The sequence below is a fragment of the Pseudomonas sp. TE6283 genome (assembly GCF_054060555.1).
This window is the reverse complement of the sequence record NZ_JBSSDH010000003.1, coordinates 110,579-168,249: the sequence shown is the minus strand read 5'-3', so window position 1 is coordinate 168,249 and position 57,671 is coordinate 110,579. Positions and strand designations below refer to the sequence as shown.

Here is a 57,671-nt window from a genome sequence, read left to right as displayed (position 1 = left end):
ACGGCCTGCATGTGGTGGCCTTCACTACCGGGATGCCGCTGGCCGGACGCCTTGAACGATTGATGCTGTTCTATGTGATGCCCGTGCTCGGGGTCGTGCTGCTGTACACCACGGTCCGCGCCTGGCGCCGCCAACACTAAGGAAAACAACATGGCTGACACGAAACAGACCGGCGAAAGCATTCGTCGCCAGGTGATGGGTGATACCTTCGTCGATCGCGCCCTGGGCAACGCGACCGCGTTCACCCAACCGCTGCAGGACTTCGTCAACGAACATGCCTGGGGGAGTGTCTGGGCCCGTGACGGGCTGCCGCTGAAGACCCGCAGCCTGATCACCCTGGCCACCCTGACCGCGCTCAAGTGCCCGCAAGAGCTCAAGGGGCACGTACGCGGGGCGCTTAACAACGGTTGCACCGTTGAGGAGATCCGCGAGGCGCTGCTGCATTGCGCGGTGTATGCCGGGGTGCCGGCGGCGATCGATGCGTTTCGGGCGGCGCAGGAAGTGATTGATAGCTATCAGGCGAGTTCTAGCGATTAAGGGTGGGCGCCCTGGCCTCGTGACTGTTACCTATGTGGGTGAACTACTGTGTAACCCATGTGGGTGATCCATACAGCTTGGCGATCAGAAGATTAACCACCCCGTCCACTAGCGACAGCTGCGCCAGCCCAGGCGCCGCCCGTGCCTTCGCGACTTCAGGAGGCCGAACGCAGGCCTTGCGGAGGGAGGTGACGGGCATGGATGCCCGTCAAGCGCTGCGCCCCAGGATGGGGCGTTCAGCGCGGTCCTCCCGGGAGCAAGGCCGGAGTGAGGAGACCCGGAGCGAAGCGGAGGGCCGGATGAATGGAGCGCAGCGTTTTTTGGTTACTTTTGTCCGGCCGGCGCTCCGGGCGTTTGACAAAAAGTGACTCGCCGGGGGGCGAAAGGGTGACTATGCGTCGACATCGTAAATGAATGCGCTTGCACCTGTAGAAACCCGCGCCGACCGATTTTGACTTTGACTTTGACTTTGACTTTGACTTTGACTTTGACTTTCAGAGCGTGTGTTTTGAAAGTTATATGCGCATTCATTTGCGATGGTGACGCAAAGTCACCTTTCCGCCCTTACGGCGGGTCCCTTTTTGAAGGATCAAAAAGGAACCAAAAAATCCTCGCTCCATTCATCCGGCCCCTACGCTTCGCTCCGGGGTTCCCTCGCTCCGTTCTTGCTCCCGGGAGGACCGCGCTGAACGCCCCATCCTGGGGCGCAGCGCTTGACGGGCATCCATGCCCGTCACCTCCCTCCGCAAGAACTCCGCTCGGCCTCCTGAAGTCGCAATTGGCGGCGCCTGAACTATCGCGCACTTAGAAGCAATAGCAAGATCAAGATCAAGATCAAGATCAAGATCAAGATCAAGATCAAGATCAAGATCAAGATCAAGATCAAGGGATGCGAAGTTGGGGGTTAGATAATTGGCAATGTGTTGACTGCCTGCGATGGCAACCGAGAGATTGAAAACAGACTTGAACGACAATAATACGCCATCCAAGCCTGCTCGGTTTCAGGACGCCATGAACATCCCGAAACCGAACTAGATAAAATCAGGCCTGCCGCGCCTTCTTGATCCGGAATGCCACCCACAACACAGCAATCCACGCCGGAATCAACATCACCGAAATACGAATCGGCGGCGTCAGGTACATCACCACCAGGATCAACACGATGAACGCCAGGCACAGGTAGTTGGTCAGCGGATGCCCCAGGCTACGGTAGAACGGCTGGATACCCGCCGCCAGCTTGGCCTTGCGGAACTTCAGGTGGGTAATGCTGATGCTCGCCCAGTTGATAACCAACGCCGACACCGCCAGGGCCATGAGCAGACCGAAGGCCTCGCCCGGCATCAGGTAGTTGATCACCACGCACAGGCCGGTGGCGAAGGCCGACACACCCAGCGCGGTGAGCGGCACGCCACGACGGCTGACCTTGAGCAGTTGGCGCGGCGCATCACCCTGCGTGGCCAGGCCGAACAACATGCGGCTGTTGGCGTACACGCAGCTGTTGTAGACCGACAGCGCGGCGGTCAGCACAACAACGTTGAGGATCGTCGCTACCAGGTCGCTGTCCAGCTCGTGGAAGATCATCACGAACGGACTGCCGCCCTGCACCACCTTCTGCCACGGATACAGCGACAGCAGCACGGCCAGCGCGCCGATGTAGAAGATCAGGATGCGATAGACCACCTGGTTGGTGGCCTTCGGAATGCTCTCACGCGGGTTGGCCGCCTCGGCGGCGGTGATACCCACCAGCTCCAGGCCACCGAACGAGAACATGATCACCGCCAGCGCCATGATCAGCCCGGTGACGCCATTGGGGAAGAAGCCACCGTACTGCCACAGGTTGGCGATGCTGGCATCCGGTCCGCCGTGGCCACTGGTCAGCAGCCAGGCGCCGAAGCCGATCATGCTGACGATCGCCACCACCTTGACCAGGGCAAACCAGAACTCCATTTCGCCGTACACCTTCACCTGGGTCAGGTTGATGGCGTTGATCACCACGAAGAAGATCGCCGCCGTGGCCCAGGTGGGGAAGTCCGGCCACCAGTACTGCACATAGATACCCACCGCGGTGAGCTCGGCCATGCCGACCAGCACGTAGACCACCCAGTAGTTCCAGCCCGAGACGAAACCGGCGAACTCGCTCCAGTACTGGTGGGCGAAGTGGCTGAAGCTGCCGGCGACCGGCTCCTCGACCACCATCTCGCCCAGCTGGCGCATGATCAGGAAGGCCATCAGGCCGGCGATGGCGTAGCCCAGCAACACCGACGGGCCGGCCAGCTGGATGGTCTGGGCGATGCCCAGGAACAGCCCGGTGCCGATGGCCCCGCCCAGCGCGATCAGCTGGATATGGCGATTCTTCAGCCCGCGCTGCAAGCGCTCGGGCGTGCTCTGGTCTTGCATGAAGTGTCCTTTAGGTGAGGCAGTGTTATTGGTTTTGCTTGCAATGGACTAGATCCATCCACCCCATTGCAAGAAGAAAATCCCGATGTTCGTGGTGACGGCGGCCATCAGCGTGGTGATCACGATGATCGACGCCGCCAGCTCATGGTTGCCGTTGGCTTCCCGCGCCATCACATAGCTGGCCGCCGCGGTGGGGCTGCCGATGTAGAGGAACAGGATGCCAAGCTCGGCACCGCGAAAACCGCACAACCAGGCGCCAAGCGTTCCCAGCACCGGCAGCCAGACCATCTTCACCAGGCTGACATCGATGGCCAACCGACCACTGTCGCGCAGCGCCGCCAGTGACAGGGTGCCGCCGATGCAGATCAACGCCAGCGGCAAGGTCATCTGTGCCAGGTAGTCCCCCGAGGTCAGCAGCCAGTTGGGCAGCGGCACCTGGCCATAGGCCATGGGCGTGGCCACCAGCACGCTGATGATCAACGGATTGCTGAGGATGTTCTTGCAGATGCTCCACGGGTCGGACTTCAGGTCCGGGCTGTACACCGCCAGGACCACCGCCGACAGCGAGTTGTACAGCAGGATCACCAGCCCGGCCAGCACCGCGCCGAGGGATATACCGTAGTCGCCATACAGGCTGGCCGCCAGTGCCAGGCCGATCACGCCGTTGTTGCCGCGAAACGCCCCCTGCGTGTAGACGCCCCGGTCCGCCCGCGGGCAGCGCCAGATCGCCAGGCCCCAGGCCAGGCCGAAACACGCCAATGTCGCGACCACGAAGTAGAGGATCACCCCGGGCTTCACCGCAGACGCCAGGTCGGCATGGTAGATGCCGAGGAACAGCAGCGCCGGCATGCACACGTTGAACACCAGCTTCGAGGCGACCCGGTTGAAGTTGTCGTCGATCAAGCGGATGCGCTTGAGCAGCACGCCCATGAACAGCATGGCGAACACAGGGGCCGTGATGTTCAGTGTCTGGATAAGAAGGGCAAGCATGCAACGTGTTCCCGGGAAATACCGTCAGGGGCGCAATCATACGTGAGTGCCGGGGGAGTTGCGCCCGCCACAGCAGCCAGATACCCGCACAAAGAGATCTTGACGTAGGAATTTTCCTGAATATAGTAAGAATTACTGTATATGCATACAGTATAAAAATGGATGATCCAGACATTGCAAGGAGCAAATCATGTCAGGAATGCACACTCTGCCTGTAGCCGCGAAGGCCCAGGCAACGCTGGTGGTCGCCGACCTCGAGCAGTTGTTCGAGGAACAGGGCGTCGCCCTGCCCGGCCCCGACAGCCATCTGATGCTGGTCATGCATGGCCACCACACTGTCAAGTATCACCGCCTTGCGCCGCCACCGGCGCGCGGCACATCCGCACGGCGCGGGCCGGAGCTGTTCTTCGAAGGCGGCGAACACACTGCCATCGGCGACAACACCCTGCTGCGCTTTGAAGCAGGTCAACCGGGTATCCCCGCCCATCAGTCGCCGCTGCCGTTGCCCAACGGCCTGAGCCTGACCTATGGCCAGGTGATTGCCCTGGGCGGCGACTTCTACGGTTTGCCCGAGCGCCCGATCGCCGATGGCGCCAACGACGCCGAACGGGTCGAGCGCTTCACCCAGGCCTTCGACTCCCTGGCGCGCCTGCCAGCGGCCAAGGCGGAAGCCGAACAGATCCTCGCGGTCATGCAGGAAGAAATCGGCGCCGCCAACCGGGCCATCAAGGACGGACGCCAGCCCCACGAGGCCTATGACGCGCTGGGTGACAGCCTGTCGGCGCGCTGGAACCGCATCACCGGGGGCGGCAGCTTCGCCTCCGACCTGTTCCCCCTGGGCCGTTACCTGAAACTGGCCGCCAGCAACTGGGATCACTTCGGCCCCTGGGCGCTGGCGGCCTACCAGGCCGGCCACGCCGCCGCCCTGCAGCAGGCGCTCAAAGCCCGCGCCAGCGGCGAGGAGCGCGACCTGCAACTGGCCTATGCGATGAACGCCTTCGCCGACCACTTCCTCACCGACCTGTTCTCCGCCGGCCACCTGCGGGTGCCGCGCAAGGCCCTGGCCGATACCGTCACGCCGAGTGACGTCGGCTCGCTGATCTCGCGCTTCATGCATGACGAGGACAGCAAGTACGGCCTGGCCGTGCGCAATGCCGAAGGCGAGCAATGGCGCGCCTACGGCGACAAGCGCTACTTCGACAGCATCGATGTGGCCAACCGTCGCCAGGTGGGCCGCGCCGTGCAACGGTCGGCCGACGAGGTGTTCCAGGCCTTCGCCGAAGGCCGCGCGCCGGCGGCGAAGGACTTCGCGGCGCTGCGCCTGGCGCCCGACCTGCGGGCCGCCGAGCAGGACCTGGTGCCCGGCAACTTCGCCCCACTGTACTTCCAGGACGGCAAGACCGTGCTGCGGCGCAAGGATGTCAACGACCTCAACGATCGCAACCGCATCGGCGACTGGTGGGGCTGGAGCACCTACCTGCTGCTCAAGGACTACAAGCCGAACAAGCCCACCGGCTTCATCGATGCCCCGGGCACCTCGCCGGCGATCACCGGCTGGGAGCGCCGCGAGCCCGATGGCCTGAACTGGCAGCGGGGCAATGCGGTGCGCTACGCCTTCAGCGTCACCGACCAGCTCAATGAGTCGTACATCGGCCCGTGGAGTGCCTATGTCGAGTTGACCGACCAGTTCCACCCAAGCGTGCAAGTGCCGGCGGACGGCAAGCAACGCGGGCGCAACCTGTTCCGCCAGTTCCGCGGCGGTTCACCGGAACTGATTGCCAGCCTGGACGGCAAGACCACGCTCTATATCGATCGCAACGCGTGACAAGGAGGTCACCGATGAATATCAAGGTCAAACTGGAACTGGCTTCGGGCCAGTCGATGGAAGGCATGCCGCTGGAGTTGCTGCGTGCCGGCAAGGTTATTGGCCGGGCGAAAGTGCCGGCAGGGGGACAGGTAGCGTTCGAGGCGCCATCGGGGGCTGGGCAGTTGGCGGTGCGGGTTGACCGCTCGGGGATGAAAGCTTCCTAAAGCCAATAGAATGCCATCGCGGCGCAAGCCCGCTCCCACAGCCTGTGTTCGGACTGTGGGAGCGGGCTTGCCCCGCGATGCTTGCTTAGCGCCGCACCGGGCGCTTCTGCAACTTGCGCTGCAGCGTGCGCCGGTGCATCCCCAGCGCCCGCGCCGTGGCGGAGATGTTGCCTTCGTGTTCGCTCAGCACCCGCTGGATATGCTCCCACTGCAGGCGATCCACCGACATCGGGTTTTCCGGCACCAGGGTGTCCAGGTCGGTGTGCTCCGAGAGCAGCGCCGCCAGTACATCGTCGGCGTCCGCCGGCTTGCACAGGTAGTTGCAGGCCCCGCGCTTGACCGCCTCGACCGCCGTGGCGATGCTCGAGTAGCCGGTCAGGATCACCACGCGCATCTCCGGGTCCAGCTCCAGCAGCTTGGGCAGCAGCACCAGGCCAGAGTCGCCTTCCATCTTCAGGTCCAGCGTGGCGTAGTCCGGCAGGTCCTGCTCAGCCAGCTTCAAGCCCTCTTCAGCAGAACCCGCGGTGCTCACGCGGAACCCGCGACGGGCCATGGCTCGCGCCATCACTCGGGTAAAGGTGGCGTCGTCGTCCACCAGCAGCAGGTGCGGCAGCTCTTCGCCTTCAACCTGGTTTTCTTCGCTCATCATGCATCTCCTCGCTTGCCATGGGGCAGGCGCAATTCGGTCAGGGTGCCACCCTGCTCATGACTATAGAGTTTCACCGAACCACCCGCACGCGTCACGCTGGCCTTGCTCAAGAACAGGCCCAGGCCGAAGCCTTTGCCCTTGGTGGTAATGAAGGGTTTGCCGATGGCTTCGGCGATGGCCGGCGGTACGCCCGGGCCATGGTCGCGGATGCTGATGACGATGTCCTGGGCGTTCCAGTCCAGGCGCACTTCCAGGTCATCCGGGCAGGCATCGGCGGCGTTGTTCAACAGGTTCAGCAGCGCCTGGGTCAGGTCCGGCGGCGGTGTCAGCCGCGGCACCACGCCATCGCGCAGGCGCTGGAAGCGGTAGCTGGCCTCCGGGCGCATCAGGTGCCAGCGGTTGAGTGCCTCGTCGAGCCAGGCGGTGACATCCTGCTCGATGATCGCCAGGCGCCGGTTGGCCTCGGCGGCGCGCACCAGTTGCTGCAGGGTCTCCTTGCACAGCTTGACCTGGTCCTGGAGGATCTGCAGGTCCTCCTGCAGCAGCGGATCGGCATGATCCTGGCGCATCTCGTTGAGCAGCACGCTCATGGTCGCCAGCGGCGTGCCCAGCTCATGGGCGGCGCCGGCGGCCTGGGTGGCCACGGCCAGCAGTTGCTCGTCGCGCAGGCTTTCTTCACGGCGTTCGGCGCGCAGGTTCTCCTGCCGACGCAGCTCCTCGGCCATGCGCGCGGCGAAGAAGGTGATCACCCCGGCGGCCAGGGCGATGCTCAGCCACATGCCATAGACCTGCATGGTGTCCCGGGCCAGCGGCAGCGTTTCCAGCGGGTAGTACTGCACCAGCAGCAGGCTGTAGGCCACCAGGGCGATGCCCGAAAGCACCAGCGAGTAGAGCCACGGCAGCGTGACCGCGGCGATCGCCAGCGGCACCAGATAATAGGAGACGAAGGGGTTGGTCGAACCGCCCGAGTAATAAAGCAGCGCACTGTGGATCAGCAGGTCGCAGGCCAGCTGCAGGGCGTATTCGAGCTCGGTGACCGGCAGCGAAAGGCGCAGGCGCAGGGCGGTGAACGCGCACAGCAGCGACGACAGGGCCAGCGTCACCGCCAGCGAGAACCACGGCAACGGCAGCAGCTCGGTCCAGTAGGCCACGCCCACGGAGCCGGCCTGGGCCGCCAGCACGAGAATGCGAATAAAGGTCAGGCGCCAGAGGTTCTGGCGTGTAGCGGACAACGGTTGTGCGACGGCGAGCATGAGCTCTCCCAATGAGTGCTCCAGGAAAATCGGCTGGAGTATACCGAAGCCGGGCGCCTCGCTGCAGCGATGCGGCAAAGCGCCACACTTTGTCACAGACTCATGATGGCATTTTTGAACCCACTACACTGTTGCCGGTCTGATCGGCCATGCGTGGAACGGATGTCCTCATCCACGCCTTACCTTGCCAAGGAGCTCCACATGCACATTTCCCGTTGCGGCGCCGCCGCTGTTGCCCTGTCCTGCGGCATGCTCGCCAGCCTGCCGGCCCTGGCGGCCGATGAGCCGCGCTACAACCAGGTGTCGCTGCGCGCCGAAGTCAGCAAGGAAGTGGCGCGCGACCTGATGGTCGTGACGCTGTACAGCGAAGCCCAGAACAGCGACCCGGGCAAGCTCGCCAAGGAGATCACCGAGACCATGAACAAGGCCGTGCAGCAGGCCCGCCAGGTCAAGGATGTGAAGATCAGCCAGGGCAGCCGCAACAGCTACCCGATCTACGACACCAAGGGCCAGAAGATCACCGGCTGGCGCGAGCGCGCCGAGCTGCGCCTGGAAGGCGCCGATTTCCCGGCCCTGTCCAAGCTCACCGGCGAGCTGCTGCAGGACCTGAAAATGGGCGGCATGGACTTCTCCATCGCCCCGGCCACGCGTAAGAGCAACGAGGACGAGCTGCTCAAGGATGCCGTCGCCGCCTTCAAGGCTCGCGCTCAGCTGGCCACCGAGGCCTTGGGCGGCAAAGGCTACAAGGTGGTCAGCCTGAACCTCAACAGCAGCGGCTACCCGCGTCCGTACCTGCGCAGCGCGCCGATGGCGATGATGGCCAAGGGCGCCGCCGACGAGGCGGCGCCGGCACCGGATATCGAAGCCGGCACCAGCGAAGTCAGCATGAGCGCCGATGGCCTGATCGAAGTGCAGGTCCCTTGACCCACCCAACCGGATGTCCGAGGCGTGCAGAACGTCTCGGACAACGGTTTCAGACCTTTCCTACGCACCAAACGGGTGCATCTGCTTGCCGCATAAAGTGCGAAACATCCTGAATTTTTCGCCTTTTTCACCCCCGCAAACGATCAACATTCGCCAAAGTTATATGGATGCGACATCCATGTACGTCCGTACCACAATTTTGGCGCCAACCATCCCGCTGAGTGTTGCATTGGGAACACCCCCTGCATAAGTATCCGCAGGTCGGCTCACGAGGCCGCCTCAATTCGAAAAATGACAACAATGAGGCCACCATGCTCAAACACGCAGTCATTCCGTTCCTGTTAGGCGCAGGCTTGCTAGCCGGCGCTCCTTCTGCCCTCGCCGCATCCAGCCTGGTGTTCTGCTCCGAAGGCAGCCCAGCCGGTTTCGACCCCGGGCAGTACACCACCGGAACTGACTTTGACGCCTCCGCCGAAACCATCTTCAACCGCCTGACTCAATTCGAGCGAGGCGGCACCGCGGTGATTCCGGGCCTGGCCACCAAGTGGGAGGTTTCCGACGATGGCAAGACCTACACCTTCCACCTGCGCGAAGGCGTGAAGTTCCATACCACCGAGTATTTCAAGCCCACCCGCGAATTCAACGCCGATGACGTGCTGTTCACCTTCGAACGCATGCTCGACAAGAATCACCCGTTCCGCAAGGCCTACCCCACCGAGTTCCCTTACTTCACCGACATGGGCATGGACAAGAACATTGCCAAGGTGGAGAAGATCGACGATCACACGGTGAAGTTCACCCTCGCCCAGGTCGACGCCGCGTTCATCCAGAACATGGCCATGCACTTCGCCTCGATTCAGTCAGCCGAGTATGCCGACCAGTTGCTCAAGCAGGGCAAGGCCGCCGACATCAACCAGAAGCCCATCGGCACCGGCCCGTTCGTGTTCAGCAAGTACCAGAAGGACGCGCAAATCCGCTTCAAGGGCAACAAGGACTACTGGAACCCCGATGAAGTGAAGATCGACAACCTGATCTTCGCCATCAGCACCGACGCCTCGGTGCGCATGCAAAAACTGAAGAAGAACGAGTGCCAGGTGACGCTGTTCCCCCGGCCGGCCGACATCGCCCCGCTGAAGGCGGACAAGAACCTGCAGATGCCCGACCAGGCTGGCTTCAACCTCGGCTACATCGCCTACAACGTGATGGACAAGCTCAAGGGCAGCAACGAACCCAACCCGCTCGCGCAGCTTAAAGTGCGCGAAGCGCTGGACATGGCGGTGAACAAGCAGGAGATCATCGACTCGGTGTACCAGGGCGCAGGCCAGCTGGCAGTCAACGCCATGCCGCCAACGCAGTGGTCCTATGACACCACCATCAAGGATGCCAAGTACGATCCCGAGAAGGCCAGGCAACTCCTCAAGGAAGCCGGCATCAAGGAAGGCACCGAGATCACCCTGTGGGCCATGCCGGTGCAACGCCCCTACAACCCCAACGCCAAGTTGATGGCCGAGATGCTCCAGAACGACTGGAAGAAGATCGGTATCAACGCCAAGATCGTCAGCTACGAGTGGGGCGAGTACATCAAGCGCTCCAAGGCTGGCGAGCAGGGCGCCATGCTGATCGGCTGGAGCGGCGACAATGGTGACCCGGACAACTGGCTGGGCACCCTGTTCGGCTGCGACGCCATGGACGGCAACAACTTCTCCAAATGGTGCTACAAGCCCTACGACGACCTGATCAAGCAAGCCAAGGCGACCTCCGACCAGGCCAAGCGCACCGAGCTGTACAAGCAGGCGCAACACATCCTCAAGGAGCAGGTGCCGATGACCCCCATCGCCCACTCCACCGTGTATCAGCCCATGAGCGCGAAAGTGAAGGACTTCAAGATCAGCCCCTTCGGCCTGAATTCCTTCTACGGGGTCAGCGTGGACAAGTAACGGCCGTGATCGTCCTGCCGGTTTTCCCGGCGGGACGATGACACGACCAGGCGATACGTAGGGCAATTCCCACACGCTCGCCGGAACGCTCCCACTCCCAAATCAGTAGCGAAGCCCTGGCTCCCACATTCTGGCGCACCTATCGTCAGGACCGGGATGTTGCAGCCGCGTTTTGCCTGTCGCGGCCCGAAAAAGACGGACAAAGGATCTGCCATGCGCCTGACCACACTGTGTTCCACCCTGCTTGCCCTCGGCCTGCTGAGCCAGGCCCCGCTGAGCTTCGCCAACAACCTGGTGTTCTGCTCCGAAGGCAGCCCGGCGGGCTTCGACACCGCCCAGTACACCGCGGCCACCGACAACGACGCCGCCGAACCGATCTACAACCGCCTGGTCGAGTTCGAGCGTGGCGGCACCGCCGTGCAGCCGGGCCTGGCCACCGACTGGCAAGTGTCCGACGACGGCCTGAAGTACACCTTTCACCTGCGCCCCGGGGTGAAGTTCCATGCCAACAAGGACTTCAAGCCCTCCCGCGACTTCAACGCCGACGACGTGCTGTTCACCTTCAACCGCATGCTCGACAAGAGCCACCCCTTCCGCCAGGCCTACCCCACCGAGTTCCCGTACTTCATCAGCATGGGCCTGGACAAGAACATCGCCAAGGTCGAGAAGACCGACCCGCTGACCGTGGTCTTCACCCTCAACACGGTCGATGCCGCCTTCCTGCAGAACATCGCCATGGCCTTCGCCTCGATCCTCTCCGCCGAGTACGCCGAGCACCTGCTGGCCGGCGGCAAGGCCAGCGACATCAACCAGAAGCCGATCGGCACCGGCCCGTTCGTGTTCCAGCGCTACCAGAAGGATTCGCAGATTCGCTTCAAGGGCAACAAGGACTACTGGGCGCCGGACCGGGTGAAGATCGACAACCTGGTGTTCTCGATCAACGTCGACCCTTCGGTGCGCATCCAGAAGCTGCGCCGCAACGAGTGCCAGATCACCCTGCACCCACGTCCGGCCGACCTGCCAGCGCTCAAGCAGGACGGCCAGTTGCAGGTGATGACCCAGCCCGGCTTCAACCTCGGCTACATCGCCTACAACACCCAGCACCCGCCGTTCGACCGGCTGGAGGTGCGCCAAGCCATGGACATGGCGGTGAACAAGAAAGCCATCATCGAGGCGGTCTACCAGGACGCCGGCCAGGCCGCGTCGAACGCCATGCCGCCGACCCAGTGGTCCTACGACAATTCGATCAAGGACGCGCCCTTCGATCCGGACAAAGCCAAGCAGTTGCTCAAGCAGGCCGGGGTCAAGGAAGGTACCGAGATCACCCTGTGGGCCATGCCGGTGCAGCGCCCCTACAACCCCAATGCCAAGCTGATGGCCGAAATGCTCCAGGCCGACTGGAGCAAGCTCGGCTTCAAGGTGCGCATCGTCAGCTACGAGTGGGGTGAATACCTCAAGCGCATGAAGAACGGCGAACACGACATCGCCCTGATCGGCTGGACCGGCGACAACGGCGACCCGGACAACTGGCTGGGCACGCTGTTCAGTTGCGACGCCATCGGCAGCAACAACTACTCGCTGTGGTGCGACACGCAGTACGACGCCCTGGTCAAGAAAGCCAAGCAGGTCACCGACCGCGACCAACGCACCAGCCTCTACGAACAAGCCCAGCAACGCCTCAAGCAACAAGTGCCGATCACTCCGGTCGCGCACTCCACGGTCAACCAGCCGCTGAGCATCAGCGTGAAAGACTTCAAGGTCAGCCCCTTCGGACGCAACGTTTTCTCCGGCGTCAGCATCGATTGACCCTGCACGCGGGCGTGGGAGTGCAACCCACTCCGACGCCCGCGTGCAGCCCGGATTTGCCTGGCAACCCCAAGGCAGACACTGCAGTACCGCGTCACCGTGACAAGCCCGGCTCACAAGGTCGGGTGATAACTAGAAAAATATCAGGGAGCTTTCATGTTGATTCGTACCACAACCACCGCACTGGCCTTGTCCGTCGGCGCCTTCTGCGCCCTCGCCCAGGCCGAACCCGTGAGCCAGGACTTCGTGCCGTTCGCGCTCAAGTCCAGCAGTGAGCAGGCCGAAGCCAAAGGCTTCATCGATGGCCAGAGCCTGTCCGGCAGCACCCGCAACTGGTATGCCCGCGAACGCGCCACCCGTGCGCCGCTGTGGAAGTACACCAAGGGTGACGGCACCCGCCACGACACCCACAGCCGTGACAACTGGGTGCAGGGCACCATCCTCAACTACAGCTCGGGCTTCACCGAAGGCACCGTGGGCTTCGCCGTCGAGGCCGCGGCCTACAACGCCATCGCCCTCGAGCAGGGCCGCGCCGCCGTGGCCGGCCCGAACAACCGTACGCTGACCCACAGCGACGGCGACCCGATCGGCCAGTGGAGCAAGATGGGCCTGGGCAACGTCAAGGCCCGCATCTCCAACACCACGCTGACCGTGGGCCGCCAGTCGGTGGACACGCCGATGATCGCCTATATCGGCAACCGCGCATTGCCGTCGAGCTTCCAGGGGGCGTTCCTGCATAGCGCCGAGTTCGAGAACCTGTCGTTCGACGTGGGTACCTTCGACCGCGTCTCGCCGCGTACCGAGCAGAGCCTGAGCAAGTTCCGCAGCGAATACGGCAACGGCAGGGAAACCGACCGCGCCAGCACCGTCGGCCTCAACTACCAGCCGCTCAAGAGCCTGACCACCAGCCTCTACGCCACCAAGGTCGAGGACTTCTGGAACCAGTACTACTTCGGCGCCAACCACGTGCTGGGCGACAGCGCGGTGCTGAGCCTGACCACCGGTCTGAACTACTACAAGACCGTGGACGAAGGCAGCAAGAAGATGGGCGAGATCGACAACGACACCTACAGCCTGTCGTTCGGCCTGACCCACCAGGCCCATACCCTCAGCGCCTCCTGGCAGCAGGTCAACGGCAACGAATACTTCGACTACCTGCACGAAACCAACGGCATCTACCTGGCCAACTCCCTGCTGTCGGACTTCAACGGCCCGAACGAAAAGTCCCTGCAGATCAGCTATGTGCTGAACATGGCGCCGTATGGCGTGCCAGGCCTGAAGTTCAACGTCTACAACGCCCGCGGCTGGGGTATCGACGGTACCCACTACAAGGGCACCGCCTATGACGTCCGTGGCCAGGACGGCGAAAACCACTACGAGTGGGGCATCGGCACCAGCTACGCGGTGCAAAGCGGCATGCTGAAGGACACCACCATCCGCGCCACCTACACCGCCCACCGTGCGAGCAAGGCCCAGGCCGACGGCAGCCTCGACGAGTTCCGCGTCGTGACCACCATTCCGTTCAACATCCTCTGACCGTTGGCGCCACGGCCCGACTCCCCACGGGCCGTGGCGGCTACGCTGGAACTAGCACTGCAGGGAGGTTCCATGAAAATGCTACCGCTACGTGCTGCCTTGGCAGCCGTCATCCTGGGCGCCGCATCGAATCTGGCGGCCAAGCCGCTGGTGGTGTGCACCGAAGCCAGCCCGGAAGGCTTCGACATCGTCCAGTACACCACCGCCGTCACAGCCGACGCCACGGCCGAGGCCATCTTCAACCGCCTGGTAGACTTCAAGCCCGGCACCACCGAGATCCAGCCGGCCCTGGCCACGAGCTGGGAGGTCAGCCCCGACGGGCTGGTCTACACCTTCCACCTGCGCGAAGGCGTCAAGTTCCACACCACCGACTACTTCACCCCCACCCGCGACTTCAACGCCGATGACGTGCTGTGGAGCCTGAACCGCCAGTTGAAGAAAGACCACCCATGGCATGACAAGACCAGCGTCGGCTACCCCTATTTCGAGAGCATGGCCTTCAAGGACCTGCTCAAGTCGGTCGAAAAGACCGACGACCACACCGTGGTGATTACCCTGACCCGCCCGGAAGCGCCCTTCCTGCGCGACCTGGCCATGGCCTTCACCTCGATCTACTCCGCCGAGTACGGCGACCAGTTGCTCAAGGCCGGCAAGACCGGCGATCTCAACAGCAAGCCGGTCGGCACCGGCCCGTTCGTGTTCCAGCGCTACAGCAAGGATGCCCAGGTTCGCTACAAGGCCAACCCGGACTACTTCCGCGGCAAGCCGCCAGCCGACGGGCTGATCTTCGCCATCGCCACCGACAGCAACGTGCGCCTGCAAAAGTTGCGTGCCAACGAATGCCAGATCGCCCTGTACCCCAAGCCTGACGACGTGCCGGGGATCAAGACCGATCCAAAACTCAAGGTTGCCGAGATCGAGGCGCTGGTCACCGGCTACATCTCGATGAACACCCAGCACAAGTACCTGAGCGACGTGCGCGTGCGCAAGGCGATCAACATGGCCTTCGACCGCCAGACCCACGTCGACCAGCTGTTCGGCAAGGGCAACGCGCTACCGGGGGTCAACCCGTACCCGCCGACCATGATCGGCTACAACACCGACAACAAGAACCCGCCCCACGACCTCGACAAGGCCCGTGCCCTGCTCAAGGAGGCTGGTGTGCCGGAAGGCACGGTGATCACCCTGTTCACCCGCAACGGCGGCGGCCCGACCAACCCCAACCCGCGCCTGTCGGCCGAAATGCTCCAGTCCGACCTGGCCAAGATCGGCATCAAGCTCGACATCCGCGTGATGGAATGGGCCGAAATGCTGCGTCGCGCCAAGAAGGGCGAGGCCGACCTGGTGTCGGCGGGCTGGGCCGGCGACAACGGCGACCCGGACAACTTCCTCACGCCGATGCTCAGCTGCGATGCGGCCAAGAGTGGCGAGAACTACGCGCGCTGGTGCAACCAGAAATTCCAGGACCTGATCACCCGCGCCCGCGAAGTGATCGACAACGACGAGCGCGCCAAGCTCTATAACGAGGCTTTGGCGGTGTACGATGAAGACCAGCCGTGGATCAGCATGGCCCACCCGAAAATGTTCACCGCCATGCGCGCGAACGTCGAAGGCTATGTGATCAACCCACTGACCAACAACAACTTCGCCACCACCCGGGTGAAGTAGAACAACAACAGCCGCCGGACCTTGTGCAAGAGGCCCCGGCGGCGCGCCGTTACCGGCTGATGAGGTACCCCTGACAATGTTGAGTTTTATTGCCCGACGCCTGGGTCTGCTGATCCCGACCTTCTTCGGTATCACCCTGCTGACCTTCGCGCTCATACGCCTGATCCCCGGCGACCCGGTCGAAGTGATGATGGGCGAACGCCGGGTCGACCCCGAAATGCACGCCCAGGCCATGGAGCGCCTGGGCCTGAACAAACCGCTGCCGGCACAGTACCTGGACTACGTCGGCAAGCTCGCCCAGGGCGACCTGGGCGAATCCCTGCGCACCCGTGAAAGCGTATGGAACGAGTTCCTCACCTTGTTCCCGGCCACCCTGGAGCTGGCCATGGCCGCCCTGCTGTTCGCCGGGGTCATCGGCCTGCTGGCCGGGGTGATCGCCGCGCTCAAGCGCGGCTCGCTGTTCGACCACGGGGTGATGGGTATCTCGCTGGCCGGCTATTCGATGCCGATCTTCTGGTGGGGCCTGATCCTGATCATGTTCTTCTCGGTGAGCCTGGGCTGGACGCCAGTCTCCGGGCGCATCGACCTGCTCTACGACATCGAGCCGAAAACCGGCTTCATGCTCATCGACACGCTGCTCAGCGACGAGGAAGGCGCGTTCAAGGATGCGGTGATGCACCTGATCCTGCCGGCCATCGTGCTGGGCACCATCCCGCTGGCGGTGATCGCCCGCATGACCCGTTCGTCGATGCTCGAGGTGCTGCGCGAGGACTACATCCGTACCGCCCGCGCCAAGGGCCTGTCGCCGTCGCGCGTGGTGTTCATCCACGGCCTGCGCAACGCGCTGATCCCGGTGCTGACCGTGTTCGGCCTGCAGGTCGGCACGCTGCTCGCGGGCGCCGTGCTCACCGAAACCATCTTCTCCTGGCCGGGCATCGGCAAATGGCTGATCGAGGCCATCGGTGCCCGTGACTACCCCGTGGTCCAGAACGGCATCCTGTTGATCGCCTGCCTGGTGATCCTGGTCAACTTCGTCGTGGACATCCTCTACGGCCTGGCCAACCCACGCATCCGTCATCAGCGCTGAGGACTCCGCCATGACCAGCCCGATTCCAAAATCCGTCACCCCGCCCAGCGCGGTTGACCAAAGCTTGCTCTACCCCTCGCCGTACAAAGAGTTCTGGCAGGCCTTCTCGCGCAACAAGGGCGCGGTGGCCGGCCTGGCCTTCATGTGCCTGGTGGTGTTCTGTGCCCTGTTCGCTCCCTGGGTCGCGCCGCACAACCCCAGCGAGCAGTACCGCGACTTCCTGCTCACCCCACCGGTGTGGCTCGAAGGCGGCACCTGGCAGTTCATCCTCGGCACCGACGAACTGGGCCGCGACCTGCTCTCGCGCCTGATCCAGGGCGCCCGCCTGTCGCTGCTGATCGGCCTGTCGTCGGTGGTGATGTCGTTGATCCCGGGTATCCTGCTGGGCCTGCTGGCCGGCTTCTTCCCGCAGATCCTCGGTCCCTCGATCATGCGCCTGATGGACGTGATGCTGGCCCTGCCGTCGCTGCTGCTGGCCGTGGCCATCGTCGCCATCCTCGGCCCTGGCCTGATCAACACCGTGATCGCCATCGCCATCGTCTCGCTGCCCTCCTACGTGCGCCTGACCCGCGCCGCGGTGATGGGCGAGCTGAACCGCGACTATGTCACCGCCGCGCGCCTGGCCGGCGCCGGCCTGCCACGCCTGATGTTCGTCACCGTGCTGCCCAACTGCATGGCGCCGCTGATCGTCCAGGCAACGCTGAGCTTCTCCTCGGCCATTCTGGATGCCGCCGCCCTGGGCTTCCTCGGCCTCGGCGTCCAGCCGCCGACCCCCGAGTGGGGCACCATGCTGGCCTCGGCCCGCGACTACATCGAGCGCGCCTGGTGGGTGGTGAGCCTGCCCGGCCTGACCATCCTGCTCAGTGTGCTGGCAATCAACCTGATGGGCGACGGCCTGCGCGATGCGCTGGACCCGAAACTCAAGAACGCCGCCTGAGGAGAACGTCATGTCACTGTTGCAGATCAACAACCTGAACGTGCGCTTCGGCGACGCCAATGCCGTGCCCGTGGTGGACGGCCTCGAACTGAGCGTGGACGCCGGCGAGATCCTCGCCATCGTCGGCGAGTCCGGCTCCGGCAAATCCGTCACCATGATGGCCCTGATGGGCCTGATCGACGCCCCCGGACGCATCACCGCCGACACCCTGACGTTCGACGGCATCGACATGCTCAAGCTCAGCGGCCGCCAGCGCCGCAAGGTGGTGGGCAAGGACATCGCCATGGTCTTCCAGGACCCGATGACCGCGCTCAACCCCAGCTACACCGTGGGCTACCAGATCGAGGAAGTGCTGCGCCAGCACCTCGGTCTGAAAGGCAAGGCCGCGCGCCAGCGTGCCCTGGAGTTGTTGAAGAAGGTCGAGATCCCGGCCGCCGAAAGCCGCCTGGACGCCTACCCGCACCAGCTGTCCGGCGGCATGAGCCAGCGCGTGGCCATCGCCATGGCCATTGCCGGTGAACCGAAGCTGCTGATCGCCGACGAACCGACCACGGCCCTGGACGTGACCATCCAGGCGCAGATCATGGAGCTGCTGGTCAACCTGCAGAAGGAGCGCAACATGGCGCTCATCCTCATCACCCACGACCTGGCCGTGGTCGCCGAGACCGCCAAGCGCGTATGCGTGATGTACGCGGGCCAGGCCGTCGAAGTCGGCCAGGTGCCGGAGCTGTTCGACATCCCCGCCCACCCGTACAGCGAAGCGCTGCTGGCGGCCATTCCCGAGCACAGCATCGGCGCCGAGCGCCTGGCCACCCTGCCCGGCATCGTCCCCGGCCGCTATGACCGGCCACAGGGCTGCCTGCTGTCGCCGCGCTGCCCTTACGTGCAGGAAAACTGCCGCCGGCAGCGCCCGGCCCTCGATCCCCAGGCCCATAGCCTGGTGCGTTGCTTCTATCCGCTGAACCAGGAGGTGGCGTGATGGCCGTCGTTCTTTCCGCTCGTGAGCTGACCCGCCACTACGAAGTCTCCCGCGGTCTGTTCAAGGGCCATGCGCTGGTGCGCGCGCTCAATGGCGTATCGTTCGAACTGGAAGCCGGCAAGACCCTGGCCGTGGTCGGTGAGTCCGGCTGTGGCAAGTCGACCCTGGCCCGGGCCCTGACCCTGATCGAGGAGCCCTCCTCCGGCTCGCTGCAGATCGCCGGCCACGAGGTCAAGGGCGCCAGCAAGGACCAGCGCAAGCAACTGCGTCGCGACGTGCAGATGGTGTTCCAGAGCCCCTACGCCTCGCTCAACCCACGGCAGAAGATCGGCGACCAGCTCGCCGAGCCACTGCTGATCAACACCTCGCTGAGCAAGACCGAGCGTCGCGAGAAAGTGCAGAAGATGATGGAGCAGGTGGGCCTGCGCCCCGAGCACTACCAGCGTTATCCGCACATGTTCTCCGGCGGACAGCGCCAGCGCATCGCCCTGGCCCGGGCGATGATGCTGCAGCCCAAGGTGCTGGTGGCCGACGAACCGACCTCGGCCCTCGACGTGTCGATCCAGGCCCAGGTGCTGAACCTGTTCATGGACCTGCAAAAGGAGTTCAACACCGCCTACGTGTTCATCTCCCACAACCTGGCGGTAGTGCGTCATGTGGCCGACCAGGTGCTGGTGATGTACCTCGGGCGGCCGGCGGAGATGGGGTCGAAGGAGGATATCTACGAGAAGCCGCTGCACCCGTACACGCAGGCGCTGCTGTCGGCGACCCCGGCGATCCACCCGGATCCGCTCAAGCCGAAGATCCGCATCGCCGGTGAACTGCCCAACCCGCTGAATCCGCCGGATGGTTGCGCGTTCCACAAGCGTTGCCCTTATGCCACCGACCGTTGCGCCAAGGAAGTACCGGCGTTGCGGCAGGTGAGTACACGGCAGGTGGCTTGCCATTATGCCGAGCAGTTCCTGTAGCGGAATGCCCCAATGAGAACGCCGCCCTTCGGGCGGCGTTTTCATTTTTCAGTGCATGAACAATGCAATCAGGATGATCACGGGAATAGGTACCCCGAGCATCCACAACAATAATGAGCGCATGACAGATCTCCTTGTTCAAAGTTATCGGATCGGTGCAGCGGTGTGGCGCACGTTGTAGTCGGCCGGACTGCCTTCCAGCCACTGCACCCGGTCACGCTGCCGGCCGCCGAACAATGCCGCCAGGCTGGCGAAGAAGGCGCCGCAAAGCAGGGCGACGAAGGTCCACAACGCCGTCCAGGCCGCGGCCTTGGTCGCAACGTCCGCAGCTTGTTTGGCCTCGAGCTTGGCTTGCTGCAGCTGCGCATAGACCTGATCGACCCGGGCTTCAGCCTCGGGTTGTGTCAGGCGTGTGCGCTGGGCGACAACCTGGGCCAGGTAGGTCCGGTCCTCCGGCGAAAGTGCACCACCCTGGACTAGCGAGCGTGTCAGAATGCGGGCGGCCACACCATTTGCCGCGTCGTCACTGACCGCCACCGGGCCTTGGCCGCGAAACAGGCCATCGACGAAGTAGCCCATCGAGTCCCCGCCTTGACGATCGCTGCCAGCCACGCCAGCAGCCGCAGAGGCGCCAGCCACCCCGGACGCTGCAGTAACACCGGCTCCCAGCAGGTTGCCCGCAGTACCCAGCACCAACAGGGCGGCCACGAGCGTGGCAACCGCCCAGGCCAGGAAGCCATGGGCAGTGTCGCGGAAATACACTTCGTCGCCGTGCAGGTTGGCCCATTTCACCCGGAGACGTCCGGCGATGTAACCACCTAGACCCGAGGCCAGTATCTGGGTGATCAATAGCCAGATGATGGTTGAAATGCCAAGGACCTCGGCGCTGGCGCCTTCGTCGGCCCAAGGCGAGGTGGCGGCCAGCCCCAACCCTGATCCCAATATCACCAGGATCAGGGACAATGCGGCCGCTGCTGCTGCGCCAGCGAAGATCGCGGCCCAGGAAACACCGGAGCGATTGGGGTCGTTGGTGGGGTAATCGGCAGGTGTGATCATGATTTCGACGCCTTATCTGAGGGGAGGTCCGTTCTCGGGTAAGGCGGTGCAGGTGCTGTGCCACTTGTGTCAAAACATGACTTCTTTATAAATCAGGTAGTTGGCTTGTAGGAAATCGCTGAACATCATGCAAAATGCCAGATCGTGCCGAAAAGGACAGGGCCTTCTGCAATCCTGAACGCAAGCGTTCTTGTCAGACCGGGACATGACGAGGCACCATCAGCGGCATGTCTATCACCACCGTCCCCGACGGCCCTGGGCAGACCCCGCTCACCGCCGACACCGTCATGCGCTACCACCTGTGCTGGAAGCATCGCGACCTGGACGGGGTGATGGCGCTGTACCACCCAGACATCCAGTACCACGACTTCTTCCAGAACCGCGTGCTCGGCTTCGACGAACTGCGCGACTACGTGCGCGCCTGCCTGCCCCATGAAGCCGGCGAGGACATCGTCCACAGCGACCGCATCCGCGTCGACGGCTGCACAGCGTTCATCCAGTACCAGGTCACGGTCCAGGGTGGCCAGGGATTGGTGGCGTTCCAGTCCAGCGAAGCGATCACGGTCCGGGACGGGCTGATCTGGCGGGTCAACGAATACGCCACCCTGGTGCGCCAGGGCGGCAATGCCAGCCTGCCGCACGGCCCGCGCCCGGCGACCAGCCGCCTGGGCCTGTCACCACGCCAGCTGTCGACCATGGCCCAGGACCTGGAGCATTACTTCCAGGCCCAACGTCCTTACCTCGACCCGGAGCTCGACCTGCAGCAGGTTGCCGACGAAAGCGGCTACAGCCGCAACCAGATCTCCTACCTGCTCAACCAGGTGCTCGGTCAGAGCTTCTACCGCTACGTCAACCAGGCGCGCCTGCAATACCTGATAGCCAGCCTCGATGCTGGCAGCGCGCGTACAGCTATCGACGAACTGGCGTTCAATGCCGGCTTCAACTCGCTGTCAGCCTTCTACAAGTGCTTTCGCGAGCACACGGGACTGTCGCCCAAAGCCTACCTCAAGCAAATTTCCCTGCGTGCACGCACGTAAGACAGCCCGCCTTGCGCTTCACTAGGATCGCCCACAGACCTCGACCGGATGTGGAGCCCGACCCGATGCAACCCCTGCGCACGATCAGCCTGTGGATGGACCAGCTCGACGAGCCCCTGTGCGCGCGCCCGGCCCTGCGCCAGGACCTCGATGTCGATGTGTGCATCATCGGCGCCGGTTACACCGGCCTGTGGACCGCTTACTACCTCAAGCGCCAGGCGCCGCAGCTGAACATCGCCGTGATCGAGGCCAATATCGCCGGCTTCGGCGCCTCCGGGCGCAACGGCGGCTGGCTGATGGGCAACCTGCTGGGCGAGGATCGCCTGCTGGCCACGCTCTCGCCGCAGCAGCGGCGTGAAAGCATCGACCTGCTGCACGGCATTCCCGACGAAGTCCACGACGTGCTGCTGCGCGAAGGCATCGCCTGCGACTACCGCAAAGGCGGGGTGCTGTACTGCGCCGCCCGTTACCCGGAGCAGGAGCGCAGCCTGCGCGCCTGGCTCGATGACCTCTACCGCCAGGGCATGAACGAGGACGACTACCGCTGGCTGCGCCCCGAACAGCTGGATGCCCAGTTGAAGGTGAGCAACCCCTACGGCGCCCTCTACAGCCCGCATGTGGCCACGATCCAACCGGCCAGATTGGTGCGCGGCCTGGCACGGACGGTCGAGGCCATGGGCGTGCCGATCTACGAAAACACCCCGGCCATCGACTGGCAGACCGGCGAAGTGCGCACCCCACTGGCACGCATCCGCAGCCATTGGATGGTGCCGGCCGTCGAAGGCTACGCCGCCAGCTTGCCCCCGCTCGGGCGGCACCAGTTGCCGGTGCAGAGCCTGCTGGTGGCCACCGAGCCGTTGCCCGAGTCGACCTGGGAACAGATCGGCCTGAGCCAGGGCCAGGCCTTCAGCGAAAACAGCCGCCAGGTCACCTACGGCCAGCGCAGCGCCGACAACCGCCTGGTGTTCGGTGCCCGCGGCGGCTACCGCTTCGGCGGTCGCCTGCGCGAGAACTTCACCCTCACCGACAACGAGATCGAGCTACGCCGCTACCTGTTCGGCGAACTGTTCCCGCAGCTCAAGCATGTGCGCATCACCCATTCCTGGGGCGGCAACCTGGGCATGGCCCGGCGCTTCCGCCCGCACATGCTGTGCGATCGCCAGCGCGGCATCGCCCTGTCCGGCGGCTACGGCGGCGAAGGCGTCGGCGCCACCAACCTGGGCGGACGCACCCTGGCGGCCCTGATCCTCGGCCAGCACAACGCGCTCACCGCCCAGCCCTGGGTGCATGACAACCGCCCGCTGTCGAGCCTGGCCAGCTGGCCGCCTGAGCCCTGCCGCTGGCTGGGCTACAACGCGATCATCCAGAGTTTCGTCCACGAGGACCGGACCCTCGCCAACCCGGCCAGTGCCCCCTGGCGGCGGCGCCTGGCCAGCGGGTTGGCCGACTTCATGGAAGGTTTCATGCACTGACTTCCCTTCATCACCACACAGGATCCACCGGTCATGAGCATCACCCAGTTCAAGCACACCGACAGCGTTATCCTGGACAGCTCCACCCCGGTCGCCGTGCCCCTAGGCGAGCCGGTTGCGGTCACCTCGGTCACCTGCATCGAACGCAATGACGGCGTCGAGACCGGGATATGGGAGTGCACCCCGGGGCGCTGGCGGCGGCAGATCGTGCAACAGGAGTTCTGCCACTTCATCAAGGGCCGCTGCACCTTCACCCCAGATGGCGGCGAGCCGCTAGTCATAGAAGCCGGAGATGCCCTGATGCTACCGGCCAACAGCGTCGGCACCTGGGATATCCAGGAGACCGTGCGCAAGACCTACGTACTGATTTTCTGATCCGCTGATCGCCTGCCTTCGATAACAACAGACAAAGCAAGGTAACCCCGACATGCGCACGCTCCTTATCGCTCCCCTGATGCTGGCCGCAAGCGTTGCCGGCGCCGCCGACTCGGTGAAGATCTACAACTGGTCGAGCTACATCGCCCCGGACACCCTGAAGAGCTTTCAGAAAACCACCGGCATCGTGCCCACCTACGATGTGTTCGACAGCAACGAGACCCTCGACGGCAAGCTGATGACCGGCAACTCCGGCTACGACGTGGTGTTCCCCTCCAACCACTTCATGGCCCGGCAGATCCAGGGCAAGGCCCTGAAAAAACTGGACAAGTCGCAGCTGCCGAACTGGAAGAACCTCAATCCGGTGCTGCTCAAGGCGCTGGAGGTGAACGACCCGGGCAACCAGTACGGCTTCCCCTACCTGTGGGGCAGCACAGGGATCGGCTACAACATCGACAAGGTCAAGGCGGTGCTCGGCGACCACGCGCCCATCGACTCGTGGGACCTGTTCTTCAAGCCCGAGTACCTCTCCAAGCTCAAGAGCTGCGGTGTGGCGGTGCTGGACAACGGCCCCGAGCTGCTGCCGATCGCCCTGCACTACCTGGGCCTGCCGCACCACAGCCAGAACCCGGCAGACTACGACAAGGCCAAGGCGTTGCTGATGACAGTGCGCCCGTACATCAGCTACTTCCACTCCTCGAAGTACACCGGCGACCTGGCCAATGGCGACGTGTGCCTGGTGGTGGGCTTCTCGGGTGACGTGCTGCAGGCAAAGAACCGCGCCGAGGAGGCGAAGAACGGGGTGAAGGTGGGCTACTCGATTCCGAAGGAAGGCGCGCCGATGTGGTTCGACATGGTCGCCATGCCGGCCGATGCGCCCAATGAGAAAGCCGGGTACGCCTACATGAACTACCTGTTGCAGCCGGAAGTGATGGCGAACATCAGCAACTTCGTGCAATACGCCAATGGCAACCAGCAGGCCGACGCGCTGGTGGACCCGGCGATGAAAGGCAACACGATGATCTACCCGAGCGCGGATGTGATGGGCAAGCTGTATGCGCTGGAGGCGATGCCGGCGAAGATCGATCGCATCAGGACGCGGATCTGGACCAGTATAAAAGCGGGGAATTGATTGCGGGTATTACGCAGCCCCTGCAGGAGCAGCCTTGCCGAGGCGTCGGCAAGGCTGCTCCTGCAGGATCAGATGAAGGCCTGTACGATCAGTGATGCTCGCGAGTAGCGCGGAACTTGATGTCCGGCCAGCGCTCTTCCATCAGCGACAGGTTGACCCGGGTCGGGGCCAGGTAGGTCAGGTGACCGCCGCCGTCGATGGCCAGGTTCTCCATGGCCTTGTTCTGGAATTCCTCGAGCTTCTTCTTGTCGTCGCAGCTGATCCAGCGCGCCGACCAGACGGTGATCGGCTCGTAGGCGCACTCGACCTTGTACTCTTCCTTCAGACGGCTGGCGACCACGTCGAACTGCAGCACACCGACCGCGCCGAGGATGATGTCGTTGCTGCGTTCAGGGAAGAACACCTGCGTGGCGCCCTCTTCGGCCAGCTGCTGCAGGCCCTGGCGCAGCTGCTTGGATTTCAGCGGGTCCTTCAGGCGCACGCGGCGGAACAGCTCCGGGGCGAAGTGCGGGATACCGGTGAAGCCCAGGGCCTCGCCTTCGGTGAAGGTGTCGCCGATCTGGATGGTGCCGTGATTGTGCAGGCCGATGATGTCGCCGGCATAGGCCTCTTCCAGCTGCTCACGCTCTGAGGAGAAGAAGGTCAGCGCATCGCCGATGCGCAGGTCCTTGTTGATCCGCACATGGCGCATCTTCATGCCCTTCTCGTACTTGCCCGAGCAGATACGCATGAACGCGATGCGGTCGCGGTGTTTCGGGTCCATGTTCGCCTGGATCTTGAACACGAAACCGGTGAACTTCTCTTCCACGGGCTCCACGGTACGCTCGTGGGCCACCCGGCCCAGCGGGCGTGGCGCCCAGTCGACGACCGCGTCGAGCACATGGTCGACACCGAAGTTGCCCAGGGCGGTACCGAAGAACACCGGGGTCAGCTGGCCGTTGATGAACTCGTCCTGGTTGAACTCGTGGCAGGCACCCTGCACCAGTTCCAGTTGCTCGACGAACGAATCGTACTGGTCACCGAGGTGCGCGCGGGCTTCGTCGGAGTCCAGGTTCTGGATGATCTTGGCTTCGGTGCGCTCGTGGCCGTGGCCCGGGGTGTAGACGACGATGTAGTCGCCGGTGAGGTGGTACACGCCCTTGAAGTCGCGGTAGCAACCGATCGGCCAGGTAATTGGCGCGGCCTTGATCTTCAGGACTGCCTCGATCTCGTCGAGCAGTTCGATCGGGTCGCGGATGTCACGGTCGAGTTTGTTGATGAAGCTGACGATCGGCGTGTCGCGCAGGCGGCAGACGTCCATCAGGGCGATGGTACGCGGCTCTACACCCTTACCACCGTCGAGCACCATGAGCGCCGAGTCCACCGCGGTCAGGGTGCGGTAGGTATCTTCCGAGAAGTCCTCGTGGCCGGGGGTGTCGAGCAGGTTGATCATGTGCTCGCGGTAAGGGAACTGCATCACCGAGGTGGTGATGGAGATGCCGCGCTGCTTCTCCATTTCCATCCAGTCGGAGGTGGCGTGGCGGTCGGACTTGCGCGACTTCACGGTACCCGCGACGGAGATCGCCTTGCCCATCAGCAGGAGCTTCTCGGTGATGGTGGTCTTACCGGCGTCGGGGTGGGAAATGATTGCGAAAGTGCGGCGCTTCGCGACTTCGGCGGCCTGGTTGGTCATGGGAAATCGCCTGACTGGGGATTCAAAAAGGGGCGATATCATACCTGAAGTCGGGGCGCGGGCCAAAACCGAAGATACGAAAGGCGCCCCCCGAACGGGCACTCGTGGGACCGGGCTTGCCCGCGAGAGGACCGGAACAAGCACAACCCATCTACCGGACAATCGCTTTATCACGACAAATGGCCACAGGACAGTTACTTCAACGCCTTCAGCACTTAAATACGCCGTTTTTTCTCGTCATGTTTACAAGCAACCAGTTATTAACACTGGCCAAATGCCGCCCAAGATGGGAACCTTTCCCTCCACGGAGACGTCCACTCCCCTGCAACCCGCTTCGGTTCAGGGCTGGTTTCACCTGCTTCACGAGCCCGACGGGGTTCGGCTCATGGCCTGATGCCGCGCATCGGGCTGCTGCTCGCGACCACGCTGCCCGCCGCCAGGAATGGCCGGCCGCACGGGGGTGTGATCGCCGACTATAAAAAAGGAGTCCGCCTGTGGCTGCACGCTACGGAAAAGGGCTGTTGGGATGGGCCGCCGTGCTCGTCATCCTGGCCCTGCTGGTCCACTGGATCGGCATCGACACGATCGCCCGCTACCGCGACGATCTTGGGTTCTACCTGCAAGCGCACCTGGTCCTGGTGCTGGCTTCGATGGCGGCGGCGCTGGCCGTGGGCATCCCCGCCGGCATTGCCTTGAGTCGACCGCACCGGGTCGACAAGGCCGAGCGCTTCATGCAGTTTTTCAACGTTGGCAACACCATTCCTCCCCTGGCCGTCCTGGCCATCGCCCTGAGTATCCTGGGCATCGGCGCAGGTCCCGCGATCTTCGCGCTGTTCCTCGCCTCCCTGCTGCCCATCGTGCGCAATACCTACGAGGGCCTGAAAAACGTCCCCGCCTCGCTCAAGGAGGCCGCCACCGGCATCGGCATGACCCCGCGCCAGCAGCTGTGGCAGGTGGAACTGCCCAATGCCGTGCCGATCATCGTCGGCGGGGTGCGCGTGGCCCTGGCGCTGAATGTCGGTACCGCGCCGCTGGCATTCCTGATCGGCGCCAACAGCCTGGGCAGCCTGATCTTCCCCGGCATCGCCCTGAACAACCAGCCGCAGCTGTTGCTGGGTGCCGCGTGCACCGCGCTGCTGGCCCTGGCGCTCGACGCGCTGGTGAGTTTCTCCAGCAAGCGCTGGCTGGAACGTGGCCTGGCCCGTTAACGAGAGGGAAACCATGAAGAAGACAATCGCCCTGTTGCTGGGCGCGGCCCTGCTATGCGCAGGCTTTGCCCAGGCAGCGGAAAAGCCGCTGATCCGCATTGGCGCGCGGGTGTTCACCGAACAGACCGTGCTCGCCGAAATCACCGCCCAGTACCTGCGTAGCAACGGCTTCGATGTACGGGTGACCGCCGGCCTTGGCAGCAACATCGCCCGCCAGGCCCAGGAAACCGGCCAGCTCGACCTGATGTGGGAATACACCGGCGTCTCGCTGGTGTCCTACAACCATATCGACGAGCGCATGCCCAGCGCCGCAGCCACCTACGCCCGGGTCAAGGCACTCGATGCGAAGAAAGGACTGGTCTGGCTGACTCCGTCGAAATTCAGCAACACCTATGCCCTGGGGCTGCCCCGGCAGGTCGCCGCGGCCTACCCGCAGGTCAACACCATCAGCGATCTCAACCAAGTGCTGCGTGACGAGCAAGGCCGCAACCACCTGGTGGCCCTGGACACCGAGTTCGCCAACCGCCCCGATGGCCTGGTCGGCCTGCGCGAGATGTACGGGCTGCCCCTGGACCGGCGCAACATCCGCCAGATGGATGGCGGCCTGGTCTACACCGCGATGCGCAACAACCAAGTGTTCGCCGGCCTGGTCTATACCACCGACGGGCGCCTGGACGCCTTCGACCTCAAGCTGCTGGAAGACGACAAGCACTACTTCCCCGACTACACCGCGGCGCCCGTGCTGCGCAAGGCGGTACTCGACGCCCACCCGCAGCTGGCCGCCCTGCTCGAGCCGCTGGCCAACCAGCTCGACGACCAGACCATGCGCAAGCTCAACGCCCAGGTCGATGTCGAGCACCAGAGCCCGACCGTGGTCGCCGCGGCGTTCCTGCGTGAGCACTCCCTCGGCGAGGTACAACCATGAACCTGCTCGACACCTTTGCCCATCTCGACTGGGCGCAAGTCCTGCAACTGACCGGGCAGCACATCACCCTGGTCGGTATCGCCGTGGGCCTGGCCATCGTCGTCGGCGTGCCGCTGGGCATCCTGATGACCCGCTTCCCGGTGTTCGCCGGCCCCCTGCAGGCCAGCGCCACGGTGCTGCTGACCATCCCCTCGATCGCCCTGTTCGGCCTGCTGCTGCCGTTCTACTCGAAGTTCGGCCAGGGCCTGGGGCCGATGCCGGCGATCACCGCCGTGTTCCTTTATTCACTGCTGCCGATCCTGCGCAACACCTACCTGGCCCTGACCAACGTCGAGCCGGGCATCCGCGAGGCCGCCCGCGGCATCGGCATGACCTTCGGCCAGCGCCTGCGCATGGTCGAACTGCCCATTGCCGTGCCGGTGATCCTCGCCGGCGTGCGCACCGCCGTGGTGATGAACATCGGCGTGATGACCATCGCCGCGACCATCGGCGCCGGCGGCCTGGGCGTGCTCATCCTCACCGCCATCAGCCGCAGCGACATGTCGATGCTGCTGGTCGGCGCCGTGCTGGTCAGCCTGCTGGCGATCATCGCCGACCTGCTCCTGCAAACCCTGCAACGTGCCCTGACTCCAGAAGGACTGCGCCCATGATCGAACTGAAGAACCTCAGCAAGACCTTCAACGTCAACGGCAAGGACGTCAAAGCCGTCGACGCGGTCAGCCTCACCGTCAACGAAGGCGAAATCTGCGTGTTCCTCGGCCCTTCGGGCTGCGGCAAGAGCACCACGCTGAAGATGATCAACCGCCTGATCACCCCGACCTCGGGCCAGGTGTTCATCAACGGCGAGGACACCAGCGCGCTGGACGAGGTAACCCTGCGTCGTCATATCGGCTATGTGATCCAGCAGATCGGCCTGTTCCCCAACATGACCATCGAGGAGAACATCACCGTGGTCCCGCGCCTGCTCGGCTGGGACAAGCAGAAATGCCACGACCGTGCCCGCGAGCTGATGCACATGATCAAGCTCGAGCCCAAGCAGTACCTGCAGCGCTACCCGCGCGAGCTCTCCGGCGGCCAGCAGCAGCGTATCGGCGTGATCCGCGCGCTGGCCGCCGAGGCGCCGGTGCTGCTGATGGACGAGCCGTTCGGCGCGGTCGACCCGATCAACCGCGAGATGATCCAGAACGAGTTCTTCGAGATGCAGCGGGCGCTGAACAAGACGGTGATCATGGTCAGCCACGACATCGACGAGGCGATCAAGCTGGGCGACAAGATCGCCATCTTCCGCGCCGGCAAGTTGCTGCAGCTGGATCACCCGGACACCTTGCTGGCCCATCCGGTGGACGATTTCGTCAGCAACTTCGTCGGCCAGGACAGCACGCTCAAGCGCCTGCTGCTGGTCCGCGCCGAGGATGCCGCGGACAACGCACCGTCGGTGAGCCCGCAAACGCCGGTGAACGACGCGCTGGAACTGCTGGACGAGCATGACCGGCGCTACGTGGTGGTCACCGATGAGCAAAACAAGGCGCTGGGGTATGTGCGTCGGCGCGACATGCACCGCCAGCAAGGGACGTGCGGGGATTTCCTGCGGCCGTTCAATGCCACCGCGGCGCATGACGAGCACCTGCGCATCCTGCTGTCGCGGATGTACGAGTTCAACCGGGCGTGGTTGCCGGTGCTGGATAGCGAAGGCGTGTTCCTGGGGGAGGTGACGCAGGAGTCGATTGCGGCGTACCTGAGCTCAGGCAGGTCGCGGGGCGGCAAGACCAGTATCGTGTCGCCGGCGGAGGCAGTAGTCTCCTGATGGATAGCCGGGGGCGCTTTGCGCCCCATCGCGACACAAGGCCGCTCCCACAGGTATAGCATCAGCCTCCAGGCCGGCGCAGTACCTGTGGGAGCGGCCTTGTGTCGCGATGGGCCGCACAGCGGCCCCGGCAATCTCGAATCAGAACCCTACACTGGCCTGCACATAGAACGTGCGCAGCTCCCCCACATAGAGCCCGGCGTTGTTGTCGCTGGAGCGGGTGAAGTACTGCTTGTCGAAGAGGTTCTTCACCCCCGCCGCCAGCTTCAGGTTCGACAGCTGCGGCCCGAAGTCATAGCCGCCACGGGCATGCCAGGTCACGTACCCCGGAATATCGCCATACTGCCCGTCGGCACTCGGCTCGGTGATGTAGTTGCCGTTGAAGCTGCCGTTGGCATTCATCCCGGTTCCCGGCGCGCGCTGCTTGGATTGGGCGTAGGCGTCCAGATTCCAGGTCCAGCGGTTGATGGCGTAACGCAGCCCGGCGGTGGCCACCTGGCGCGAGTAGAACGGCAGGTCGCGCCCCTTGAAACCGGGGATATCGCCTTCGTAGGTGGCGCGGGTATAGGTGTAGCCACCATTGACCGACAGCCCCTCCAGGCGCGGGTCGAGCCCGGCCAGGTCATAGCGCACCGAGGCCTCGATGCCCTGGTGCTTGGTCGCCCCCAGGTTGGTCCAGCCGATGTCGTTGCTGATGTATTGCAGCTCGTCGTCGAAGTCGATGTAGAACGCGGTCAGCTCACCGGCGAAACCGCCGTTGTCGTAGCGCGTACCCACTTCGTAGGTCTTGGCCTTCTCCGGCTCCAGGCCGTTGGCCGTGCTGTTGCCGGTACCGCCCTGGCCCAGCTGGAAGTACTGCAGGCTGCCGAACGAGGTCTCGTAGTTAGCGAACAACTTCCAGGCGTCGGACATGTGATACATCACACTCAGCGCCGGCAGCGGTTCGTTGCTGGTAATGCTGCGGTTCTTCTCCGCCACCGGGCGGTAGTTGGCGTCCAGCACCGGGCGATCGCGCCAGTCGGTGTTGATGTGCTCGAAGCGGATGCCCGGGGTGATGGTCCAGTTGCCGACGTCGATCTTGTCGTCGATGTAGTAGGCGCTGGCCTCGGTGCCGCCGCTGCGGTCCTGGAACACATGGCCGTCGGAGGTCGGGGTGACGGTGGGCACGTTGTCGACCAGGGCCAGGCGCGTGGACTGCTCGCGCATGGCTTCCTTCAGGTAGCGATAGCCGACGCTGACTTCCTGGGTGGTCGGGCCGACAAAGAAGATCCGCGACAGGCGTGGCTCGATGGCGAAGGTGTGGTAGTTGCGCGGGTACGACGACAGGGTCTTCATGTCGCGCGCGGCGATGGCGCTGCCACGGAAGCTGTCGGTGTAGTAGGTCAGCACCTCGAACTGGGTGGCGTCGTCGATCTGCCGCAACCACTTGAACGACACGTCCTTGCGCCGGCCGCTGAAGTAGTCGTAGTCACGCACCGACTGGTAGGGGTCGTGGTCGTACTGGGCCTGGGTCAGGCCGCCGGGCATGTCGGCACGGCCGTCGTAGTAGTGGAAGTTGAGCCAGAACTCGTCGACATCGGTCGGCGCCCAGTGGGTCTTGAGCATCACGTCGTCGATATCGTTGTCGTTGTTGCTGCTGCGGTAGCCGTCGCCGTTCACGCCGGTGTACAGCAGCGCCACGCCCATGCCGTTGTCGGCGGTGCCGCCGACGAAGGCCGACTCGGTGTGCTTCCAGCCGCCATGGCGGGAAGTCTCCAGGGTGGTGGTCAACTCGCCGGTGGCCTTCTCGGGAATCGCCCGGGTCACGAAGTTGATCACCCCGCCGACGTTCTGCGGGCCATAGCGCACGGAACCGGCGCCGCGCACCACATCGATGCTGTCGAGGTTGCCCGAGGAGATCGGCGCCATCGACAGCTGCGGCTGGCCGTAAGGGGCGAAGGCCGCCGGGATGCCGTCGATCAGCACGGTCGAGCGCGGCGACAGGCGCGAGGTAAGACCACGCACGCCGACGTTCAGCGACAGGTCGCTGCCGCCGGTGCCGTTGGAGTCCTGCACCTGCACGCCGGGGATGCCGCGCAGGGCATCGCGCACGTTCATCGTGCCCTTCTCCACCATCGCTTCGCGGCGCACCACGGTACGAGCACCGGGATGATTCTGCACCACGCTCTGCTGGGCGTCGCCCAGCCAGTCACCGACCACTTTCACATCGGTGGGCGCCAGCTCCAGGCTGCCGGTGGTCAGGGTGCCGGCGGCCTGGACCGGCTTGACCACCACGGTGTCCGCGGACTGCTCGAAGGTCAGCCCGCTGCCTTGCAGCAGTTGCTGCAAGGCCTGCTCCGGCGCCAGGTTGCCGGACACCGCCGGAGCCTGCTTGCCGTCCACCAGTTCGGGGCTGAAAAACAGCTGCAGGTGGGTCTGCTGACCCAGCTGCTTGAGTGCGCGCGCCAATGGCTGGGCCTGGATCTGGATGCTGTCGGCGTAGCTGTTGCCGGCGGCGGCGCTGACCGCGAGGGCCAGCGCCAGGCGGCGCAGCTGGGGAAGGGGCTTATTGTTGTTCACGTCTTCGAGGAGTCCTGAGAGTCGGGATAAACGCCAACCGCATGCAAATGGAAATGCTTGGCAGTTGCAGCTGGCGGGGAAGACGAACGAACGGAAAAAAACCTGAATTTATTTCAGAACAATTTCGCTGGAGCCATCCGGACGGGTCTTCACCTGCACCGGCAGGATGCTCGGCAGTGCGCGCAACAGTGCGTCCGGGTCGTCGGTGCTGAAGGTGCTCGACAGGCGCAGCGCGGCGGCCTTGCCGGGTGCCACGTGCAGCGGCTGGGCGCGGTAGCGGGAGACTTCCGCCACCACCTCGCTCAACGGCGCGTTGTCGAACACCAGCTTGCCCTGGCGCCAGGCGGTCACGGCGTTGACGTCGACTGCATAGGGCGCGGCGACCTTGCCCTGGGCGTCGATGTGCGACCCCTGACCGGCGCCGAGCAGCGCCAGCGACTCGGCCGCGCCCTGCACCTTCACCGAACCCTGCTCCACCGCCACGCGGGTGCTGGTCGGTTCCTGGCGCACATCGAAGCGGGTGCCGGTGACGGTGACTTCACCCTGGGCGGTGCTCACCACGAATGGCCGGCCACTGTCGTGGGCGACGATGAACATCGCCTCGCCCATGCCCAGGCGCACATGGCGACGCCCCGCTGAGAACATCACCTGCACCTGGGTGGCACTGTTGAGTTCCAGCCTTGATCCGTCCGGCAGGTCGACCTGACGCCGCTCGCCCAGGGCCGTGCTCAACGTGTCCTGATGGTTGAGCTGCTGGTACTGCCAACCTGTCCAGCCCAGACCCAGCGCGGCCACCGCTACACCGGCCGCCAAGGCCTGGCGCAGCAGGCGGCGGCGTGCAAGCTGGCGCACCGGCTCGGGCTGGCACAGCGCTTCGAGGCGTTGTCGGGGGATGAAATCGGCGGCGCGCCACAGCTGTACCAGGCGCTGGTACTCCTCGCGATGACGTGGATGCTCCGCCAGCCAGGCCTGCAAGGCCTGCTGCACGGCGCTGTCATCCGGCGCCTCCTGGGCCCGGGCGAACCAGCTGGCCGCCTGCTCACCCACGGGGTCGGGCGCGTGCAGTCTGATCAATGGGGCCTCCTGACTCATCTGGCCGACAGTGCTCACGCAGATGTCGGAGCGTGCGGATCATATACTTTTCGACCATGTTCTTGGTCAAACCCATGCGCTCGGCGATCTCGGCCTGGGTCAGGCCCTCGAGTTTCTGCCAGATGAACACCCGGCGGCAGTTGAGCGGCAACTCGGCCAGCGCCCGCTCGACGCTGTCAGCCAGTTCCAGGGCTTGCACGTAGGCCTCCGGGTCGCCGCCATTGGCGGCGCCGTCGGCGAACGCCTCAAGTTCCAGTGCCTGGCGACGGTCCTCGCGGCGAAAGCCATCGACGGCAATGTTGCGGGCGGTCTGGTGCAGGTAGGCACGCGGCTGCTCGACCTGCTCGCTCGGGTTTTCCAGAACCCGGACAAAGGCGTCGTGGGTGAGGTCCTCGGCCTGCTGACGACTGCGCAGCTTGCGTGTCCAGGTGCCGATCAGCTCATGGTAGTGGTCGAGGAAGCCTTTGGGTCCGGACACGGTCGGGGGTCGTCAGGGAGGCAGATGAGGTCGCAAATAATAATTCTTCTCAAAAGCAACCGCAAATCAAACAACCGAAGCAGACCGTCATACGTCGGTTGATGGATCAAAACCGACAAGTCCTATCATCATCACTGAGTCCCTAGTGACGACGACGATGCGCGAGCGATCCAGGAACCGAATCATGTGCACAGGGGCTCCCAATTCGATTTGTCTCAGTAACTGCAAATCACCATCCCAGAATCGCAAAGCTCCGTTCTCCGAGCCACCGGCTAGCAAGACACGCTCACTGTCCTCACAAAATGCCAACGCACGAAAATTGTCACCAGAGTGAGTGGGTCCCTTGCACGCGACACGTTCACCTGAAGACCAGCGCCATATTGCGATGGCACCAGACTCCGTGCCAGCAGCGATCAACTGATGCTGTGCGCTCTGTGCGATGGCGTTCACTCGCGCAGTGGCGCTACCCGGGATGTAGTACGTCTTGAACGCATCGAGACCTTTTATCGGCATAGGGGTCAGGGGATACTCTGCGACCATTACCTTGGAGTACTTACTGGCAAAAACAGTACGTACTTCATTTCCCTGTAGCATACAATCCAGACTGCTGATGGGTTTATCTTCCTCACCGAATGAGAGCTGATAAGACCAACGCCCTACCTGCTCGAAGGTATCGACTTCCTTCCTCGTCAATGCATCAAATATACGAACGGCGTTTACGTTACCTTCATTGATAGCTGCGAAAATCAACACGCGCCCGTGGAGCCGAACAACTTCAATTCTCCATATATCTTGACCAACCTCGATCACTCCAACTCCGTTATGAGTCTCGTTAGTGTCGATCTGCCAAATCCGTCTTCCGTCAGCAACCAGCAGCACATAACCATCCGACGTGTCGTATCCGGATATGCCGTTGATACGTACACTTTCATCTAGCACCCACCGTCCAAGCTCAATACCTGAAAGCACATCCAGCGCAATGATCAGTCCCCTTCTGACACCACAGTACAAGATAGACGGAGGGCCAGCCCGCAGGAATGCACAGCGTATGACGTCATCGATTGGATATGCGTGATCAACTCCCCCCTTGTCAGTGGGCTCCTCCGGTAGCGGCCACATTGACACCGCGCCCGCGTTGGCGCTGAGCAAGTAGCCATGCCTGTCAATACGGGCGATCTGACTCCAATGAGTCTGGGTATTGTTTTCCCTCCAGATTCTGGAAGGTCCGCTACTAACCGCCATGCCATCCATATCAACCCGCCAAGTTTGGATATGATACTGAGTTCGAACATGCACAACCGACCTGTCGGGGGTGATTTCTGCCCAAAAGCCATACAGCGGGGAGGTCGACTGGTAGACCTGCTCTAACTTATTACCCAGACACTTCCAGAGAAATCCTGCCCCAGCGCAAGTCTGTATCGCCGCAAAAACACTTCCATTACACGTATGCAGCTCAATGGATTCAACATCGATATCCAGATCTCGCGGTGTACGCCACACCGGCTTGATACTCATATCCCACAACGTAAGCGCCCTCGCAACAAGCTTGCCTTGGCTGTGAGTACATCCGCCTGATAGTAAACGAAGGCCCTTCGCCGTGCGCAGGAAGGCCAATGAGAATATGTGTGCTCTGGAGGCGCTCTGGCGCTCCTGCAGTATTTCAAAGCCCTGCAATGCCCATATACGGATGGGATAAGTGTGATGGCTGCTAGTAAAATGCCTGCCGCTTTCATGAGCAGTCGCACACAACAGACGACCGTCGTGCTCAACCAGTGCAAGCGCCTTTACCGCATCAGCCTTGCCTTCATGTTGAGAAGCAAACCATTCACTACCCGTGCGCAAATTGATCGCCCCAAGAATGCCACCCTCGCCTGCCATTACCAGTATCTGGCCATCATGCGTTGCCATGGTTGACAGGCAATTGACCCGCTTGCCAGCGATCGGATGCCACGTCGCAAGCTGCATCCCGTCATCCAGACGAATGACTTCGATCAGCCCATCGGCACGCCCAATAAGCGCTATGGCTTCCTCGCCCTCCCATTTATCGACCCCCAACGCCGTTACAGGTGAGTCTCGTCGAGCGAGTATCTGCCCCACGTCCGGACGTCGTGAGAAAGACCAAACAGGCATCCATGAAGATTGTCCGGACGCCTCAAGCTGTTTCGCTTCTGCCAAATTACGTTGTAGAAGCGCACAGGCAAACGGGCCTGGGCGCTCATGTTCGGGTAGATCCCTCAGGCTGCCATAAATACTAAGATAGGCCTCAGCTAACGGGTACTCGTTTGCCCGACTCAGTTTCAGATGACGACGCAGTCCGACAGGATCGCTCGAAAGCATCAATGCGGGATCGCCGAGAACATCACCCAACCTATCGGCCTTGCTGGCGTAGGAAGCCAGGTGACGCTTGAAGTGAGGGTGAGCCAGATGCCATAGCCGGCGCCCCTCGTCGTTGGCAGGTACAGACTTGACCAACGCATCCCAAAGAAGGGCGTGGCTCCTCTGTTGAACTGACGCAGCCCCTCGCAGATATTCAGCCAACTGTTCGTGATAGAGCCTATAGACCGAGCGTTCATCTTCGACGGCCTCGACAATGAAGGGGGCTGCAAGTTGCCGGACGTTGACGATATCGGCATCATCGATCCGAATACCGCTTAAAGCACCTGCCACTTCCGTCCAAAGCTCGGCCCATGGTAGCCCTTCCCCTTGAGCGAACGCCAAGGCACGCAAGGTCGCCTTGACTACTTCTCGGCTTGTTTTGTGTACCGTAGGCTCGATAGTGGATAAGAACTGGTTAAAAGCTTTGTCTAAACCATCGGGTAACTCGTCTTCCCAGTCTGGAGCCGAAGTGTCCACACAGTCACCTTTGAGCAATAAACTCAACACCGCCGTGTGCGCCACAAGAAAAACATGTCCAGCCCGCCTGGCCAAGGCGTCACCCACCTTCCGGGCAATCTGTTCCTGACCACGATAGGGACTGTACTTATCAGGCTCCTCACTCGCCATTAGGCGCCTGTACACATAACGTGCGACTTGATCCTGTTCGATATGTACAGCGCTATTCAAATCTATTTCCAGCGTGTCAAAACCCAACGCTTGATAGCGTCGCTTTCCTCCAACACTGTCGGGTCGCGTACCCAATAGCAAGAAAACCTTCCCCGTTCTGATCATGGGTTTTAGAAGCCGCAGAACTATAGCATCTGCATCGGGAGACTCATCAAGTGCATCAATGACAACGTTAAACTTACGCTCACTGTCACGCCACTTGGACAACAACACTTCCGGATCGTCAGTTGGAGCATCTCCCAAAGCCGAACTTATTTCCTGCACTACATTGATCAGAAATTTAGAGCGCGCATGAACTACAGAGTCGAATATACCAGGCCTCGGCACAGGGTAATCTTGCATCTCATCAGAGCACGTCTTCAGACAGCCTGCGTAACGAACATCAGCCAATGTGACCAGCCTGGCCAAAAGTGCAGACTTACCTGTTCCGGCTCCCCCCGTAACAACCAGAACATTAAATTTTTCAGAGGGTTGTTTGAGCCAATCACAGATTATATCCAGCGCGTGTTGGCGCCCAGTGAAGTAACTGGCTTCAGTGCCAGGTTCCACGCCCCTCGCCTTGGGCAGCCAGTGTTGCTCGAAAGCTCGCTGGCTTGCCAAATCCAGTCCAGCAGCCATTCGGGGATCAAAATGGGGATTGGGGAAAAGCAGACAGCGTTGCTGCTGATTGACGGTAAACAGCAGAGGCTCCTGAGCTGGGAAGTGGGCCCTCAAGTATTGAGTAATACCGTGAATGACCTCGTCCATGGCCAGGTAGCGCTGATTCACTCCGCCAAAACGATAGTCCGGATTTTCCAGCGTGACGGCCAACGCCTTACTGAACGCCCGTTCGTCGGCGACATCTTTGGGCATCGCAGACGCCAGGATGTGCAACTGTGGAAATATATTCTGTTTCTCGGCGAAGCGCAGGCTGACCTTTACCGATTCCAACGCACCCAGTCCTGCCTGGCAAACATCCAGAATCAGCAATATCTGGCTGGCCTTCGCCCCTATCAAGACTCGGGTCAACTCCTCAACCGGGATCGCTTGCTGCCCGAAGCTCGCCGCTTGCGGCCTCGAGTCAGATGCAAGCAGGTAAAAGCGATCCGTCGAATCAGCGTGACCTGTGTAGTAGATCACCAGCAAGTCCTGTTTGGTACTTTGTGCCGTGAGCTCCTGGATCAGCTGTTCAAGCGTTGCCCGATCCGGATCAAGCACGTTGCCGGCATGCTTGTAATTCAGCTTTGAAAAAGCATCCGCGACCGTCTCCAGCTCCTCCTCGACACCATCAAGTGCATTGAGGAACTCGAACGTCGCCCGTCCTGCGGTCAACAGTCGACGATTATAGTTATCGCAATCCATCGGCTATGGCCTCCCCCGCTTCCTCGCTGGAAAGGTACCGGTTGGCATCATGGGCGCCTGGGAACTGGCCGCTGAGCACGCGCTTGTCAATCACCTCGCCGAACAACGGAGCCAGTGCCTTGGTGAAGGCGACAACATCGTTGTCCGCAGAAATGTTGGTCCATTTGCTCACGCTCCCCGGCCATTGCCCGCGACCCTCAAGCGGGACTGGATCAAGTGCGTCGAAAATAAGATTACGGATCCCAAGAGGAGAGCCCAGCGTTACCAGATGCGTGACAGGCCAATGTGGGTTGGCACACAGAGCCTCATACGCGACCACCGATCCGAGTGAGTGGCCGACGATAACCCGTGTGTCCTGATTCACTTGCGCTTCGACGCGCCCCCGCGCCGCCAAACGAACTTGCTTGTCAGTGACATAAGCCCGGACCTGCTTCAGGTCCGCCACCATGAAGCGCTGACCAACAGCATTGAACACCTTCGAGCGGCCCAGCGCGTCCAACCCTCGCTGACACCAATCTGCCACTCCTTTACCTAATAGCTTGGGACTACGTACCGCCTGATCGGTTCGCGCAGCCTCCTCCCACCACAGGCGCAACAGATCAACCTCCCATGCCGTCAGATTCTGCGCGTCTAACGATGCTCCACCCGACTTCCCCTTTCCCCTGAAAAGGTCGCCGTAGAACGCCATTGCAAATGTCGCCTCGGCACATGCTGTGTAACCAGCCCGAGTCAATCCATCCCGGAGGGCCGGCAGCCATTTCTGCTCAAGCAGTTGCTCACCTTCGAACTGCTGCCCGATCCCATGTACACCGATAATTCTTGGCATCAATGCCTCTCTGACTCTGCCCGCCCACACGGCGATCCGTGTAGTGACAACCGGATAAATAATGGCCTCATGATAGCCACCCCGCAGATAAAATGGCGAAAACGAGCTGGGTGATATCCTCCGATGCTGATCTGTCGAAAAAAATCATCGTGAAAACGCGCCACCTCCACGTGAACATAAATGTGAACAGCACCATCGCCGACCGGCGCAACGGCTCATAGGCAATAAGTAGATCACCGGCGACTTGTGGGTGTTTCGCTGCGAATGGCTGCGAACAGTCGCTTATGTTTCGCTTGACGGCAATCGCATCACTTTCGCTGACGTTCCACTATTTTTTACAGATTCCGCAATTCTGGAACCTAATCACTCCAGATCGGTCGTTTACTGAGTATGTAACCCGGTGAAAGGCGACGAACGCGTTGCGATTACCTGTTGATCTCACAGAAATCACGTCCTAAAGTGCGCGCCGAACGTCCATGCTGGAAACGATCCATCCGGCTCAAGTACTGACGACGAGACAGCAAGGTCACCCGCCGCCCTTTCCCGGCACGGTTGACCTTTTTGCTTTCGGCGACATGCCTTGGGAAGTAGGCGAACCAAAGTGGGGATACGGATGACGTTCAGTGTGCTGCCACTTATCTTTTCAGTTTGCCCATGGAGCCCTTGAGCATGTCGATCCAGGTCGAAGACTACTTTGCGCGTGACACCTTCCAGAAGATGAAGGCGTTCGCCGACAAGCAGGAAACCCCGTTCGTACTCATCGATACCCAGATGATCAGCCAGGCCTATGACGACCTGCGCGCCGGTTTCGAATTTGCCAAGGTCTACTACGCGGTCAAGGCCAACCCGGCGGTCGAGATCATCGACCTGCTCAAGGAGAAAGGCTCGAGCTTCGACATCGCCTCGATCTACGAGCTGGACAAGGTGCTGGGCCGTGGCGTCAGCCCCGATCGCATCAGCTACGGCAACACCATCAAGAAGTCCAAGGACATCCGCTACTTCTTCGAGAAAGGCGTGCGCCTGTACGCCACCGACTCCGAAGCCGACCTGCGCAACATCGCCAAGGCCGCGCCGGGCTCGAAGGTCTATGTGCGCATCCTCACCGAAGGCTCCACCACCGCCGACTGGCCGCTGTCGCGCAAGTTCGGCTGCCAGACCGACATGGCCATGGACCTGCTGATCCTCGCCCGCGACCTGGGCCTGGTGCCCTACGGCATCTCCTTCCACGTCGGCTCCCAGCAGCGCGACATCAGCGTGTGGGACGCGGCCATCGCCAAGGTCAAGGTGATCTTCGAGCGCCTGAAGGAAGAAGACGGCATCGAGTTGAAGCTGATCAACATGGGCGGTGGCTTCCCGGCCAACTACATCACCCGTACCAACAGCCTCGAGACCTACGCCGAGGAAATCATCCGCTTCCTCAAGGAAGACTTCGGCGACGACCTGCCGGAAATCATCCTCGAGCCTGGCCGCTCGCTGATCGCCAACGCCGGCATCCTGGTCAGTGAAGTGGTGCTGGTGGCGCGCAAGTCGCGCACCGCGGTCGAGCGCTGGATCTACACCGACGTGGGCAAGTTCTCCGGCCTGATCGAAACCATGGACGAGGCGATCAAGTTCCCGATCTGGACCGAGAAGAAAGGCGAGACCGAGGAAGTGGTGATCGCCGGCCCGACCTGCGACAGCGCCGACATCATGTACGAGAACTACAAGTACGGCCTGCCGCTGAACCTGGCGATCGGCGATCGCCTGTACTGGCTGTCCACCGGTGCCTACACCACCAGCTACAGCGCGGTGGAGTTCAACGGCTTCCCGCCGCTGAAAGCCTACTACCTGTAATGCACAACGGGGCCGCAAGGCCCCGTTTTCAATTCCATCGCGGGGCAAGCCCGCTCCCACGCCTGTGGTGAATACCCGTGGGAGCGGGCTTGCCCCGCGATATGACCGGAACGGACATACTCAAGTACCGCGCAGTTCGATCTCTTCGGCATAGCGCGCCGCATGGGCCATCAGCGCCGGCCCCGCCCCCTGCAACGTCACCAGCGCACTGCGCAGGAAATTCAGGTTGCCCTCGACCCTGGCCCGTTCCAGCCATGGCCCGGCCTCCCCGATCTCCCCCCGCTCGGCCAGCACCAGCGCCAGGCTGAACATCCCGCGAAAATCCCCGGCCTCGGCCGAACGCCGATACCAGCGCACGGCCCGGGCAGGGCTTGGCGCGGTGGCAATGCCCTGCTCCAGGTAGCGCCCATACAGGTTCATCGACTTGGCATGCCCCAGCTGTGCGGCTTTTTCGTAGCACATCAACGCCTGGGCCTGGTCGGCCGGCACCCCGCGCCCGGTGGCCAGCAGGTTGGCCAGGTTGTACATCCCCCAGTCCAGGCCGGCGTCGGCGGCACGGGCATAGTGAATGGCCGACTGCGCCAGATCCACCTCGCCACCCCAACCGTGCTCCAGGCACCGGCCGAGCATGTTGTGCGCCATGGCGCTGCCGCCCTGGGCGGCGATGGCGAACCAACGGCGGGCCACACCGGCATCTTCTTCGATACCGCGTCCATCGAGCAGGATCTGCCCGAGCAGCAACTGCGCCTCGACCACCCCCTGCCCCGCCGCCGCGAGGATCGCCTGGGCGGCCTGACCCGGGCTGTGTTCGAGCATCGCCTGCAACCCGGCCACATCCACCACATCCTCACGACGCAACTGATAGGACACGGCTCAGACCTCGGCCCAGCGACGCAGCAGGTTGTGATAGGTGCCGGTCAGTTGCAGCAGCGACGGATGCTCGGGCACATCGGCAGTGAGCTGGCGGACCGCGTTGTCCATCTCGAACAGCAAGGTGCGCTGGCTGTCTTCGCGCACCAGGCTCTGGGTCCAGAAGAACGCCGCATAGCGCGCACCGCGGGTGACCGGGTTGACCTTGTGCAGGCTGGTGCCGGGGTACAGCACCATGTCGCCGGCGGCCAGCTTGACCTCGCGCACGCCATAGGTGTCCTGGATCACCAGTTCGCCGCCGTCGTAGCTGTCCGGATCGCTGAGGAACAGCGTCGAGGACAGGTCGGTGCGCACCCGCTCCGGGCTGCCCTTGGGCTGGCGCAGGGCGTTGTCGATGTGGAAGTCGAAATTGCCCCCTTCGCGGTAGCAGTTGATCAGCGGCGGGAACACCTTGTGCGGCAGCGCCGCCGACATGAACAACGGGTTGCGCCACAGCCGCTCGATCAGCGCATTGCCGATCTCCTTGGCCAGCGCATGGCCCTCGGGCAACTGCAGGTTGTGCTTGGCCTTGGCCGACTGGTACCCCGCGGTGATCTTGCCGTCGGCCCAGTCGGCCTGCTCCAGGGCCTCGCGGATGCGCGAGATCTCATCGGCGTCGAACAGCCCGGGAATGTGAAGCAGCATGGCGGCGGCACCAGATATGACCATAGGAGCGTCAATGATATTGATTCACTTTTACCTACCACAAGCCCCTTTATTCATGGCACGACGGATGAGACCGCAAAAACCGTAAGGCAAAATTGTAAAGAATGTAAATTTCTGGCGAATGGTAACGCTTCTCAATTGTTCCTTACATTCGCTTACATTAACATCCACGGCCTTCATACCTTGGGGAAGGTCTACAACAATGCGTCACGTGCCATCTGCAGTGAGTTCACCACGTCTGCTCGCCTCCGCCATCGGCGTTGCCGTCACCGCCGCCGCTTCACAAGGGGCGCTGGCTGCCGAGCAGGGCACGGATGCCGTCATCTCGCTGGACGCCACCAGCGTGAATGCGACGCAGGATGCCACCACCTACAAGTCGGACACGGCCAGCTCGAAGAAGTACACGGCTCCCCTGCGTGAAACGCCGAAGAGTGTCACTGTCATTCCGCAGCAGGTCATCCGTGACACCGGGGCTACCACCCTGGTGGACGCATTGCGCACGACCCCAGGCATCACCTTCGGTGCGGGCGAGGGCGGCAACCCCGCGGGTGATCGACCGATCATCCGCGGCTTCAATGCCGAAAGCGATGTGTTCGTCGACGGCATGCGTGATGTCGCCTCGCAAAGCCGCGAAATTTTCAACGTCGAGTCGGTCGAAGTGAGCAAAGGCCCCGGTTCGGCCTTTACCGGCGCCGGCTCCACTGGCGGCAGCCTGAACCTGGTCACCAAGACTGCAAAATTGGGTGATGCTTACAATGGCGGCTTCACCTGGGGCAGCGACCAGACCAAGCGCACGACCCTGGACCTGAACAAGCAGTTGACCGACAGCTCGGCCTTTCGCCTGAACCTGATGAAGCACGAGGCCAATGTCGCCGGTCGTGACGATGTGGATGTCAGTCGCTGGGGCGTTGCCCCCTCCTTTGCCTTCGGCCTGGGCACCGATACCCGGGTCACGGTGGGTTACTACCATCTCAAGACCGACGATATGCCGGACTACGGCATCCCGCTGAACCGCAGTGCCACGCGCAGCAAGTACAACGTGGACGGGCCGGCGCATGTCGATCGCGACAACTTCTATGGCCTGAACGGTCGCGACTATCGCAAGACCAGCAACGACAGTGGCACCTTGCGCATCGAACATGACCTGAACGACAACCTGACACTGTCCAACAGCTTGCGCATGTCGCGTTCGACGCTCGACTACATCGTCACCAACCCTGATGACAGCAAGGGCAACGTTGCCAACGGCACGGTCTATCGCTCCACCAAGAACCGCAACTCCACCTCCAAGGGTTGGGTCAACCAGACCGACCTGAGTGCCAAGTTCAACACAGGCTTCATCGAACACAGCCTGGTCACTGGCCTGGAGTTCACCTACAGCGACACCCACAACCGTGGCTATGTGATCACCTCCGCCGCGGGAACCGGCACGACCTGCAACCCCGCGCTGCTCGCCTCCGGCGATTGCACCAGCCTGTACGATCCGTCCCCGGACGATAGCTGGTCGGGCACCATCACCGACAGTCCGGCCTACACCGACACCGACACCAAGACCAGCGCCGCCTACGTCTTCGACACCCTCACGTTCAATGAACAGTGGTCGCTGAACCTCGGCCTGCGCTACGACGACTACCAGACCAAGTCCAGCGGCTACAGCACCGGCGGACGAGGCTCGGTGGCCGGCGACTTCTCCCGTGAAAACAATGCGCACCTGTGGAACTACCAAGTGGGTGTGGTCTACAAGCCCCTGCCAAACGGCAGCGTCTACGCGGCCTGGTCGACGTCCAGCAACCCGTCGGGTGAATCCAGCGGCAACGGTGGCCTGGAACTGGCCACCAACAACAGCAATCTTGATCCGGAACGCAATCGCAACTACGAAATAGGCACCAAGTGGGACTTCTTCGACGAGAACCTCTCGCTCACTGCCGCCCTGTTCCGTACCGACAAGACCAACGCACGGGTCACCGACCCTGACAATGCGACGTACCAGGTGCTCGATGGTGAGCAGCGAGTCCAGGGGCTGGAGCTGACCTACGCCGGTAACCTGACCAGCAAGTGGAAGGTCTACGGCGGTTACACCTACATGGAGAGCGAGATCGTCAAGACCACCACGGCAGCGAACCAAGGCAACCATATGCCGAGTACACCGCGGAACAACTTCACCTTCTGGTCGACCTACGACATCGTGCCGCAGCTGACCCTCGGTGCTGGCGCGACCTTCGTCGACGCCCGCTTCGGTGACGAGGCGAACTCCGTCGAAGTACCGTCCTACTGGCGCTACGACGCCATGGCGACCTATCGCCTGACCAAGAATGTGGACCTGCAGCTGAACCTGCAGAACCTGACGGACAAACGCTACTTCGACCAGGTGTTCTCGACCCACTACGCCCATGTGGCCGCTGGCCGCACTGCCTTGATGAGCGCCAACTTCCACTTCTGATGCAGCGCACCAGGCCCCGTTCATTCGCTTGAACGGGGCTTTTGCGTATCAAGGCATAATGCACGCCGCGCAGTCCCTGGCGGCAATACAAGGTGATCGATGTGGTGAAGAAGACGCTGTTCCAATTGCACTGGTTCCTTGGCATCACCGCCGGCCTGGTGCTGGCGCTGATGGGCGTGACCGGCGCGATCTGGTCGTTCCAGGAAGAACTGCTGCGGGCATTCAACGCCGAGGTACTCAAGGTCGAGATCCGCCAGGAAGGCGTGCTGCCACCGGCCGAGCTGGTCCGCCGGGTCGAGGCCGCGCAAGGCGACAAGGTCTCCATGCTCTGGGTCGATACCCGCGAGGGCAACGCCGCGCGAATCTTCTTCACTCCTGCCCCCGGCGAGCGCCGTGGCGCGCTGCGCTACGCCGACCCGTACACCGGCGAACTCAAGGGTGACGTGGCCGGCCTGGGCTTCTTCAACCTCATGCTCAACCTGCACCGGTTCCTGGCCATGGGCGACACAGGCCAGCAGATCACCGGCGCCTGCACCTTGATGCTGATTTTCTTCTGCCTCTCGGGGCTGTACCTGCGCTGGCCGCGCAAGGCACTGAACTGGCGGACCTGGCTGACGTTGGACTGGGCGAAGAAAGGCCGCGCCTTCAACTGGGACCTGCACGCGGTATTCGGCACCTGGTGCCTGCTGTTCTACCTGCTGTTCGCCCTGACCGGACTGTTCTGGTCCTACGAGTGGTACCGCGAAGGCCTCAACCGGCTGCTGGCCGACCAGCCCGCAGCCGGCGAGCAGAAGCGTGGCGAAGGCCGCGGCGGTCGCCATGGCCCGACCAGGGTGGACAAGAACGCCCCGCCTCTTGTTGTCGACTACGATGCCATCTGGACCAATCTCAAGGCCGCCGCAGGCCCCGGCCTGTCCACCTACAACCTGCGCCTGCCACCGGCCGGCGGGCAACCGGCGACCCTGTTCTACCTGCTGCAAGGCGCCGACCACGAGCGCGCCCTGAACACCCTCACCCTCGACCCGGCCACCGGCCAGGTCAAGCGTCACGAGCGCTACACCGACAAGTCGTTCAAGGCCCAGTTGCTGCAGAGCGTCTACGCCCTGCACGTGGGCAGCTACTTCGGCCTGCCGGGGCGGATCATCGTCACCCTTGCCAGCCTGACCATGCCGCTGTTCTTCGTCACCGGCTGGCTGCTGTACCTCGACCGTCGACGCAAGAAGCGTCAGGTTCGCGCCGCACGTGGCGCGGTGGCCCCTCAGGCGAATGACGGAGATAGCTGGTTGATCGGCTTCGCCAGCCAGAGCGGCTTCGCCGAACAGCTGGCCTGGCAGAGCGCCGGCCAACTTCAATCCGCCGGCTTGCCGGTGCAGGTACGCCCGCTGGCCGAATTGGGCGAAACCGAATTGCGCCAGGCCAACCGAGCACTGTTCGTGGTCAGCACCTTCGGCGACGGCGAAGCTCCGGACAGCGCCCGTGGCTTCGAGCGCAAGGTCCTCGGCCAAGCCTGGCCGCTGGATCACCTGAACTACGCCCTGCTGGCCCTGGGCGACCGCCAGTACCCGCACTTCTGCGGCTTCGCCCGCCGGCTCCAGGCCTGGCTCGGCGAACGTGGCGCCACCTGCGCCTTCAGCCCGGTTGAGGTGGACAACGCCGATCCCGCCGCCCTGCGGCTGTGGCAACAGGAACTGACGCAACTGACCGGCGCCCGCCCGGTCGCCGCCTGGCAGCCACCAAGCTTCGGCAACTGGCGCCTGTCGCGCCGCGATCAGCTCAACCCCGGCAGCCAGGGGGCGCCGGTGTACCTGTTGGGCCTGCAGGCAGATGCGCCCGCAACCTGGGAAGCCGGTGACCTGATCGAAATCCTGCCACGCAACGGCCAGCCCCGTGTCGATGCCTTCCTTGCCGGCCTGGGCCTTGACCCAGGCAGCCCGGTGCAGCTCGACGGCCTGCAGGAAACCCTGGCACAGGCCCTGGCCAGCCGCCAGTTGCCGGTCAGCCGCGAACACCTGATCGGCCTGCATGCCCAGGCACTGGTCGACGCACTGATCCCGCTCACCGCCCGTGAATACTCGATTGCCTCCATCGTCAGCGATGGCGTGCTGGAGCTGATCGTGCGCCAGGAGCGCCACGCCGATGGCAACCTGGGCCTGGGCTCCGGCTGGCTGACCGAATACCTGCCGCTGGAAGGCAGCGTCAGCGCGCGCCTGCGTCGCAACAGCGGTTTCCACCTGCCCGTCGAATCGGCGCCCTTGGTGCTGATCGGCAATGGTACCGGCCTGGCCGGTCTGCGCAGCCTGCTAAAGGCCCGCATTGCTGGAGGCGAGCAACGCAACTGGCTGCTGTTCGGCGAACGCAACCGGGCGCACGACCTGCTGTGCGGCGAGGAGCTGCAGGGCTGGGTGGAAAGCGGCGACCTGCAACGGCTGGACCTGGCGTTTTCGCGGGACCAGGCGCAGAAGATCTATGTGCAGGACGTGCTGTTGCAGCAGGCCGCCGAGTTCAAGCGCTGGATCGAGGATGGCGCTTGCGTGTATGTCTGCGGCAGCCTGCAAGGCATGGCGGCCGGGGTGGATGCGGCGTTGCAGGGGATGCTCGGCGAGGCTGTCGTACACCAGTTGATCGAGGATGGGCGGTATCGGCGAGATGTGTACTGAAGCCTGAAAGCATCGCGGGGCCAGCCCGCTCCTACGATACCGTGGGAGCGGGCTGGCCCCGCGATTGGCCCTTAATGCAGATCGAAGGTATCGGCATCCAGGTTCGCCGGGAACCGCGCCCGGTACGCCGCCAGCTCCGCCGCCCGCAACACCACGGTGAACACCCCGTCGGCCTCGCCCGCGCTCAGCAGGCTCTCGCCCTGGAAGTCCAGCACCTGGCTGTCGCCGGAGTAGGCGAAGCCCTTGCCATCGGTGCCGACCCGGTTCACCGCCGCGACGAAGCACAGGTTCTCGATGCCCCGCGCCGGCAGCAGGCGGTTCCAGTGCAGGCGCCGCGCCGCCGGCCAGTTGGCGGTGTACAGCAGCAGGTCGGTGTCCTGGGCGTCGCGGCTCCACACCGGGAAGCGCAGGTCGTAGCAGATCAGCGGGCGGATCCGCCACCCCTTGAGCTCGAACTGCACCTGGCGCTCGCCCGGAGTGTAGTGCTTGTGCTCGCCGGCCATGCGGAACAGGTGACGCTTGTCGTAGTGCAGGATCTCGCCGTCGGGCCGTGCCCACAGCAGGCGGTTGCGGTGGCTGCCGTCGGCGGCCTGGATGATCACGCTGCCGGTGATCACCGCGTTGGCTTTCTTCGCCTGGGCCTTGAGCCATTTGTAGGTCGGGCCGTTTTCCGGCTCCGCCAGGCTTTCGGACTCCATCGAAAAACCGGTGGTGAACATTTCCGGCAGGACCACCAGGTCCACCTCGCCGGCCTGGCCGATCAGCTCCTCGAAGTGCGCGTAGTTGGCCTCGCGGTCGTGCCAGGCCAGGGTGGTCTGCACCAGGGCGATTTTCAGGTTCGGCAGTTGACTCAGATCGCGCATAGTTTCTCCGCTGCCTGGCGCAGCGTCTCCTCGCGTTTGGCAAAGCACAGGCGCACCAGGCGCTGCTCGGGGATGGGTTGCTGGTAGAACACCGACACCGGGATGCTGGCCACGCCATGCTCACGGGTCAGCCACAGGGCCATGTCGACATCGTTCAGGTCGGGCCGGATCTGCGAATAGTCCACCAGTTGGAAATAGGTGCCCGGCGTGCGGGTGAAGGTGAAACGCGAGGCCTGCAGCAGGTCGCAGAACAGGTCGCGCTTGGCCTGGTAGAAGGCCGGTAGCTCGTCGATATGCTCGGGGTGCTCGGCCATGAAGTCGGCCAGCGCGCACTGCAAGGGAGTCACGCCACAGAAGTTGACGTACTGGTGCACCTTGCGCAGTTCCGCGCTGAGGGCCGGCGGGGCGACCACGTAGCCGGTCTTCCAGCCGGTGACGTGGTAAGTCTTGCCGAACGAGCTGACGACGAACGCCCGCGAATAGAGCTGCGGGTGGGCCAGCACGCTGGCATGGCGCACACCGTCGTAGATCAGGTGTTCGTAGACCTCGTCGCTGACCAGGTAGATATCGCGGTCGCCGATCAGCCTGGCCAGCTGGTCCAGGTCGTCACGGCTGATCAGCGCGCCGCTGGGGTTGTGCGGCGAGTTGAGGATGACCATGCGCGTGCGCGGGCTGAGCGCGTCGCTGAACTTTTGCCAGTCGATGCTGAAATCGCCGTCGCTGAGCGGCACATGCACGCAGCGCCCGCCGGCCAGTTCCACGGAGGGCTCGTAGCTGTCGTAGCTGGGGTCGAAGACGATCACCTCGTCGCCGGCATGGATGACCGCCTGGATGGCGCAGAAGATCGCCTCGGTGGCACCGGGGGTGATGGTCACTTCCTGGTCGGCATCGACGTTCGCGCCGTACAACCGGGCGATCTTCGCTGCTACCTGCTGGCGCAGTGCCGGCAGGCCGGTCATGGGCGAGTACTGGTTATGCCCGGCGGCCACATGACGACCGACGGCATCGAGCAAGGCCTGGGGACCGTTGAAGTCAGGAAAGCCCTGGGAGAGGTTGAGCGCACCGGTCTGCATGGCCAGTTGCGACATGGTGGTGAAGATGGTCGTGCCGACGTTCGGCAGTTTGCTGCGGATCATGGAGCCCTCTTTCCTGGGGTTTGTCCGGCACGGGGTTGGGTCCGAGCATAGCGGATCAAGCAGTCAGGAAAAAGGTTGAAACAATAGGGGGATTGCGGTGGGTCAATCGTTGCAACCCAACAGCAGAATGAAGCGTGGGAGCGGGCTTGCCCCGCGATGAGGTCAGATCAGGCAGTCAATTGACCTGAACAATCTCATCGCGGCGCAAGCCCGCTCCCACGAGGCCCTTACCAACGAGGGTTCTGCAAGCGCTGTTACTAACGCTTGTCGCGGCGCTTCTTCTCGGCCTTCTTGTGGTGCGACATCAAGCGGCGCTTTTTGTTGACCTGGCGATCGGTGAGGGTGTTCTTCTTGCCCTCGAACGGGTTGTCACCACCCTTGTACTCGATGCGGATCGGTGTGCCGACCAGCTTGAGCACCCGGCGGTAGGTGTTCTCCAGGTAGCGCGAGTACGAGTTGGGGATCTTGTCGGTCTGGTTGCCGTGGATCACGATCAGCGGCGGGTTGGCGCCACCAAGGTGGGCATAGCGCAGCTTGATGCGGCGACCGTTGACCAGCGGCGGCTGGTGTACGCTGATGGCGTCTTCGAGGATCTGCGTCAGGCGGCTGGTCGGCCAGCGGGTGACCGCCGACTTGAACGCGGCCTGCACCGACTTGTACAGGTGGCCCACGCCGGTGCCGTGCAGCGCCGAGATGAAGTGGATGTCGGCGAAGTCGACGAAGAACAGCCGGCGTTCCAGCTCGGTCTTCACGTAGTCGCGCTCGCCCGGCTCCATACCATCCCACTTGTTCAGGGCGATGACCACGGCGCGGCCGGCGTCCAGGGCGAAGCCCAGCAGGTTGAGGTCGTGGTCGACCACGCCTTCGCGGGCGTCCATGACGAAGATCACCACGTTGGCGTCCTTGATCGCCTGCAGGGTCTTCACCACCGAGAACTTCTCGACTTCCTCGTGGATCTTGCCGCGCTTGCGCACGCCAGCGGTGTCGATGAAGGTGTACTTCTCGCCATCACGCTCGAACGGGATGTAGATACTGTCGCGGGTGGTGCCCGGCTGGTCGTACACCACCACGCGCTCCTCGCCGAGCATGCGGTTGACCAGGGTCGACTTGCCGACGTTGGGGCGGCCGATGATGGCGATCTTGATGCCGTCTTTCTCGCTCGGGCCGGGAATGCGCGTGGCTTCCTCGCCTTCGGCGACATCCTCGTCGAGGGCTTCTTCCTCGGGATCACGGGGAATATGGCCGAGCAGCGACTCCATCAGGGCGTTGATACCGCGGCCCTGGGAGCCCGCCACCGGGATGGCGTTGCCCATGCCCAGCGGCGAGAACTCGGCGCGGGCGATATCGGGATCGATGTTGTCGATCTTGTTGGCGACCAGGATCGCTTCCTTGTTCCGCTTGCGCAGGTGATCGGCGATCATCTGGTCGGCGGCGGTCATGCCGGCGCGGGCATCGACCAGGAACAGCACGTAGTCGGCTTCCTCGATGGCCATCAGCGACTGCTCGGCCATCTTCTCGTCCATGCCCACTTCGTCACCGGTGATACCACCGGTGTCGATCAGGATGTAGGAACGACCTTGCCAGCTGGCATCGCCGTACTGGCGGTCACGGGTCAGGCCCGACAGGTCGCCGACGATGGCGTCGCGGGTCTTGGTCAGGCGGTTGAACATGGTGGATTTACCGACGTTCGGCCGGCCCACCAGGGCGATTACGGGAACCATGCGGCTCTCCACTCTTGAATTCTTGAAAATGCAAAGGCCGCTGCAAGGCAGCGGCCGGAGTTCGGGCGGCGCTTCATGCGCCGCGGCCTGAGCCCGCGAGCGAGCTCAAGCATAGCTTCAGCGGATGGTCAGTGCCTCGAGCTTGCCGCTGTTGCCGAAGACGTAGATGGTGTCGCCGACCACCAGGGGTCGGGCGCGCAGGCCATCGCTGTCGATACGCTCACGGCCGACGAAGCGGCCATCGACCTGGCTGAGCAGGTGCAGGTAACCCTCGAAGTCGCCCACCGCCACGTAGCTGGAGAACACTTCCGGCGCCGACAGCTGACGGCGGGCCATCGAATCGTTGCTCCACAGCGAGCTGGAAGAACGCTCGTCGACGCTCTGCACGGTACCCGACGCTTCGCTCACGTAGACGTTGCCGAAGCCTTGGGCGACACCCACATAGCTGGAAGCATCGCGCTGCCACAGCACGCGGCCGCTTTCCAGGTCCAGGCCGGCGACGCGGCCCTGGTAGGTGCTGACGTAGAGGGTGCCACCGGACAGCAGCAGGCCGCCGTCGATGTCCACCACACGGTCCAGCTCGGAACGGCCCTGCGGAATCGCCACGCGGCTCTCCCACACCGGCACGCCGTTGCTGATATCGACCGCCACCACCTTGCCGGTGGACAGGCCGGCCACGGCCAGGCGATTGGTCACCACCGGCGCGCCGGTGCCGCGCAGGGTCAGCACGGCAGGGCTGTTCTCGTAGATCCAGCGACGGTCGCCGGTGGCGGCGTCGAAGCCGACCAGACGGTCGTCCTGGGTCTGCACCACCACCACGTCACCGTTGTTGGCGGGCGGCGCCAGCACTTCGCTGCTGACGCGCGAGCGCCAGCGCTCCTCGCCGGTGCTGGAATCCAGGGCGATGACCTCGCCCTTGAGGGTACCCAGCATGACCAGGCCGTAGCCCACGCCCACCGCGCCGGATACCGGCAGCTCGAGGTCCTTCTTCCACACCACGTCGCCGGTGATGCGGTTCAGCGCGAAGACCTCGCCGTTGACGTCGGAGGCGTAGATGCGGTCGTTCTCGATGGCCGGCACCAGGGTGTTGTAGGTCTCGCCCTGGCCGTCACCGATCGAACGGCTCCACTGCTTCTTCAGCACCACTTCCTCGGTGAACTTGGTCAGCTCGGCCGGGGGCAGTTCCTTCTTGCTGTTGCTGCTGCAACCCGCCGCCAGCACGGCGAGGGTGAGCACTGCTGCTTGTTTCCAACCCTTCACTTCAGGCGTCCCCTTTGGCCAGGTCATCCAGCTTCAGTTGCAGGCCACCGATCGCGGCGTCGTCGGACAGCGCGGCCTTGGCTTTTTCGTAGGCGCTGTGCGCGTCGTCGGCGCGGCCCAGCTGTACCAGCAGGTCGCCCTTGAGTTCTTCGCGGCTGGCCAGGAAGGCCTTGTCGGTATCGCCCTCGAGCAGCTTGAGCGCGTCCTCGGCCTTGTCCTGGGCCGCGAGCACGCGGGCCAGGCGTTGGCGCGAGATCTCACCGAGGGTGGCGTCGGCCGGCTTGTCCAGCACGCTCTTCAGCTCACTGGCCGCATCATCCAGCTTGCCGCTTTCGACCGCGACCTTGGCCACGAACAGACTGCCGTACTGGGCGTAGGCGGTACCGCCGAACTCACTCTTGAGTTTGCCGGAAAGCTCCGCGACCTTGCTCGCGTCGGGCTTGCCGTCAGGCGTCAACGAGGTTTCCAGCAACGCCTGGTACAGCGCCGAGGCGCCCTGGGATTGGTTGGCCTGGTACTTGTGCCAGGTCTGCCAGCCCAACACCACCACGCCGGCCAGCAGGGCGCCGGTCAGCAGCGGCTTGCCGTTGCGGTTCCACCAGTCCTTGGCTGCTGCCAGGCTCTCATCATCGGTACTCGACACCCCAATACTCCTATTCGCCTATTCGTTGTCAGACCGCGTCACGCCTGGGCGATCGCGGTTTCCAGGTACGCGGCAAGCGCATCCCAGGCAATATTCTGTTGTTCGCCCTGGCCACGCAGGGGCTTCAGGCCGATCTGCTGCTTCTCGAGTTCGTCGTCGCCCAGAATCAGCGCGAACAGCGCACCGCTCTTGTCGGCCTTCTTGAACTGGCTCTTGAAGCTGCCACCACCGGCATTGACCGCCAGGCGCAGGCCCGGCAGACGATCGCGCAGGCTTTCGCTCAGGCGCAGGCCGGCCAGTTCTGCCGACTCACCGAAGGCGCACAGGTAGACATCGATGGTGCGGCTGATCGACTCGGGCACCTTGCCCAGGGTCTCCAGCAGCAGGATCAGGCGCTCGATGCCCATGGCGAAACCGACGCCCGGGGTCGGCTTGCCGCCCATCTGCTCGACCAGGCCGTCATAACGACCACCGGCGCAGACGGTACCCTGGGCGCCGAGCTTGTCGGTGACCCACTCGAACACGGTCTTGCTGTAGTAGTCCAGGCCGCGTACCAGCTTGGTATTGATCACGAACGGAATGCCGGCGGCGTCGAGGCGGGCCTTCAGGCCCTCGAAGTGCACGCGGGACGCTTCGTCCAGGTAGTCTTCCAGCTTAGGCGCGCCGACCAGCACCGCCTGGGTGTTCGCATCCTTGCTGTCGAGGATGCGCAGCGGGTTGCTTTTCAGGCGGCGCTGGCTGTCCTCGTCCAGTTGCTCGAGGCGGGCCGAGAGGAACTCGACCAGCGCGTCGCGATAGCGGGCGCGGGCTTCGCTGGTGCCCAGGCTGTTGAGCTGCAGCTCGACCGCGTCCTGGATGCCCAGCAGGCCCCACAGGCGCCAGGTCAGCATGATCAGTTCGGCGTCGACGTCCGGGCCATCGAGGTTGAACACCTCAACACCGATCTGGTGGAACTGGCGGTAGCGGCCCTTCTGCGGACGCTCGTGACGGAACATCTGGCCGATGTACCAGAGTTTCTGCACCTGGCCGTTGCCGGTGATGCCGTGCTCGAGCACGGCACGCACGCAGGCCGCGGTGCCTTCGGGGCGCAGGGTGAGCGAGTCGCCGTTGCGGTCCTCGAAGGTGTACATTTCCTTCTCGACGATATCGGTGACTTCACCGATCGAGCGCTTGAACAGCTCGGTGAACTCGACGATCGGCGTGCGGATCTGGCTGTAGCCGTAGCTGTCCAGCAAGCCGGCCACGGTGCCCTCGAAATAGCGCCACAGCGGCGACTGGTCGGGCAGGATGTCGTTCATGCCACGGATGGCTTGCAGCGATTTGCTCACGAGTAGTCCTTACGAATCTGTGTCTCAGCCGCGGGCGATCAGCGCCGCGTCGGCCTCGGCCTTCTCGGCCGCTTTCTGGCGAATGAGCTTTTCCAGCTCGTCAACCAGGTTGTCGTTGTTCAGCTTCTGCGATGGCTTGCCATCGATGTAGACCAGGTTCGGCGTGCCGCCGGTCAGGCCCACGTGCGACTCCTTGGCCTCGCCCGGACCGTTGACCACGCAACCGATCACCGCCACGTCCAGCGGTACCAGCAGGTCTTCCAGGCGCCCTTCCAGTTCGTTCATGGTCTTGACCACATCGAAGTTCTGCCGCGAGCAGCTCGGGCAGGCGATGAAGTTGATGCCACGGGAACGCAGGTGCAGCGACTTGAGGATGTCGTAGCCGACCTTCACTTCCTCGACCGGATCGGCGGCCAGGGAGATGCGGATGGTGTCACCGATGCCTTCGGCCAGCAGCATACCTAGGCCGACGGCGGATTTCACCGTCCCCGAGCGCAGGCCACCGGCTTCGGTGATCCCCAGGTGCAGCGGCTGGATGATCTGCTTGGCCAGCAGGCGGTAGGCCTCGACGGCCATGAACACGTCGGAGGCCTTGACGCTGACCTTGAAGTCCTGGAAATCCAGGCGGTCGAGGTGCTCTACATGGCGCAGCGCCGACTCGACCAGCGCCGCCGGGGTGGGCTCGCCGTACTTCTTCTGCAGGTCCTTTTCCAGGGAACCGGCGTTGACGCCGATGCGGATCGGGATGCCGCGGTCGCGGGCCGCGTCGACCACGGCGCGCACACGGTCCTCACGGCCGATGTTGCCCGGGTTGATGCGCAGGCAGTCGACGCCCAGCTCAGCCACGCGCAGGGCGATCTTGTAGTCGAAGTGGATGTCGGCGACCAGCGGCACGCTGACCAGTTTCTTGATGCGGCCGAACGCCTCGGCGGCGTCCATGTCTGGCACCGAGACCCGCACGATGTCCACGCCGGCATCGACCAGGCGCTGGATCTGCGCCACGGTGGCGGCGACATCGTTGGTGTCGGTGTTGGTCATGCTCTGCACCGCGATGGGCGCATCACCACCCACCGGCACATTGCCGACCCAGATTTTGCGGGATTCGCGACGTTTGATCGGAGATTCGCCGTGCATGACTTACTGTCCCAACTTCAGGCGAGCGGTTTCGCCACTGGTGAACGGGGCGACATCGACCGCCTGGCCGTTATAGCTCACCTGGGCGCCGCGGGCGAAGCCCAGGCGCACCGCGAACGGTGGCTTGCCGGTCAGTTCCAGGCTGTCGCCCTTGCGCTTGATGGCGCTGAACAGCACCTTGCCGTTGCCGTCGGTGACCTGGGTCCAGCAATCGGCGGTGAATTGGATATGGACCTTGGCACTGCCGGCCGGGGCGGCATCAACGGGCGCAGCTGCTGCGACCGGCGCGACAGGAGCGGCTGGCGCTGCAGCAACAGGCGCGGCAACCGGTGCCACGGGAGCGACGGCGGTCGGCGCGGCGCTGGTGGCTGGCGCGGCGGGTGTCACGGCCGCAACTGGCGACTGGGCCTCGGCGACCGGCGCCTGCTCGGTAGCGTTCGGCTCCAGTGGCAGGGCCTGGCCCTCGGGCTGCTGGCCTTCGCTCACGGCCTGGTCTTCCGGCTCGTCCAGCGGATGAATCTGCGTGGTGCCGTCGGCGCTCTCGACCTCGACATGCTCCAGGGCAATCTTGGCCAGGTCCTTGCCGCGCAGGCTGCTCTGGTCCTGCCACCAGAAGAAGCCACCGCCGACCACCGCGACCAGCAGCAACAGGCTGACCACCCGCAGGATATTGTGCGACAGCCGCACCGGCTCTTCGATGCGACCGAGGGCGTGCACTTCGCTGCCCTGGGCGTGGGTGCCGGTGATCTGGTCGAAGGCCTCGACCAGGGGCGCCTGGTCCATGTCCATCAGCTTGGCATAGGCGCGGATATAGCCACGGGCGAAGGTGTGCCCGGGCAGCTTGTCGAAGGCGCCGTTTTCCAGGTTGTTCAGCGAAGATACCGTGAGGTTGAGCTTGCGAGCGACCTCGGCCTGGCTCCATTCGCGCTTCTCGCGGGCCTGGCGCAAGACATCACCGGGGTTCTGGCGAGTCGCTGCTGCTACTTCAGTGTGCGCGGCTTTCATCGTTGCTCCGACAGGTATTGCTGATATTCCGGCGTACCGGGATAAAGTCGTTGTAATTGCTGGCCCAAACGGGTCGCGGTGCCCTGTTCGTCGAGGGCGATTGCCAGGCGATGGCCCAGCAGCAGGCTACGGGCATCCTGGTCGCTCAGCTGGCTGAATCGATCGTAGTAATCCTGGGCCGGCACATAATGCCTGTTTTCGTAGGACAACTCAGCCATTTCGAGCAATGCCTTCGGTTGCCGCCGATTGAGCCGAAGGGCTTTTTCCAGGTAGACACGCGCCTGTTCACCCTGCCCCAGCTTCAAGGCGGTGAGCCCCAGGTTCTCGTACACGCGGG

General features: G+C 63.3%; 46 protein-coding genes (2 of these 46 running past the window's edge). 24 read left to right on the top strand and 22 right to left on the bottom strand.

Translation table 11 applies throughout. The features are described from left to right. Both ACVWZ5_RS06245 and ACVWZ5_RS06240 read left to right on the top strand, forming a co-directional pair. Positions 1-140 carry the 3' portion of a calcium/sodium antiporter gene (locus tag ACVWZ5_RS06245; protein ID WP_186599363.1) on the top strand. Its footprint begins 904 nt before the window's first position, so only the last 140 of its 1,044 coding nucleotides appear in the window; its start codon lies beyond the left edge, outside the window; the stop codon is at positions 138-140. A 10-nt stretch (positions 141-150) separates the two neighbouring features. Next, a complete protein-coding gene (locus ACVWZ5_RS06240; RefSeq protein WP_096048644.1) occupies positions 151-537 on the top strand; it encodes a carboxymuconolactone decarboxylase family protein in 387 nt (128 codons plus the stop codon). Between the two features lie 1,041 nt (positions 538-1,578). On the opposite strand, the gene ACVWZ5_RS06235 is transcribed toward ACVWZ5_RS06240, so the two are convergent. Together ACVWZ5_RS06235 and ACVWZ5_RS06230 are read right to left on the bottom strand one after the other, a co-directional pair. Then, positions 1,579-2,934 carry an amino acid permease gene (locus ACVWZ5_RS06235; RefSeq protein ID WP_084941943.1) on the bottom strand — a complete coding sequence of 452 codons (1,356 nt, stop codon included), beginning with the start codon at positions 2,932-2,934 and terminating at the stop codon, positions 1,579-1,581. A gap of 48 nt (positions 2,935-2,982) precedes the next feature. Then, positions 2,983-3,924 (bottom strand): AEC family transporter, encoded by a 942-nt coding sequence (locus ACVWZ5_RS06230; RefSeq protein WP_084941944.1) that lies wholly within the window; start codon positions 3,922-3,924, stop codon positions 2,983-2,985. Positions 3,925-4,114: 190 nt separating this feature from the next. Here ACVWZ5_RS06230 and ACVWZ5_RS06225 point away from each other — a divergent pair, with 190 nt between their 5' ends. Both ACVWZ5_RS06225 and ACVWZ5_RS06220 read left to right on the top strand, forming a co-directional pair. Beyond that, on the top strand, positions 4,115-5,749 hold the full coding sequence (locus ACVWZ5_RS06225; RefSeq protein ID WP_457340471.1) for a phospholipase: 1,635 nt from the start codon (positions 4,115-4,117) through the stop codon (positions 5,747-5,749). 14 nt (positions 5,750-5,763) lie between these two features. Continuing rightward, positions 5,764-5,955, top strand: a complete 192-nt coding sequence (locus ACVWZ5_RS06220; protein WP_096048646.1) for a hypothetical protein — start codon at positions 5,764-5,766, stop codon at positions 5,953-5,955. An 85-nt stretch (positions 5,956-6,040) separates the two neighbouring features. Here the strand turns inward: ACVWZ5_RS06220 and ACVWZ5_RS06215 are convergent, their stop codons facing one another. Further along, a complete protein-coding gene (locus ACVWZ5_RS06215) occupies positions 6,041-6,601 on the bottom strand; it encodes a response regulator transcription factor (protein ID WP_028689629.1) in 561 nt (186 codons plus the stop codon). After that, entirely contained in the window at positions 6,601-7,857 is a 1,257-nt protein-coding gene (locus ACVWZ5_RS06210; protein WP_028689628.1) for an ATP-binding protein, read from the bottom strand. Before ACVWZ5_RS06210 ends, ACVWZ5_RS06215 begins: the two co-directional genes overlap by 1 nt. Before the next feature lie 201 nt (positions 7,858-8,058). Between ACVWZ5_RS06210 and ACVWZ5_RS06205 the strand changes: the two genes are divergently transcribed. The 9 genes from ACVWZ5_RS06205 to ACVWZ5_RS06165 all read left to right on the top strand — a co-directional run bounded on the left by ACVWZ5_RS06205 (position 8,059) and on the right by ACVWZ5_RS06165 (position 19,699). Continuing rightward, the gene (locus ACVWZ5_RS06205) at positions 8,059-8,781 is read left to right on the top strand and encodes an SIMPL domain-containing protein (protein ID WP_062572891.1); all 723 of its coding nucleotides are present in this window, start codon (positions 8,059-8,061) and stop codon (positions 8,779-8,781) included. A 311-nt stretch (positions 8,782-9,092) separates the two neighbouring features. Beyond that, positions 9,093-10,718 (top strand): ABC transporter substrate-binding protein, encoded by a 1,626-nt coding sequence (locus ACVWZ5_RS06200; RefSeq protein ID WP_062572890.1) that lies wholly within the window; start codon positions 9,093-9,095, stop codon positions 10,716-10,718. Positions 10,719-10,931: 213 nt separating this feature from the next. Further along, entirely contained in the window at positions 10,932-12,524 is a 1,593-nt protein-coding gene (locus ACVWZ5_RS06195) for an ABC transporter substrate-binding protein (protein ID WP_084941947.1), read from the top strand. A 156-nt stretch (positions 12,525-12,680) separates the two neighbouring features. Next, the gene (locus ACVWZ5_RS06190) at positions 12,681-14,060 is read left to right on the top strand and encodes an OprD family porin (RefSeq protein ID WP_062572889.1); all 1,380 of its coding nucleotides are present in this window, start codon (positions 12,681-12,683) and stop codon (positions 14,058-14,060) included. A gap of 72 nt (positions 14,061-14,132) precedes the next feature. Then, a complete protein-coding gene (locus ACVWZ5_RS06185) occupies positions 14,133-15,728 on the top strand; it encodes an ABC transporter substrate-binding protein (RefSeq protein WP_084941948.1) in 1,596 nt (531 codons plus the stop codon). Between the two features lie 76 nt (positions 15,729-15,804). Next, the gene (locus tag ACVWZ5_RS06180) at positions 15,805-16,815 is read left to right on the top strand and encodes an ABC transporter permease subunit (RefSeq protein WP_028689623.1); all 1,011 of its coding nucleotides are present in this window, start codon (positions 15,805-15,807) and stop codon (positions 16,813-16,815) included. 10 nt (positions 16,816-16,825) lie between these two features. Further along, a complete protein-coding gene (locus ACVWZ5_RS06175; RefSeq protein WP_062572887.1) occupies positions 16,826-17,752 on the top strand; it encodes an ABC transporter permease subunit in 927 nt (308 codons plus the stop codon). Between the two features lie 10 nt (positions 17,753-17,762). Further along, the gene (locus tag ACVWZ5_RS06170) at positions 17,763-18,731 is read left to right on the top strand and encodes an ABC transporter ATP-binding protein (protein WP_062572886.1); all 969 of its coding nucleotides are present in this window, start codon (positions 17,763-17,765) and stop codon (positions 18,729-18,731) included. After that, positions 18,731-19,699 (top strand): peptide ABC transporter ATP-binding protein, encoded by a 969-nt coding sequence (locus ACVWZ5_RS06165; protein WP_062572885.1) that lies wholly within the window; start codon positions 18,731-18,733, stop codon positions 19,697-19,699. The genes ACVWZ5_RS06170 and ACVWZ5_RS06165 overlap by 1 nt, the downstream gene beginning before the upstream one ends. A gap of 144 nt (positions 19,700-19,843) precedes the next feature. Here the strand turns inward: ACVWZ5_RS06165 and ACVWZ5_RS06160 are convergent, their stop codons facing one another. Then, positions 19,844-20,755 carry a hypothetical protein gene (locus ACVWZ5_RS06160; RefSeq protein ID WP_457340470.1) on the bottom strand — a complete coding sequence of 304 codons (912 nt, stop codon included), beginning with the start codon at positions 20,753-20,755 and terminating at the stop codon, positions 19,844-19,846. Between the two features lie 227 nt (positions 20,756-20,982). Between ACVWZ5_RS06160 and ACVWZ5_RS06155 the strand changes: the two genes are divergently transcribed. The 4 genes from ACVWZ5_RS06155 (at position 20,983) to ACVWZ5_RS06140 (ending at position 24,771) form a co-directional block, all read left to right on the top strand. Then, the gene (locus tag ACVWZ5_RS06155) at positions 20,983-21,792 is read left to right on the top strand and encodes a helix-turn-helix domain-containing protein (protein ID WP_457340469.1); all 810 of its coding nucleotides are present in this window, start codon (positions 20,983-20,985) and stop codon (positions 21,790-21,792) included. Between the two features lie 65 nt (positions 21,793-21,857). Further along, positions 21,858-23,264, top strand: coding sequence for an NAD(P)/FAD-dependent oxidoreductase (locus ACVWZ5_RS06150; RefSeq protein ID WP_084941950.1), 1,407 nt, complete (start codon positions 21,858-21,860; stop codon positions 23,262-23,264). 33 nt (positions 23,265-23,297) lie between these two features. Beyond that, positions 23,298-23,639 (top strand): cupin domain-containing protein, encoded by a 342-nt coding sequence (locus ACVWZ5_RS06145; RefSeq protein WP_186599308.1) that lies wholly within the window; start codon positions 23,298-23,300, stop codon positions 23,637-23,639. A 52-nt stretch (positions 23,640-23,691) separates the two neighbouring features. After that, positions 23,692-24,771, top strand: coding sequence for a polyamine ABC transporter substrate-binding protein (locus ACVWZ5_RS06140; RefSeq protein ID WP_062572881.1), 1,080 nt, complete (start codon positions 23,692-23,694; stop codon positions 24,769-24,771). Positions 24,772-24,859: 88 nt separating this feature from the next. Here the strand turns inward: ACVWZ5_RS06140 and ACVWZ5_RS06135 are convergent, their stop codons facing one another. Further along, positions 24,860-26,443 carry a peptide chain release factor 3 gene (locus tag ACVWZ5_RS06135; RefSeq protein WP_028689614.1) on the bottom strand — a complete coding sequence of 528 codons (1,584 nt, stop codon included), beginning with the start codon at positions 26,441-26,443 and terminating at the stop codon, positions 24,860-24,862. Between the two features lie 494 nt (positions 26,444-26,937). Here ACVWZ5_RS06135 and ACVWZ5_RS06130 point away from each other — a divergent pair, with 494 nt between their 5' ends. Genes ACVWZ5_RS06130 through ACVWZ5_RS06115 form a run of 4 tightly spaced genes read left to right on the top strand, consistent with a single transcriptional unit; the run spans position 26,938 to position 30,380 of the window. Further along, positions 26,938-27,651: an ABC transporter permease gene (locus ACVWZ5_RS06130; RefSeq protein ID WP_028689613.1), complete on the top strand. Its 714-nt coding sequence runs from the start codon at positions 26,938-26,940 to the stop codon at positions 27,649-27,651. 13 nt (positions 27,652-27,664) lie between these two features. Further along, positions 27,665-28,576 carry a glycine betaine ABC transporter substrate-binding protein gene (locus ACVWZ5_RS06125; RefSeq protein WP_084941952.1) on the top strand — a complete coding sequence of 304 codons (912 nt, stop codon included), beginning with the start codon at positions 27,665-27,667 and terminating at the stop codon, positions 28,574-28,576. After that, complete coding sequence (locus ACVWZ5_RS06120) at positions 28,573-29,226, top strand: ABC transporter permease (RefSeq protein ID WP_062572878.1); 654 nt, start codon at positions 28,573-28,575, stop codon at positions 29,224-29,226. Before ACVWZ5_RS06125 ends, ACVWZ5_RS06120 begins: the two co-directional genes overlap by 4 nt. Further along, the gene (locus tag ACVWZ5_RS06115) at positions 29,223-30,380 is read left to right on the top strand and encodes an osmoprotectant ABC transporter ATP-binding protein OsmV (protein WP_084941953.1); all 1,158 of its coding nucleotides are present in this window, start codon (positions 29,223-29,225) and stop codon (positions 30,378-30,380) included. The genes ACVWZ5_RS06120 and ACVWZ5_RS06115 overlap by 4 nt, the downstream gene beginning before the upstream one ends. A 141-nt stretch (positions 30,381-30,521) precedes the next feature. Here ACVWZ5_RS06115 and ACVWZ5_RS06110 read toward each other — a convergent pair whose 3' ends face one another. The 5 genes from ACVWZ5_RS06110 to ACVWZ5_RS06090 all read right to left on the bottom strand — a co-directional run bounded on the left by ACVWZ5_RS06110 (position 30,522) and on the right by ACVWZ5_RS06090 (position 39,739). After that, entirely contained in the window at positions 30,522-32,939 is a 2,418-nt protein-coding gene (locus tag ACVWZ5_RS06110; protein WP_457340468.1) for a TonB-dependent siderophore receptor, read from the bottom strand. A gap of 108 nt (positions 32,940-33,047) precedes the next feature. After that, entirely contained in the window at positions 33,048-34,031 is a 984-nt protein-coding gene (locus tag ACVWZ5_RS06105; RefSeq protein WP_411830316.1) for a FecR family protein, read from the bottom strand. Next, positions 33,979-34,509: a sigma-70 family RNA polymerase sigma factor gene (locus tag ACVWZ5_RS06100; protein WP_084941955.1), complete on the bottom strand. Its 531-nt coding sequence runs from the start codon at positions 34,507-34,509 to the stop codon at positions 33,979-33,981. The genes ACVWZ5_RS06105 and ACVWZ5_RS06100 overlap by 53 nt, the downstream gene beginning before the upstream one ends. A gap of 87 nt (positions 34,510-34,596) precedes the next feature. Next, a complete protein-coding gene (locus ACVWZ5_RS06095) occupies positions 34,597-38,913 on the bottom strand; it encodes an NACHT and WD repeat domain-containing protein (protein WP_143514910.1) in 4,317 nt (1,438 codons plus the stop codon). Beyond that, complete coding sequence (locus tag ACVWZ5_RS06090) at positions 38,900-39,739, bottom strand: hypothetical protein (protein ID WP_084941957.1); 840 nt, start codon at positions 39,737-39,739, stop codon at positions 38,900-38,902. Before ACVWZ5_RS06090 ends, ACVWZ5_RS06095 begins: the two co-directional genes overlap by 14 nt. A 669-nt stretch (positions 39,740-40,408) precedes the next feature. Between ACVWZ5_RS06090 and ACVWZ5_RS06085 the strand changes: the two genes are divergently transcribed. Next, the gene (locus ACVWZ5_RS06085; RefSeq protein ID WP_028689608.1) at positions 40,409-41,572 is read left to right on the top strand and encodes a type III PLP-dependent enzyme; all 1,164 of its coding nucleotides are present in this window, start codon (positions 40,409-40,411) and stop codon (positions 41,570-41,572) included. Positions 41,573-41,692: 120 nt separating this feature from the next. On the opposite strand, the gene ACVWZ5_RS06080 is transcribed toward ACVWZ5_RS06085, so the two are convergent. Both ACVWZ5_RS06080 and ACVWZ5_RS06075 read right to left on the bottom strand, forming a co-directional pair. Further along, positions 41,693-42,442 (bottom strand): tetratricopeptide repeat protein, encoded by a 750-nt coding sequence (locus ACVWZ5_RS06080; protein ID WP_028689607.1) that lies wholly within the window; start codon positions 42,440-42,442, stop codon positions 41,693-41,695. Positions 42,443-42,445: 3 nt separating this feature from the next. Then, positions 42,446-43,126, bottom strand: coding sequence for a Fe2+-dependent dioxygenase (locus ACVWZ5_RS06075; protein WP_062572874.1), 681 nt, complete (start codon positions 43,124-43,126; stop codon positions 42,446-42,448). A 223-nt stretch (positions 43,127-43,349) separates the two neighbouring features. Here ACVWZ5_RS06075 and ACVWZ5_RS06070 point away from each other — a divergent pair, with 223 nt between their 5' ends. Continuing rightward, on the top strand, positions 43,350-45,587 hold the full coding sequence (locus ACVWZ5_RS06070; protein ID WP_084941960.1) for a TonB-dependent receptor: 2,238 nt from the start codon (positions 43,350-43,352) through the stop codon (positions 45,585-45,587). A gap of 101 nt (positions 45,588-45,688) precedes the next feature. Further along, positions 45,689-48,244, top strand: a complete 2,556-nt coding sequence (locus ACVWZ5_RS06065) for a PepSY domain-containing protein (protein ID WP_457340467.1) — start codon at positions 45,689-45,691, stop codon at positions 48,242-48,244. Positions 48,245-48,315: 71 nt separating this feature from the next. Here the strand turns inward: ACVWZ5_RS06065 and ACVWZ5_RS06060 are convergent, their stop codons facing one another. From ACVWZ5_RS06060 to pilW, 9 genes are all read right to left on the bottom strand, one after another. Further along, positions 48,316-49,107, bottom strand: coding sequence for an amidohydrolase (locus ACVWZ5_RS06060; protein WP_050704052.1), 792 nt, complete (start codon positions 49,105-49,107; stop codon positions 48,316-48,318). Next, complete coding sequence (locus ACVWZ5_RS06055; protein WP_062572872.1) at positions 49,095-50,243, bottom strand: pyridoxal phosphate-dependent aminotransferase; 1,149 nt, start codon at positions 50,241-50,243, stop codon at positions 49,095-49,097. Before ACVWZ5_RS06055 ends, ACVWZ5_RS06060 begins: the two co-directional genes overlap by 13 nt. 257 nt (positions 50,244-50,500) lie before the next feature. Further along, on the bottom strand, positions 50,501-51,964 hold the full coding sequence (gene der, locus ACVWZ5_RS06050; protein ID WP_023630727.1) for a ribosome biogenesis GTPase Der: 1,464 nt from the start codon (positions 51,962-51,964) through the stop codon (positions 50,501-50,503). Between the two features lie 117 nt (positions 51,965-52,081). After that, entirely contained in the window at positions 52,082-53,251 is a 1,170-nt protein-coding gene (gene bamB / locus ACVWZ5_RS06045; RefSeq protein WP_088852385.1) for an outer membrane protein assembly factor BamB, read from the bottom strand. Beyond that, positions 53,226-53,867, bottom strand: a complete 642-nt coding sequence (locus ACVWZ5_RS06040; RefSeq protein ID WP_028689599.1) for a tetratricopeptide repeat protein — start codon at positions 53,865-53,867, stop codon at positions 53,226-53,228. The genes bamB and ACVWZ5_RS06040 overlap by 26 nt, the downstream gene beginning before the upstream one ends. Positions 53,868-53,905: 38 nt before the next feature. Beyond that, positions 53,906-55,195 (bottom strand): histidine--tRNA ligase, encoded by a 1,290-nt coding sequence (gene hisS / locus ACVWZ5_RS06035; protein WP_186599304.1) that lies wholly within the window; start codon positions 55,193-55,195, stop codon positions 53,906-53,908. 24 nt (positions 55,196-55,219) lie between these two features. Further along, entirely contained in the window at positions 55,220-56,329 is a 1,110-nt protein-coding gene (ispG, locus tag ACVWZ5_RS06030; RefSeq protein WP_028689597.1) for a flavodoxin-dependent (E)-4-hydroxy-3-methylbut-2-enyl-diphosphate synthase, read from the bottom strand. Positions 56,330-56,332: 3 nt separating this feature from the next. Next, entirely contained in the window at positions 56,333-57,334 is a 1,002-nt protein-coding gene (locus ACVWZ5_RS06025; protein WP_084941963.1) for a RodZ domain-containing protein, read from the bottom strand. Beyond that, positions 57,331-57,671, bottom strand: partial view of a type IV pilus biogenesis/stability protein PilW gene (gene pilW / locus ACVWZ5_RS06020; RefSeq protein WP_096048660.1) — the end only. Its footprint extends 421 nt past the window's final position; the window shows 341 of its 762 coding nt (coding positions 422-762); its start codon lies beyond the right edge, outside the window; its stop codon occupies positions 57,331-57,333. Before pilW ends, ACVWZ5_RS06025 begins: the two co-directional genes overlap by 4 nt.

Bases quoted from the DNA above. Each gene is read 5' to 3' on its own strand.
- ACVWZ5_RS06240 (WP_096048644.1), top strand. From the start codon at position 151: ATGGCTGACACGAAACAGACCGGCGAAAGCATTCGTCGCCAGGTGATG.
- ACVWZ5_RS06235 (WP_084941943.1), bottom strand. From the start codon at position 2,934: ATGCAAGACCAGAGCACGCCCGAGCGCTTGCAGCGCGGGCTGAAGAAT.
- ACVWZ5_RS06230 (WP_084941944.1), bottom strand. From the start codon at position 3,924: ATGCTTGCCCTTCTTATCCAGACACTGAACATCACGGCCCCTGTGTTC.
- ACVWZ5_RS06225 (WP_457340471.1), top strand. From the start codon at position 4,115: ATGTCAGGAATGCACACTCTGCCTGTAGCCGCGAAGGCCCAGGCAACG.
- ACVWZ5_RS06220 (WP_096048646.1), top strand. From the start codon at position 5,764: ATGAATATCAAGGTCAAACTGGAACTGGCTTCGGGCCAGTCGATGGAA.
- ACVWZ5_RS06215 (WP_028689629.1), bottom strand. From the start codon at position 6,601: ATGAGCGAAGAAAACCAGGTTGAAGGCGAAGAGCTGCCGCACCTGCTG.
- ACVWZ5_RS06210 (WP_028689628.1), bottom strand. From the start codon at position 7,857: ATGCTCGCCGTCGCACAACCGTTGTCCGCTACACGCCAGAACCTCTGG.
- ACVWZ5_RS06205 (WP_062572891.1), top strand. From the start codon at position 8,059: ATGCACATTTCCCGTTGCGGCGCCGCCGCTGTTGCCCTGTCCTGCGGC.
- ACVWZ5_RS06200 (WP_062572890.1), top strand. From the start codon at position 9,093: ATGCTCAAACACGCAGTCATTCCGTTCCTGTTAGGCGCAGGCTTGCTA.
- ACVWZ5_RS06195 (WP_084941947.1), top strand. From the start codon at position 10,932: ATGCGCCTGACCACACTGTGTTCCACCCTGCTTGCCCTCGGCCTGCTG.
- ACVWZ5_RS06190 (WP_062572889.1), top strand. From the start codon at position 12,681: ATGTTGATTCGTACCACAACCACCGCACTGGCCTTGTCCGTCGGCGCC.
- ACVWZ5_RS06185 (WP_084941948.1), top strand. From the start codon at position 14,133: ATGAAAATGCTACCGCTACGTGCTGCCTTGGCAGCCGTCATCCTGGGC.
- ACVWZ5_RS06180 (WP_028689623.1), top strand. From the start codon at position 15,805: ATGTTGAGTTTTATTGCCCGACGCCTGGGTCTGCTGATCCCGACCTTC.
- ACVWZ5_RS06175 (WP_062572887.1), top strand. From the start codon at position 16,826: ATGACCAGCCCGATTCCAAAATCCGTCACCCCGCCCAGCGCGGTTGAC.
- ACVWZ5_RS06170 (WP_062572886.1), top strand. From the start codon at position 17,763: ATGTCACTGTTGCAGATCAACAACCTGAACGTGCGCTTCGGCGACGCC.
- ACVWZ5_RS06165 (WP_062572885.1), top strand. From the start codon at position 18,731: ATGGCCGTCGTTCTTTCCGCTCGTGAGCTGACCCGCCACTACGAAGTC.
- ACVWZ5_RS06160 (WP_457340470.1), bottom strand. From the start codon at position 20,755: ATGATCACACCTGCCGATTACCCCACCAACGACCCCAATCGCTCCGGT.
- ACVWZ5_RS06155 (WP_457340469.1), top strand. From the start codon at position 20,983: ATGTCTATCACCACCGTCCCCGACGGCCCTGGGCAGACCCCGCTCACC.
- ACVWZ5_RS06150 (WP_084941950.1), top strand. From the start codon at position 21,858: ATGCAACCCCTGCGCACGATCAGCCTGTGGATGGACCAGCTCGACGAG.
- ACVWZ5_RS06145 (WP_186599308.1), top strand. From the start codon at position 23,298: ATGAGCATCACCCAGTTCAAGCACACCGACAGCGTTATCCTGGACAGC.
- ACVWZ5_RS06140 (WP_062572881.1), top strand. From the start codon at position 23,692: ATGCGCACGCTCCTTATCGCTCCCCTGATGCTGGCCGCAAGCGTTGCC.
- ACVWZ5_RS06135 (WP_028689614.1), bottom strand. From the start codon at position 26,443: ATGACCAACCAGGCCGCCGAAGTCGCGAAGCGCCGCACTTTCGCAATC.
- ACVWZ5_RS06125 (WP_084941952.1), top strand. From the start codon at position 27,665: ATGAAGAAGACAATCGCCCTGTTGCTGGGCGCGGCCCTGCTATGCGCA.
- ACVWZ5_RS06120 (WP_062572878.1), top strand. From the start codon at position 28,573: ATGAACCTGCTCGACACCTTTGCCCATCTCGACTGGGCGCAAGTCCTG.
- ACVWZ5_RS06115 (WP_084941953.1), top strand. From the start codon at position 29,223: ATGATCGAACTGAAGAACCTCAGCAAGACCTTCAACGTCAACGGCAAG.
- ACVWZ5_RS06105 (WP_411830316.1), bottom strand. From the start codon at position 34,031: ATGAGTCAGGAGGCCCCATTGATCAGACTGCACGCGCCCGACCCCGTG.
- ACVWZ5_RS06095 (WP_143514910.1), bottom strand. From the start codon at position 38,913: ATGGATTGCGATAACTATAATCGTCGACTGTTGACCGCAGGACGGGCG.
- ACVWZ5_RS06090 (WP_084941957.1), bottom strand. From the start codon at position 39,739: ATGCCAAGAATTATCGGTGTACATGGGATCGGGCAGCAGTTCGAAGGT.
- ACVWZ5_RS06085 (WP_028689608.1), top strand. From the start codon at position 40,409: ATGTCGATCCAGGTCGAAGACTACTTTGCGCGTGACACCTTCCAGAAG.
- ACVWZ5_RS06075 (WP_062572874.1), bottom strand. From the start codon at position 43,126: ATGCTGCTTCACATTCCCGGGCTGTTCGACGCCGATGAGATCTCGCGC.
- ACVWZ5_RS06070 (WP_084941960.1), top strand. From the start codon at position 43,350: ATGCGTCACGTGCCATCTGCAGTGAGTTCACCACGTCTGCTCGCCTCC.
- ACVWZ5_RS06060 (WP_050704052.1), bottom strand. From the start codon at position 49,107: ATGCGCGATCTGAGTCAACTGCCGAACCTGAAAATCGCCCTGGTGCAG.
- ACVWZ5_RS06055 (WP_062572872.1), bottom strand. From the start codon at position 50,243: ATGATCCGCAGCAAACTGCCGAACGTCGGCACGACCATCTTCACCACC.
- der (WP_023630727.1), bottom strand. From the start codon at position 51,964: ATGGTTCCCGTAATCGCCCTGGTGGGCCGGCCGAACGTCGGTAAATCC.
- bamB (WP_088852385.1), bottom strand. From the start codon at position 53,251: ATGACCTGGCCAAAGGGGACGCCTGAAGTGAAGGGTTGGAAACAAGCA.
- ispG (WP_028689597.1), bottom strand. From the start codon at position 56,329: ATGCACGGCGAATCTCCGATCAAACGTCGCGAATCCCGCAAAATCTGG.
- ACVWZ5_RS06025 (WP_084941963.1), bottom strand. From the start codon at position 57,334: ATGAAAGCCGCGCACACTGAAGTAGCAGCAGCGACTCGCCAGAACCCC.